The sequence below is a fragment of the Trichormus variabilis 0441 genome (assembly GCF_009856605.1).
Lineage (GTDB): Bacteria > Cyanobacteriota > Cyanobacteriia > Cyanobacteriales > Nostocaceae > Trichormus > Trichormus variabilis.
Window position 1 is genome coordinate 288,358 of record NZ_CP047242.1, and the last position, 57,671, is coordinate 346,028.

Annotated in this window: 56 protein-coding genes, 1 tRNA gene and 1 other RNA gene (2 of these 58 only partly in view); 36 read left to right on the forward strand and 22 right to left on the reverse strand. The window is 41.0% G+C overall.

The genetic code is table 11. The features are described 5' to 3' along the window. From GSQ19_RS01040 to GSQ19_RS01065, 6 genes are all read right to left on the reverse strand, one after another. Window positions 1-280 carry the start of a hypothetical protein gene (locus tag GSQ19_RS01040; protein WP_011320950.1) on the reverse strand. Its footprint begins 290 nt before the window's first position, so the window shows 280 of its 570 coding nt (coding positions 1-280); the start codon lies at window positions 278-280; the stop codon falls past the left edge of the window. A gap of 54 nt (window positions 281-334) precedes the next feature. Beyond that, complete coding sequence (locus GSQ19_RS01045; RefSeq protein ID WP_011320951.1) at window positions 335-1,132, reverse strand: Rpn family recombination-promoting nuclease/putative transposase; 798 nt, start codon at window positions 1,130-1,132, stop codon at window positions 335-337. 10 nt (window positions 1,133-1,142) lie between these two features. Next, window positions 1,143-2,075 carry a phosphodiester glycosidase family protein gene (locus GSQ19_RS01050; protein WP_011320952.1) on the reverse strand — a complete coding sequence of 311 codons (933 nt, stop codon included), beginning with the start codon at window positions 2,073-2,075 and terminating at the stop codon, window positions 1,143-1,145. Between the two features lie 125 nt (window positions 2,076-2,200). Continuing rightward, complete coding sequence (locus GSQ19_RS01055; RefSeq protein WP_011320953.1) at window positions 2,201-3,451, reverse strand: DUF4912 domain-containing protein; 1,251 nt, start codon at window positions 3,449-3,451, stop codon at window positions 2,201-2,203. A gap of 390 nt (window positions 3,452-3,841) precedes the next feature. Further along, complete coding sequence (locus tag GSQ19_RS01060) at window positions 3,842-4,831, reverse strand: AEC family transporter (RefSeq protein ID WP_011320954.1); 990 nt, start codon at window positions 4,829-4,831, stop codon at window positions 3,842-3,844. A gap of 165 nt (window positions 4,832-4,996) precedes the next feature. Beyond that, the gene (locus tag GSQ19_RS01065; RefSeq protein ID WP_011320955.1) at window positions 4,997-7,393 is read right to left on the reverse strand and encodes an IMS domain-containing protein; all 2,397 of its coding nucleotides are present in this window, start codon (window positions 7,391-7,393) and stop codon (window positions 4,997-4,999) included. Window positions 7,394-8,274: 881 nt separating this feature from the next. On the opposite strand from GSQ19_RS01065, the gene pdhA reads away from it, so the two are divergent. From pdhA to GSQ19_RS01080, 3 genes are all read left to right on the forward strand, one after another. Beyond that, on the forward strand, window positions 8,275-9,309 hold the full coding sequence (gene pdhA / locus GSQ19_RS01070; protein ID WP_010996861.1) for a pyruvate dehydrogenase (acetyl-transferring) E1 component subunit alpha: 1,035 nt from the start codon (window positions 8,275-8,277) through the stop codon (window positions 9,307-9,309). A 101-nt stretch (window positions 9,310-9,410) separates the two neighbouring features. After that, window positions 9,411-10,280 (forward strand): aldose epimerase family protein, encoded by an 870-nt coding sequence (locus tag GSQ19_RS01075; protein WP_011320956.1) that lies wholly within the window; start codon window positions 9,411-9,413, stop codon window positions 10,278-10,280. Between the two features lie 62 nt (window positions 10,281-10,342). Further along, window positions 10,343-10,414, forward strand: a tRNA-Lys gene (locus GSQ19_RS01080). Between the two features lie 188 nt (window positions 10,415-10,602). Here GSQ19_RS01080 and GSQ19_RS01085 read toward each other — a convergent pair. Then, window positions 10,603-10,950 (reverse strand): DUF6717 family protein, encoded by a 348-nt coding sequence (locus GSQ19_RS01085; RefSeq protein WP_011320957.1) that lies wholly within the window; start codon window positions 10,948-10,950, stop codon window positions 10,603-10,605. Between the two features lie 245 nt (window positions 10,951-11,195). Here GSQ19_RS01085 and egtC point away from each other — a divergent pair, with 245 nt between their 5' ends. The 3 genes from egtC (at window position 11,196) to egtD (ending at window position 14,550) form a co-directional block, all read left to right on the forward strand. Then, window positions 11,196-11,984, forward strand: coding sequence for an ergothioneine biosynthesis protein EgtC (egtC, locus tag GSQ19_RS01090; protein WP_011320958.1), 789 nt, complete (start codon window positions 11,196-11,198; stop codon window positions 11,982-11,984). Next, window positions 11,959-13,224 (forward strand): ergothioneine biosynthesis protein EgtB, encoded by a 1,266-nt coding sequence (egtB, locus tag GSQ19_RS01095; protein WP_041456388.1) that lies wholly within the window; start codon window positions 11,959-11,961, stop codon window positions 13,222-13,224. Before egtC ends, egtB begins: the two co-directional genes overlap by 26 nt. A gap of 312 nt (window positions 13,225-13,536) precedes the next feature. Then, a complete protein-coding gene (gene egtD / locus GSQ19_RS01100) occupies window positions 13,537-14,550 on the forward strand; it encodes an L-histidine N(alpha)-methyltransferase (RefSeq protein WP_011320960.1) in 1,014 nt (337 codons plus the stop codon). Between the two features lie 317 nt (window positions 14,551-14,867). Here egtD and GSQ19_RS01105 read toward each other — a convergent pair whose 3' ends face one another. From GSQ19_RS01105 to GSQ19_RS01115, 3 genes are all read right to left on the reverse strand, one after another. After that, window positions 14,868-15,053 (reverse strand): type II toxin-antitoxin system HicB family antitoxin, encoded by a 186-nt coding sequence (locus GSQ19_RS01105; RefSeq protein WP_041457011.1) that lies wholly within the window; start codon window positions 15,051-15,053, stop codon window positions 14,868-14,870. 34 nt (window positions 15,054-15,087) lie between these two features. Next, the gene (locus GSQ19_RS01110; RefSeq protein ID WP_041457012.1) at window positions 15,088-15,696 is read right to left on the reverse strand and encodes a hypothetical protein; all 609 of its coding nucleotides are present in this window, start codon (window positions 15,694-15,696) and stop codon (window positions 15,088-15,090) included. Window positions 15,697-15,907: 211 nt separating this feature from the next. After that, window positions 15,908-16,495 (reverse strand): thylakoid membrane photosystem I accumulation factor, encoded by a 588-nt coding sequence (locus tag GSQ19_RS01115; RefSeq protein ID WP_011320963.1) that lies wholly within the window; start codon window positions 16,493-16,495, stop codon window positions 15,908-15,910. A gap of 197 nt (window positions 16,496-16,692) precedes the next feature. Here GSQ19_RS01115 and GSQ19_RS01120 point away from each other — a divergent pair, with 197 nt between their 5' ends. The 3 genes from GSQ19_RS01120 to GSQ19_RS01130 all read left to right on the forward strand — a co-directional run bounded on the left by GSQ19_RS01120 (window position 16,693) and on the right by GSQ19_RS01130 (window position 20,232). Continuing rightward, window positions 16,693-18,036, forward strand: a complete 1,344-nt coding sequence (locus GSQ19_RS01120; protein WP_011320964.1) for a Mur ligase family protein — start codon at window positions 16,693-16,695, stop codon at window positions 18,034-18,036. An 80-nt stretch (window positions 18,037-18,116) separates the two neighbouring features. Continuing rightward, the gene (locus GSQ19_RS01125) at window positions 18,117-18,935 is read left to right on the forward strand and encodes a type 1 glutamine amidotransferase (RefSeq protein ID WP_011320965.1); all 819 of its coding nucleotides are present in this window, start codon (window positions 18,117-18,119) and stop codon (window positions 18,933-18,935) included. 220 nt (window positions 18,936-19,155) lie between these two features. Then, window positions 19,156-20,232: a glycosyltransferase family 4 protein gene (locus GSQ19_RS01130; RefSeq protein ID WP_011320966.1), complete on the forward strand. Its 1,077-nt coding sequence runs from the start codon at window positions 19,156-19,158 to the stop codon at window positions 20,230-20,232. 64 nt (window positions 20,233-20,296) lie between these two features. On the opposite strand, the gene GSQ19_RS01135 is transcribed toward GSQ19_RS01130, so the two are convergent. Continuing rightward, window positions 20,297-21,040: a class I SAM-dependent methyltransferase gene (locus GSQ19_RS01135; protein ID WP_011320967.1), complete on the reverse strand. Its 744-nt coding sequence runs from the start codon at window positions 21,038-21,040 to the stop codon at window positions 20,297-20,299. Window positions 21,041-21,093: 53 nt separating this feature from the next. Continuing rightward, on the reverse strand, window positions 21,094-22,407 hold the full coding sequence (locus GSQ19_RS01140; RefSeq protein WP_041457014.1) for an ABC transporter substrate-binding protein: 1,314 nt from the start codon (window positions 22,405-22,407) through the stop codon (window positions 21,094-21,096). Between the two features lie 201 nt (window positions 22,408-22,608). Between GSQ19_RS01140 and GSQ19_RS01145 the strand changes: the two genes are divergently transcribed. Then, entirely contained in the window at window positions 22,609-23,508 is a 900-nt protein-coding gene (locus GSQ19_RS01145) for a S66 peptidase family protein (RefSeq protein ID WP_011320969.1), read from the forward strand. Between the two features lie 2 nt (window positions 23,509-23,510). Here the strand turns inward: GSQ19_RS01145 and GSQ19_RS01150 are convergent, their stop codons facing one another. Then, window positions 23,511-24,059, reverse strand: a complete 549-nt coding sequence (locus tag GSQ19_RS01150) for a 1,2-dihydroxy-3-keto-5-methylthiopentene dioxygenase (protein ID WP_011320970.1) — start codon at window positions 24,057-24,059, stop codon at window positions 23,511-23,513. A gap of 194 nt (window positions 24,060-24,253) precedes the next feature. Between GSQ19_RS01150 and GSQ19_RS01155 the strand changes: the two genes are divergently transcribed. Both GSQ19_RS01155 and GSQ19_RS01160 read left to right on the forward strand, forming a co-directional pair. Then, a complete protein-coding gene (locus GSQ19_RS01155) occupies window positions 24,254-25,693 on the forward strand; it encodes a deoxyribodipyrimidine photo-lyase, 8-HDF type (protein ID WP_011320971.1) in 1,440 nt (479 codons plus the stop codon). A gap of 694 nt (window positions 25,694-26,387) precedes the next feature. Further along, window positions 26,388-26,810: a response regulator gene (locus GSQ19_RS01160; RefSeq protein WP_011320972.1), complete on the forward strand. Its 423-nt coding sequence runs from the start codon at window positions 26,388-26,390 to the stop codon at window positions 26,808-26,810. 11 nt (window positions 26,811-26,821) lie between these two features. On the opposite strand, the gene GSQ19_RS01165 is transcribed toward GSQ19_RS01160, so the two are convergent. Beyond that, the gene (locus tag GSQ19_RS01165) at window positions 26,822-27,001 is read right to left on the reverse strand and encodes a hypothetical protein (RefSeq protein ID WP_011320973.1); all 180 of its coding nucleotides are present in this window, start codon (window positions 26,999-27,001) and stop codon (window positions 26,822-26,824) included. 642 nt (window positions 27,002-27,643) lie between these two features. On the opposite strand from GSQ19_RS01165, the gene uvrC reads away from it, so the two are divergent. The 8 genes from uvrC (at window position 27,644) to GSQ19_RS01200 (ending at window position 36,956) form a co-directional block, all read left to right on the forward strand. Beyond that, window positions 27,644-29,527, forward strand: a complete 1,884-nt coding sequence (gene uvrC, locus GSQ19_RS01170) for an excinuclease ABC subunit UvrC (RefSeq protein WP_011320974.1) — start codon at window positions 27,644-27,646, stop codon at window positions 29,525-29,527. Window positions 29,528-30,073: 546 nt separating this feature from the next. Beyond that, complete coding sequence (locus GSQ19_RS29930; RefSeq protein WP_041457016.1) at window positions 30,074-30,253, forward strand: hypothetical protein; 180 nt, start codon at window positions 30,074-30,076, stop codon at window positions 30,251-30,253. Window positions 30,254-31,636: 1,383 nt separating this feature from the next. Then, entirely contained in the window at window positions 31,637-32,137 is a 501-nt protein-coding gene (locus tag GSQ19_RS01175; RefSeq protein ID WP_011320975.1) for a DUF2231 domain-containing protein, read from the forward strand. Then, window positions 32,134-32,739 carry a DUF2231 domain-containing protein gene (locus tag GSQ19_RS01180; RefSeq protein WP_011320976.1) on the forward strand — a complete coding sequence of 202 codons (606 nt, stop codon included), beginning with the start codon at window positions 32,134-32,136 and terminating at the stop codon, window positions 32,737-32,739. Before GSQ19_RS01175 ends, GSQ19_RS01180 begins: the two co-directional genes overlap by 4 nt. 24 nt (window positions 32,740-32,763) lie before the next feature. Beyond that, window positions 32,764-33,678 (forward strand): cytochrome c oxidase subunit II, encoded by a 915-nt coding sequence (locus GSQ19_RS01185; protein ID WP_011320977.1) that lies wholly within the window; start codon window positions 32,764-32,766, stop codon window positions 33,676-33,678. 24 nt (window positions 33,679-33,702) lie between these two features. Then, window positions 33,703-35,370: a cytochrome c oxidase subunit I gene (gene ctaD / locus GSQ19_RS01190; RefSeq protein WP_011320978.1), complete on the forward strand. Its 1,668-nt coding sequence runs from the start codon at window positions 33,703-33,705 to the stop codon at window positions 35,368-35,370. A gap of 110 nt (window positions 35,371-35,480) precedes the next feature. After that, a complete protein-coding gene (locus GSQ19_RS01195) occupies window positions 35,481-36,095 on the forward strand; it encodes a cytochrome c oxidase subunit 3 (RefSeq protein WP_011320979.1) in 615 nt (204 codons plus the stop codon). A 228-nt stretch (window positions 36,096-36,323) separates the two neighbouring features. Continuing rightward, on the forward strand, window positions 36,324-36,956 hold the full coding sequence (locus GSQ19_RS01200) for a hypothetical protein (protein WP_011320980.1): 633 nt from the start codon (window positions 36,324-36,326) through the stop codon (window positions 36,954-36,956). Between the two features lie 50 nt (window positions 36,957-37,006). Here GSQ19_RS01200 and GSQ19_RS01205 read toward each other — a convergent pair whose 3' ends face one another. Further along, window positions 37,007-37,627, reverse strand: a complete 621-nt coding sequence (locus GSQ19_RS01205) for a hypothetical protein (protein WP_011320981.1) — start codon at window positions 37,625-37,627, stop codon at window positions 37,007-37,009. Between the two features lie 187 nt (window positions 37,628-37,814). Between GSQ19_RS01205 and rpsD the strand changes: the two genes are divergently transcribed. The 4 genes from rpsD (at window position 37,815) to GSQ19_RS01225 (ending at window position 41,927) form a co-directional block, all read left to right on the forward strand. After that, complete coding sequence (gene rpsD / locus GSQ19_RS01210; protein ID WP_011320982.1) at window positions 37,815-38,423, forward strand: 30S ribosomal protein S4; 609 nt, start codon at window positions 37,815-37,817, stop codon at window positions 38,421-38,423. Beyond that, window positions 38,395-38,610: a hypothetical protein gene (locus tag GSQ19_RS01215; RefSeq protein ID WP_153228341.1), complete on the forward strand. Its 216-nt coding sequence runs from the start codon at window positions 38,395-38,397 to the stop codon at window positions 38,608-38,610. Before rpsD ends, GSQ19_RS01215 begins: the two co-directional genes overlap by 29 nt. 489 nt (window positions 38,611-39,099) lie before the next feature. After that, complete coding sequence (locus GSQ19_RS01220; RefSeq protein ID WP_011320983.1) at window positions 39,100-40,146, forward strand: substrate-binding domain-containing protein; 1,047 nt, start codon at window positions 39,100-39,102, stop codon at window positions 40,144-40,146. After that, window positions 40,143-41,927, forward strand: coding sequence for an ATP-binding protein (locus GSQ19_RS01225; protein ID WP_011320984.1), 1,785 nt, complete (start codon window positions 40,143-40,145; stop codon window positions 41,925-41,927). Before GSQ19_RS01220 ends, GSQ19_RS01225 begins: the two co-directional genes overlap by 4 nt. 136 nt (window positions 41,928-42,063) lie before the next feature. On the opposite strand, the gene GSQ19_RS01230 is transcribed toward GSQ19_RS01225, so the two are convergent. Next, window positions 42,064-42,387, reverse strand: a complete 324-nt coding sequence (locus GSQ19_RS01230) for a slr1957 family protein (RefSeq protein ID WP_455431994.1) — start codon at window positions 42,385-42,387, stop codon at window positions 42,064-42,066. Between the two features lie 584 nt (window positions 42,388-42,971). Here GSQ19_RS01230 and GSQ19_RS01235 point away from each other — a divergent pair. The 7 genes from GSQ19_RS01235 to GSQ19_RS01265 all read left to right on the forward strand — a co-directional run bounded on the left by GSQ19_RS01235 (window position 42,972) and on the right by GSQ19_RS01265 (window position 49,573). Continuing rightward, complete coding sequence (locus GSQ19_RS01235) at window positions 42,972-43,520, forward strand: pentapeptide repeat-containing protein (protein ID WP_011320986.1); 549 nt, start codon at window positions 42,972-42,974, stop codon at window positions 43,518-43,520. Beyond that, window positions 43,517-44,659, forward strand: coding sequence for a 5-(carboxyamino)imidazole ribonucleotide synthase (locus tag GSQ19_RS01240; RefSeq protein WP_011320987.1), 1,143 nt, complete (start codon window positions 43,517-43,519; stop codon window positions 44,657-44,659). The genes GSQ19_RS01235 and GSQ19_RS01240 overlap by 4 nt, the downstream gene beginning before the upstream one ends. Before the next feature lie 68 nt (window positions 44,660-44,727). Beyond that, a non-coding RNA gene (ssrS, locus tag GSQ19_RS01245) (6S RNA) lies at window positions 44,728-44,911 on the forward strand. Window positions 44,912-45,230: 319 nt separating this feature from the next. Further along, entirely contained in the window at window positions 45,231-46,472 is a 1,242-nt protein-coding gene (locus GSQ19_RS01250; RefSeq protein WP_011320988.1) for a M16 family metallopeptidase, read from the forward strand. A gap of 87 nt (window positions 46,473-46,559) precedes the next feature. Next, window positions 46,560-47,843 carry a M16 family metallopeptidase gene (locus GSQ19_RS01255; protein ID WP_011320989.1) on the forward strand — a complete coding sequence of 428 codons (1,284 nt, stop codon included), beginning with the start codon at window positions 46,560-46,562 and terminating at the stop codon, window positions 47,841-47,843. Between the two features lie 297 nt (window positions 47,844-48,140). Continuing rightward, window positions 48,141-49,058, forward strand: coding sequence for a peptidoglycan-binding domain-containing protein (locus GSQ19_RS01260; protein WP_011320990.1), 918 nt, complete (start codon window positions 48,141-48,143; stop codon window positions 49,056-49,058). A gap of 161 nt (window positions 49,059-49,219) precedes the next feature. Then, complete coding sequence (locus tag GSQ19_RS01265) at window positions 49,220-49,573, forward strand: phage holin family protein (RefSeq protein ID WP_011320991.1); 354 nt, start codon at window positions 49,220-49,222, stop codon at window positions 49,571-49,573. 112 nt (window positions 49,574-49,685) lie between these two features. Here the strand turns inward: GSQ19_RS01265 and GSQ19_RS01270 are convergent, their stop codons facing one another. Next, window positions 49,686-50,129 carry a cobalamin biosynthesis protein gene (locus GSQ19_RS01270; protein WP_104009977.1) on the reverse strand — a complete coding sequence of 148 codons (444 nt, stop codon included), beginning with the start codon at window positions 50,127-50,129 and terminating at the stop codon, window positions 49,686-49,688. Window positions 50,130-50,689: 560 nt separating this feature from the next. Between GSQ19_RS01270 and GSQ19_RS01275 the strand changes: the two genes are divergently transcribed. After that, the gene (locus GSQ19_RS01275) at window positions 50,690-50,851 is read left to right on the forward strand and encodes a hypothetical protein (protein ID WP_153228342.1); all 162 of its coding nucleotides are present in this window, start codon (window positions 50,690-50,692) and stop codon (window positions 50,849-50,851) included. Between the two features lie 72 nt (window positions 50,852-50,923). Here GSQ19_RS01275 and GSQ19_RS01280 read toward each other — a convergent pair whose 3' ends face one another. Then, window positions 50,924-52,204: an ankyrin repeat domain-containing protein gene (locus GSQ19_RS01280; RefSeq protein WP_011320992.1), complete on the reverse strand. Its 1,281-nt coding sequence runs from the start codon at window positions 52,202-52,204 to the stop codon at window positions 50,924-50,926. 203 nt (window positions 52,205-52,407) lie between these two features. On the opposite strand from GSQ19_RS01280, the gene GSQ19_RS01285 reads away from it, so the two are divergent. Continuing rightward, window positions 52,408-52,878, forward strand: coding sequence for a DUF4079 domain-containing protein (locus tag GSQ19_RS01285; RefSeq protein ID WP_011320993.1), 471 nt, complete (start codon window positions 52,408-52,410; stop codon window positions 52,876-52,878). A gap of 57 nt (window positions 52,879-52,935) precedes the next feature. Here GSQ19_RS01285 and GSQ19_RS01290 read toward each other — a convergent pair whose 3' ends face one another. Then, a complete protein-coding gene (locus GSQ19_RS01290) occupies window positions 52,936-53,601 on the reverse strand; it encodes a DUF1997 domain-containing protein (protein ID WP_011320994.1) in 666 nt (221 codons plus the stop codon). 175 nt (window positions 53,602-53,776) lie between these two features. On the opposite strand from GSQ19_RS01290, the gene GSQ19_RS01295 reads away from it, so the two are divergent. Further along, window positions 53,777-54,433 (forward strand): SDR family oxidoreductase, encoded by a 657-nt coding sequence (locus GSQ19_RS01295; protein WP_011320995.1) that lies wholly within the window; start codon window positions 53,777-53,779, stop codon window positions 54,431-54,433. Window positions 54,434-54,702: 269 nt separating this feature from the next. Then, entirely contained in the window at window positions 54,703-55,326 is a 624-nt protein-coding gene (locus tag GSQ19_RS01300) for a glycoside hydrolase family 24 protein (protein ID WP_224311589.1), read from the forward strand. Here GSQ19_RS01300 and menH read toward each other — a convergent pair whose 3' ends face one another. Both menH and GSQ19_RS01310 read right to left on the reverse strand, forming a co-directional pair. Next, window positions 55,327-56,160 (reverse strand): 2-succinyl-6-hydroxy-2,4-cyclohexadiene-1-carboxylate synthase, encoded by an 834-nt coding sequence (gene menH, locus GSQ19_RS01305; RefSeq protein ID WP_011320997.1) that lies wholly within the window; start codon window positions 56,158-56,160, stop codon window positions 55,327-55,329. It lies immediately after the preceding gene. A 114-nt stretch (window positions 56,161-56,274) separates the two neighbouring features. Continuing rightward, on the reverse strand, window positions 56,275-56,814 hold the full coding sequence (locus GSQ19_RS01310) for a GAF domain-containing protein (protein WP_011320998.1): 540 nt from the start codon (window positions 56,812-56,814) through the stop codon (window positions 56,275-56,277). A 164-nt stretch (window positions 56,815-56,978) separates the two neighbouring features. Here GSQ19_RS01310 and GSQ19_RS01315 point away from each other — a divergent pair, with 164 nt between their 5' ends. Then, a complete protein-coding gene (locus GSQ19_RS01315; protein WP_011320999.1) occupies window positions 56,979-57,497 on the forward strand; it encodes a dihydrofolate reductase family protein in 519 nt (172 codons plus the stop codon). Window positions 57,498-57,546: 49 nt separating this feature from the next. On the opposite strand, the gene GSQ19_RS01320 is transcribed toward GSQ19_RS01315, so the two are convergent. Next, window positions 57,547-57,671, reverse strand: the 3' end of a protein-coding gene (locus tag GSQ19_RS01320) for a metal-sensing transcriptional repressor (protein ID WP_011321000.1). Its footprint extends 277 nt past the window's final position; 125 of the gene's 402 nt are visible here — the last part of the coding sequence; its start codon lies beyond the right edge, outside the window; the stop codon is at window positions 57,547-57,549.

Here is a 57,671-nt window from a genome sequence, read left to right on the forward strand (position 1 = left end):
TATTGTGTTGGTATACTGCCCAAATCACCCCATCATACAAGGCATAACGAACTTCTTGAGTATCATCAAAGTTGGCTTCCAAAAACTGTGCTAAAAATGCTTGGGCTTCTTGCAATGGCACAATTGGTAGTAAAACTCGCAACCAACTGCTATCTTCCGACAACAATACCAACAGTCTAAATGTAGATGTATCTACTTGCCACGATCCAGGTGCGATCGCTTGTACATCTGCTGTACTGAATAATTCTGCCAGAGTTTGGGCAATTACTTCAGGTGTCATGGTCTTTTTTTGAGCTTTAGCCTCTAGCGTACCGCTTTCGCGTACAAAGGCGCATCAGCTTATTGGTTGTACTGCTTGCTGGACAACTTCTAGTGGTAAATCTAATAATTGAGCGATCGCTTCTACACTCAAACCAAACTGTACCATACGAGGTATCGTTTCTAATTTAGCTTCCTGTTTCCCTTCCTGTTTCCCTTCTTCTAAAGCTTCTTGATAAACTCGGCTTTGTTTCAGTTCGTTTAAACCCAACATAGCTTCTATCTCCTCGCGACTTTTTTGCGGTAATTTGTAGACGATGATTGTCTCAATTAAGTTGATGAGGTCACGTTTAGCGGTTACATCCGTTAGCTGCTGCTTTGCTTGTGCTATCAACTGTCTTGCTAATACTGGTGCAGTGTCTTCAGTTTCAATTACTAGCTTAACAACTCCAACGCCCAAGGAAGTTTCTGCTACTTCTCCTAGCTCATCTAAGTAAATGCGTTTGACTCTGTTGAGTACAAGAATTTCATCAAAATGTATAGTCTGCTGTCTTTCGATGCCACGACTAGGATAAATTACCACCACTTGCCAAGGATAGGGAGGTTTGTATTGTTTTAAGTAGAGGAATAGTTCTGCAAACAAACGGTAGTAAAAATCATCATCTGGTTGAAACTGGACTTCAACTATATAAAATGGTTTGGTGGAGTCGTTAATTTTTGGTAAAAATAAGCCATCCAGACGAAAAGCCAATTGTTTAACTTCGCGCGAGGTAAATTCGTAGATACTTGCTTCTTGTGGAGACTGGTTAATCAGTTCAAAGAAGATGTTGGGAAATGCTTGAAATAGGCTGTAGAAGATGGTATCAGTTTTCACGATTCAAGACTTAATTTGAGTTCTTATAAATTAAAAATACTGAACCAATAGGGCCAGGATTTTCTACATAAATTTTCTTGTTGTAATATAATCCGGGTGACATCCCACCATCAAATAAAATTCCCTCTTGTATCTTCCCTAAACAGTTCTGGCGGGCAATACCTTCTAAAACATCATCAAACTTATCTGGTGTTAACTCTTGATTAGTAGAATTTACTTCAATATTAGAGTTAGCTTTAACATCATTTACTAATAAAATGACATAACCCTTACTGGTAATAGCTGCCATAGAACGATTTGTGGCTTGTTTACAGGCAAATTCACCCAAATCTTGACAAATATCTTTAAATTTACCCTGACGATAAAATCTCCCGTTACCGCCTACTAAGTTGTAATTCAAGATATTAATGTTTCTCCTTCCCGCTTGGATTGTCGCTTTCCGTTCCTGTGGTTTACCGCCAGAAATGCCAAAAGAAGAACGTTTATTTTTAAAATCTCCTGAATACTCCACTCCACGAGAAATATTTAAACCTTGGGGTTTATTTTCAGGATCTATATAATCGGCGTTAATTGCTGCTATAGGTCTTTGTCCATTTAATATAGAGTTGCTATCAGAAATTAGTTCATTAAATTGTTTTGGGATATATTCTCGGCGAATTTTCCCCCTAGCATCTTTCGTATATAACTGATGAGATAAACCAAGGTTAACTTTAAAATCTAAGGCGGCTGATCTGGGATTGAAAATAATCACATGATTAATACCTTTAGCAAACTTTTCACCTCGATTGTTTGTCTGAAAAAATTCCATACTAAATTGAGTATCTTCCCCAGGACAAACTTTTGCAGCTTTTGGTGCTGAACTAGCATCAATTTTTTTACAACCTGACAATAAGTTGATAGCACTGATGAATATAGATAAAGCAATTAATTTTTTCAGATACATATAAAATAAAAATCCGCTACAGCATGACTATAGCGGTTAATAATTCAAAATTTCAATTGTGACTAAATAGACTTTAAAGGCTTAATATCATCTTAAAATTCCTTTGCCTTTTGTCTCCTACCTTCTTAAGAGAGCCATTCTACAACAGCTTCTTCTTTGGTGTTGGTGTTGCGAGATGGGGTTTCACGGTTAAACTTCATGTGAATTGAGCGTGTTTGCTCACCATCAGCCGCCACAGCCAAAATAGGATAGTCGATTAAGCCATCTTGGAAGGACATCTGGAAGCGGAATGTACCATCTGGATTCAGTTTGATGGGACGGCCGCCAATTGTCACAGTAGCATCGGGTTCGGTTGCACCGTAAACAATTAACTCAGCATCAGCAATTAACCAGAATTGGCGAGGACGTACTGGGATGGCGGAAGCGGAGAAGCCGACACCGGACATTCCCACGCCGGACATATTTAAGCCGGAGGAGGTGGGAACTGCCCACATACCTACACCAGAGGGGAAAATATAAGAACTGATAGCTTGTTCGGGACGCACGGAACCAGCAACGTGTTGCTGAGAACCGAACAGAGAGCCTGCAACCCGTTGAGCTTCGGCTGATTCTGCCAAGCCAAAGATGTGGTCGTAGATGGGGTTGCTGCCGTTAGCACCAGCAGCCACAGTGGGCGCTTTCTTCGCTGGGGGAACCAATTCGTACAGTGTCTTACCGCGTAAGTCTTCTTCAAAGTTGACGCTGATGAACACATCTTCAATCCAGTCAGAAGGATAGACTGGGGGAATGTGGACACGGGCGGAACGAGCTAAGACTAACCAGCGACCATCTACTGCACGATAACCGATATCGAGTACATAATCGCGATCGCTCACAGGGATGGGTATGTACCATTCTCTTGCTAGTTCATCCGCAGGATATTCTTGGATGCTGTGGGGGCTTTGGTAATCTAGATCAACGTCGGTAACGTCGTAAATCCGCAGGGCTAGTTGTTGTCCCCCTTGGCGGCGCAACTCTTCTTTATGATCGTTAGGAATATCCCAGTAAGCATAAGCCCACTGAGGATCGCGTGGTAGAAGGACAATCCGGCTGTCACCATAACCACCAGGTAGGTCTGCTAGTCCTTCATCAACATCAGCCAGAGAGCCACCAGTACGATCTTCTTGTCCTAATTCAAATTTCGCGGCTTCCACGGTTTCCTGTGCCTCCAGTGAACGAGATGGGTTAAGCAAAGCTTTATTTCGCTGGACTTCTTGAATTGCTGCCAGCAGTTGTGATTTACGCATTCGGCTGTAGCGAGAGATGCTGAATTCGCTGGCAACTCTTCGTAGTTGCCTTAATGTCATCTCTTCTAGCGGTGGGCGTTCTTTCGCCATTTGTTTGGCCTCCAGTAGTTTGAAAGGTAAATGATTTCCCCTGGTTATAGAATGCTTGATAAAAGATCATCCTTTCCAGATGAATTTCTTATTCCTGACTCCTGGTTTTGCTAAGTGTGTGTTTTTAGTCTTTTGTTAAAAGAGGGGACACTCCCTTTCAACTCCTTACTTGTGCCAAAATCAGCACTTTAGGATTGGAGGAGTCAATTTATTAAGTTTGTTAACTAAATATTAACTACTAACTCTTGACTGGGATCAAGGGGTGTCAACAGGCTTTTTTACCTAATTTACGAACTTATTAGCTTTGAGGGGATCATATTGTCATGAAATTCTGATATTTGCTCCGGTGATCCCGATTTTATGTCAAGATTTCATAACAATATACCGGACTCACCCAAAAACTTGAATCCACAAGGGCAGGATCAGCAGTAATAGAAGAGTTGAGAGCATGATGCTACTGGCGATTAAATCACGGTTGAGATTGTACTCCTCCGCCAAAATGAGACCAGCGAAGGCTGAGGGCATCCCCGACATTAACACCATTGCTAAACGGCGATCGCCTGACAAACCCAGAAATACAGTTGTCACTAAACCTACCAGTAAGGGTGTAATCACAACCCTCAACACAGTGGGGATCAGTGCCAGTTGGAAACTTTGCCATCTTTGTAATTGAGCCAAGCGAATACCAGTCAAGAGAAAAGCGCAAGCAATGACAATATCAACAGAACCTTGTAATCCCGATTCCACAAAGTCCGGTAACTTTATTGATTGGGTGAGAGTCCCAATGAGAAACGCCCATAGAGGCGGTACAGTCAGCAGATCCCACAGCTGCATCCACCAGCGATTATTAGACTTGGTATGGCTGAAGTAGCTGGCGATTAATACACCTATACCGTAGGGGCCGATAACATTGTGGGTAATACTGAAGAGAACAACCCAATTCAGACTATCAGCGTGAATTAAAAATGGTGCGATCGCCAAACCCACAAAACCAGTATTTCCTAAAACAGCCGCCAGCAGAAAACTACCTTTAGTGGAAGAGTCCAGCCAAGGACGAGAAACCGACTCACTCAAGTCAGGCTGAAACAAATGAGGCGAGATTTGTTGCCATCCCCACCACACCAGCAACGCGGCCACTAAGCCCAGCAGTAATGCCAAAAAGGTAATTAATGATGCTAGTATGGGAGTACTCCCAGCACCACCAAGTTCATTCTGACTACCTTTACGAGCCAAGGCCACTAGTTCCAACGGTACTCCTACCCAGTAAAGACCACGACCTAAGAATTGCGGTAACCACGTAGGTAAAAATCTAAATATCAATAAACCCAAACCTATCCACAGAATCAGGGGTGTATAAGCCTGAAACAAAGTTTCTGTCATGAATCATCATAGGGATTAAGCAAAGTCATTAGTCTCAAGTACGCGTCTTGGGTCAACTCAAAATGCCAAAACCCAGATAAACCTGACTTTCTTCATTCCGAACTACCAATTGTCACTAGAGACAAACAACTTGAGTTTAGTTGATTTAGATATAAAAATTCATAGTTAATTTATAGCGGCTGACATCCTCTGAATCCGCCAAATATCATCTTGTCGAATCAATTCATAGCGCACTCGCAATCTTTCGTCAGAAGACTTCCCTTTTTGCCCATTCTCATAAAATTGGGTCAACTCTCTGACTGTAGCCCCCACACTTGCACGATTGGGATCTATGTCAGATTTACTGATGGAGTCTACCTTGACACTATGACTGTACTCTCGGTGACGATTATCGGCTTTATCTTGCAAGGCAATTAATCGCCATTGAGATAGAGCTGAACCAGTTAAAATCTCGTTTAAACTCTCTATTTTATGTTCAGCCCCTAAAGCACCAGCTTTGGTAGCTAACCAATTTTCAATGATTTTCTTTGCTGTTTCTTCTGTAAGACCCTCCTCTGGGACTTGTATCTGGGCATTTTTGTCAGGAATCTCTAAAGGTGGTTGACTAAGCTGAATCGATAATTGCTCACCTTGTAAAGACGGTGCTGGGAAGAGTACATTCTTTAACCAGCCAAAAGTCGTTGAGACTATCAGCCAGAACACTAATATCCCGCCTAAAGAACCCAAGACTATCCAAAGTAATCTTGTTTTCCGGCCTAGAGTGCTAGGGGAAGGCTGGTGTTGCTGATGAATACTGTGTCCTCTGTTGACAACTTCCGGTGGCTTCTTGCGTCTTCTGCGTTTAGGAGTTTGCCGTGGAGGGGTCGATTGGGTATAACTACTTACCCCCGGCTGAACAGGTCTGCTGGCGCGTCCCACTGGGATCTCTGGTGGATAATTGTCAGTGTAAGCAGCTGTGGGCGATATATTTTCTCTAGCGGTTGTAAAATGTGAAGACTCTGGTCTTCTGTGGTTTGAGGTTTCTGGTAATTCGGGATCAGGAGTTCTGTTTTGATAAAATTGTCGGTTTACTTCTGATGGATGACTACGTTGCGGCATCTGTCTTGTAGACGCATCTCCTGGCCTGTTTGCCTTCCCTGGAGTACGTTTGGTGACTGGTGTGCCTCCAGAGTAAGAATTGGCGCTCGGTTGGGAAAAAGATTGGCGATTAATTACAGCCCATTCATTAGTGGTTTCCGCGTCGTTGGGCAAGGCTTCTAAGTACGCTTGTACTTGTTGATTAGCAAAGTAATCTTTCAGGGAAGCCTGCTGTCTGGACAAATCGCGGAAATGAGGAAAAACTTCATTTTGCAGCCATTGTTCGGCATATAAGCACAAACCAGGCAGTAAATCGGGAGAATCTTGAGATTTTTCTCGAATTAAAGCTAAAGCTTCGTATTCTTGGCTCAGTTCTAAAACTCGTGTGGCTTCTTCAGTTTGCCCTAGTAATAGCGCACATAGTGACTGCTCTAAATGGACATCTTGCCGCTTAGACAAACGCATCAGCATTTGCTTGGCATGACGAATTAAAGCAGGCTGGCGTTGGGTGAATCCTCTGGCGATGGAAGCATAAACAGCTAAGTATGTAGCCACAGCCGAAGGGCGCTTACTTTCACCATCAAACAACTTATGTTGTTCAGCTACTGTTAAATGATGGCGTAATTGCTGGATGAATCGTAGGAAGTCATCAATGTTTAGGCCTGATTGATCATTGCCTGTACCATCAATGCCACCGCGATCGTCTAAGATGCTTTGTAATAGATCCAGCCCTTGGTGGCGTTCAATGGTTTTTTCTTGGGGTAAGGCAAGTAATTCTAAAATTCTATAAGGGCGCAATTTGTAAAGATCAGCCTGAATTTCTGCCTGGACGCTGGGGAAGATGCCTTCACTAAACAACACTTCTTGACCAGTTTCTAAAGACACAGCAGCGTTTTCATAGTGGCCTTGTTGCCATTGTTCCCGGCCTAATTCTAATGATGCCAAAGCAACAGTTAGGAGAATATCTGGACGTTCAGAACCATCGAGAAATTCTTCAGGTGTGCGATGATTGCCATTTCTGGTGGACGCTGTGCCGTTTTGATTACCTAAGTAATTACGACCTAGCTTGAGTACGAGTTCATACTCTCCCAACTCTTGCAAAATTAATAAAGCACCAATTAATTCCTCGGAGGAAATTTCGATGCTTAGGCTTTGGACATCGAAATGACCATTGTTGCTGTCCCCACGATTTTCCACTGCCACTTTGGTCGTAGCCGCGTTGTCTGGGTCGTAGGCGTGAGCAAGATACAGCTGGTCATAACTGCTGCGTTCCTTTGGATCTGATAAAACCACGTAAGCTTCTTCTATAAGTTGTTTACGGGAAGCAATGGCTGCTTGAGAATATTCCCGTCGCGGCAATTGGACAATGCGATCGCTGTATGCTTGTCGCAGTTGTTCATCACTTGCCGCTAACGGTAGCCCTAAAATTCGGTAGTAATCTAGCGGAATTCGCACAGCGTACTTCCCCTGCACCGTGATCAACATAATTCACCTAGACCATTCCAGGCTTGTAAAACCGTGCCATAATCGTACGGTGAATAATACCGTGGTGAACTTACACTATAAGTGTATATTGCAACAATTACTTTTGTATCTTCCCAAAAATTTGTGTCATATTTTATTCCTTGGCTAGGAAATGTTGATGTTTTGTCTTAATTCTTAGTATTTCTGCTGAAAATAACTGTTATCAATAATTAAATTACTGTAAAACCAACATAAGAATCATTGTTTTTGATGACGAATGTTGTGCTTACACATAGGTACAATTAATCCTGTATCAGAAAATCTTCTGATTAAGGGGGTAAATATGCACCATTGTTAATGGTAGATGCGGATAACAGAAAGAACAAGATAATATCATAACTATATTTTTATGGCAACTACACAAATATAGGTATCCGATGTAATCACTATTGGCATAGCCTGGGTAGAAAAATTTCCTACATCTTAATTTCCCTTCTCCTCTGTCTTCTAACTACGGAAATCAGTATGGCTACACCACTTTACACGAAGGAAAATCAAAACTGAATCCTCATATACATTGAGGAGTCGTCACTCTTAATTTCCTGGAAATTGTTCATCGGTATGCAGAAACCGAGCTATTCTGGGTGATAGTCTATGAACTGAAATAGGGATGAGTCAGACTGAGAAAAAGAATATTGTTGTTACAGTGAGATATTCCCAGATAAATGTCCCATAAACACAAAATTTTCCCATTTACTCTCTACTATTTCCCCTAACTCTTTGTGGTGTAGAAAATGTTGGTTGTTCACTCTAGTAAACCCTACTGGGGAAAATAAAATTGCTCAGAAAACAACCTATTTAAAATGGTAAATTTCGATTTTAGACAGGAATACTAAAAAATAATGGTTCAAGAACGCACAATACCTAAATTTAATACCGCCAACGCCAAAATCACCAAAGAAGAAGGATTGCTTTTATACGAAGACATGACTTTGGGGCGTTTTTTTGAAGACAAATGTGCCGAAATGTACTACAGGGGCAAAATGTTTGGTTTTGTCCACTTGTACAACGGACAAGAGGCAGTGTCTACTGGTGTCATTCAAGCGATGCGACCAGGGGAAGACTTTGTTAGCAGTACTTACCGCGACCACGTTCATGCTTTGAGTGCTGGAGTCCCTGCTAGAGAAGTCATGGCAGAGTTATTTGGCAAAGCCACAGGTTGCAGCAAAGGGCGCGGCGGTTCCATGCACATGTTTTCCGCCGAACATGGTTTGTTAGGTGGTTATGCTTTCGTAGCGGAAGGAATTCCTGTAGCAGCTGGTGCAGCTTTTCAAAGTAAATACCGCCGCGAAGTTTTGGGAGACCCCAACGCCGACCAAGTAACAGCTTGCTTCTTCGGTGATGGCGCTGCTAACAACGGGCAGTTCTTTGAAACTCTCAATATGGCTGCTTTGTGGAAACTGCCAATTATTTTCGTGGTAGAAAATAATAAGTGGGCTATTGGTATGGCTCACGACCGGGCAACTTCTGACCCAGAGATTTACAAAAAAGCCAGCGTCTTTAACATGGTTGGCGTAGAAGTAGATGGTATGGATGTGCTGGCGGTGCGTGCAGTGGCTCAAGAAGCTGTAGCCCGTGCGCGTGCGGGTGAAGGCCCGACTTTAATAGAAGCCCTAACCTACCGTTTCCGTGGTCACTCCTTGGCAGACCCAGACGAAATGCGTAGTAAAGCTGAGAAAGAATTTTGGTTTTCCCGTGACCCAATTAAGAAGCTAGCAGCTTATCTGATAGAGCAGAACTTGGCAGATGAGGCAGAACTCAAAGCCATCGAGCGCAAGATTCAGGACGTGATTGACGACGCGGTGAAGTTCGCGGAAAGTAGTCCTGAACCAGACCCTAGCGAATTGTATCGCTTTGTCTTCGCAGAAGACGAATAAATTGAGGACTGGGGATTGGGGATGAGGGAGTAGGAATTATATATTCAGCCTCTAAACCCCAACGCCTCACCTCTACCCCCTAGCCCCTGAGGACTCAACTTGTGTTTAGTATTGCCATCCAACAGCAACAGTACAAAACCTATATCCTTTCTGATGAAACAACTGGCTCTCAACTGGAAGTTGTACCAGAACGTGGCGGTATTATTACCCGTTGGCGTGTGAAGGGAGAGGAAATTCTCTACCTAGACGCTGAACGTTTCACTCATCCAGATTTGAGCGTCAGAGGTGGAGTACCAATTTTATTTCCCATCTGCGGCAACTTACCGGATAATTCTTACACCCTCAACGGTCAGCAGTACACACTCAAACAACATGGGTTTGCCCGTGATTTGCCCTGGGAGGTAGTTGAGCAGACCACTAAGGACACTGCTGCACTGACGTTAGTTCTCCGCAGCAACGAACAGACAAAGGCGGTTTATCCTTTCGATTTCCAACTAGTATTCACTTACGTGCTACAAGGGAATACTCTAGAAATTCGCCAGGAATACCAAAATCTATCATCTACCCAATTGCCCTTCTCGGCTGGGTTCCATCCTTACTTCTTGACTGGGGATAAAAATCAACTGGAGTTCGACATTCCCTCCCAGGAATATCAAGACCAGCAAACAAAGGAAGTTCATCCCTTTAATGGCAATTTTGACTTTAACCGTGATGAAATGGATTTTGCGTTTGGTCACATCACCAGCCAGTCTGCTAGTGTAATCGACCGTAATCGGCAGTTTAAACTAACTTTGGATGCTGATGATATTTTTTCAATGTTGGTATTTTGGACGCTGAAGGGCAAAGAATTCTATTGTCTAGAACCTTGGAGCGCTCCTCGTAACTCCCTGAATACTGGTGAAAAGCTGACAGTGCTAGAGCCAGGCACTAGCTACAAAGCATCTGTAAGATTATCGGCAAGTTTTTTCTAAAACCCCTTTACAAGTCTATGGATGTTTATGCTATGATGGCAAAGTTGCGAAACAAACCGCAAGGGTCGCTAACTCAACGGTAGAGTACTCGGCTTTTAACCGATTAGTTCCGGGTTCGAATCCCGGGCGACCCATAAAAGAAAGAAACAAACTCGCTGATACTTTTGAATGAAGGTAAAAGAGGGTTTTATAATAAGAGCAAATTTACAGTGTTGATAATCTGCGCCCTATTTGTTTTTTAAAACTATAGGGTGACTGTCAATACCGTTTTGGTATTGGGCATTGCCCACCCTAAAAATATTTTTTTGTTCTGTATCTAGAGTTAGTACAGACCTTCAGCTTTGCAGTATATTTTTTTTGGTGGTTCATTAAAGTATTTAAATAATGCCGGACATAACCATCCTTCTAAATTATTTTTACTCCAGTAATACCAATGTCCATTATATTCTTCCCTGAGCCAAATCAATTCTGCTTTATATCCAGGAAAAGGACTGCTAGAAAATAAAAGTTTAAACCCCTCATCGACATTAGCAATTTCTTGAATCAAAATATCAATCATTTCTGGGACACCACTAACAAATGGTTCCTGAACTAGACCTGCGCGCTCATCATCAAATACCCAGATTTGATTATGTTTATATGGGAAAATCACCATTATTGAGTTAGCCATTAGTGATTACTGCTAAGGAATAAAATATTTTTGGCCTCTAGATTTTATTGATTGAATCTCAAATTATATTTTTCTGATGTCTTCAGCCAAGAATCACATCAAGATAAAAGGTACTGAAAATACTGTGTATTCTGGATAAGTCAATATAACAATAGATGACGAATAACTGAAATTGATGTGGTATTGCGTAAATTGTCCTTAACACAGTTTATTCTATACAGGAATTAGGAGCAAATTCTTTCATTATGTGCCGTCTACTTGCCTACCTTGGTTCGCCTGTTTCTCTGGAATATCTCTTATATAAACCAGAACATTCGCTGATAGTTCAAAGTTACCAACCCCGTGAAATGACTTCTGGGGTGGTAAATGCAGACGGCTTTGGTGTGGGTTGGTATCATAGCCAAAAAGATACTGAACCTTTTACCTATAAAAATACTCTGCCTATTTGGAATGATATTAATTTGCCTAGTCTGAGCCGTTATGTGGAATCTAAGTGTATTTTAGCTTATGTTCGTAGTGCGACAGCAGGACAAGCTCTAGATTTTGCCAACTGTCAGCCATTTCATTATAAGCAATCCCTATTTATTCATAATGGTTACATTGAGAATTTTCGCAAGACCTTACATCGCAAACTCCGCAGTACTTTAACCCCAGATTTTTACGAACATATCAATGGTAGTACTGATTCTGAGCATATTTTTGCATTACTACTTTCTCAAATACAAAGTAATAAACATCGTTCTGTAGAGTCGGTTTTACGTAACACTTTACTAATGCTGTGGGAGATGGCAAAACGTCATCAAGTTAATGCTTCTGCAAATGTAGTTTTTAGTGATGGTCATCGCCTCATCGCCTCCCGGTTTGCTTCATCTTCATCACCGCCATCGCTGTATTGGCTCAAAGATGATTTGACTTTTCCTAATTCTGTCATTATTGCATCTGAACCATTGTTTGCAGGTAATTGGACTGCTTGTCCAGAAAATAGCATTATCAGTGTGGGAGAGGATTGTGATATCAAAATTGAAAGCATCTAGTGTGAAAGGGTTGATTGCTTTTGCTTTGGAGGAATGTCGCACTAAAACCCTCAGTTTATTTGCAGGTATGGATGCAGCTACATTCTGTTGTCAACCTCATGCTGATTTCAGTCCTGTGGGTTGGCATTTGGGACATATTGCCTATATAGAATCTCTGTGGGTATTAGAACATAGTGCTGATTTACCATGCTTATTTCCCCAATATCGTCAGTTATTCGCAGCTGATGGTTTACCGAAAACGCAACGAGTCCAATTACCAGAAATAGCAGAAATTATTTATTACTTGGATACAGTGAGAGCAAAAGTGCTGGAATATCTAGAAGTAGCTGATATCCTACAGCAAGAACGACTTTGGCGCTTTTTAATTCAGCACGAAAGCCAACACTGCGAAATCATCACTATGGTGTTGGAATTGCTTGATGGTCAACGGTCAATGGTCAATGGTCAACGGTCAACGGTCAATGGTCAAACCTTAAATTCTGTGGGGGAGATGGTGGAAATTCCCGCAGGTGAGTTTGAGTTGGGTAACGATTCCATTGATGCTTTAGATAATGAGCGTCCGGCACATAGAGTTTATTTAGATACTTACTGGATTGACCGCTACCCTGTGACTTGTGGTGAATATTGGATATTTATGGAGGCTGGAGGGTATCAAAACCCTGAATGGTGGTCAGTAGCAGGTTGGGAATGGTTACAAACGGAGCAAGTAATACAACCACTTTACTGGAATCGCCTAAGCTCTACCACAGAGAATCACCCAGTATATGGTGTTAGTTGGTATGAAGCCGAAGCTTATGCACGGTTTGTTGGTAAGCGTTTACCCACAGAGGCTGAATGGGAAAAAGCCGCAAGTTGGAATGTCAAAGCTAACTGTCGCCACACCTACCCTTGGGGGGAAGATATCCCCACACCTCAAAATTGTAATTGTGATGGACTACGACGAGGTTTAGGCGATAAAACCACCCCAGTCAATGCTTACCCGGCTGGGCAGAGTGCCTATGGTGTATATGACACTTTAGGAAATGTTTGGGAGTGGACAGCATCTTGGTTTGATGGTTACAAAGGTTTTCAAAGTTACCCATACAAAGGTTACGCGCAAGTTTATTTTGACCAAAAACATCGTGTGTTAAAAGGCGGTAGTTGGGCAACTCGTCCTTGGGTGCTACGTTCTAGTTTCCGCAATTGGTATCATCCCCAAGTTCGTCAGATTTTTGCTGGGTTTCGTTGTGTGAGGGATTAACGATGAATCAATTCAAAATTAGTCGTGAAAAGGTGTAGCCACTCCGTTAGGAGAAGCTACAGGGTTTTGGGAGTTTTATACATGAGAAATGAAACAGGAATGAGAAAGTAGGATAAAAATTCTTACTCAGGATAGGGTGAAACCCCCGCTATCGCTAACGGCACTTTTTTGGACAAAAACCTTAAATATAGCTTTAAAGTTTAAGTATTCCTGCTGTGGCGTGATGTTATTTATTATGGCTATATGTTTCACTGGCTAGTGTAAAGATTCGTCTTTCAGGGCAATCTCTTACATCCAGCATCCGGAGGTTAAATGTCAGTACTGAAAGCTACTAACAGCATTGAACAACGTTTGCAAATACAGCGTTTGCAAGCGCCAACCCGCGTAGTTACATCTACTGCTGGGGGTGATGTGGTAAGGGGGTTAACTCAAACACCCAAAACTTTACCCCCTTGTTATTTCTATGATGACAGAGGTTCTGAATTATTTGAGCGTATCTGTGAGTTACCTGAATATTACGTGACACGCACAGAAACGGCTATTTTACAAAGGTTTGCGGGTGAAATTGCTCGAATTACTGGCGCTTGCGAGTTAGTAGAACTGGGAAGCGGTAATTCTACCAAAACTCGTATATTACTGGATGCTTATCAGCAACTAGATTATCCTCTGCGTTATTTACCGATTGATGTTTGTGCAGGGATTTTGGAAAGTAGCGCCAAGCAATTACTTCAAGACTATCCTTCCCTGGAAGTTTATGCGCTAGCGGGAACTTATGAATTAGCGCTTGCACAACTGACTCCCAAAAAATTATCTAGTAGGATGATTTGTTTTATTGGTAGTACCTTGGGTAATCTCAATCTGCAAGAGTGTGATGTCTTCTTGTCCCAAATTAGAGCAACTTTAAATGTCGGTGAATATTTTTTATTGGGAGTGGATTTGCAAAAGCCCAAGGAGATTTTGGAACCAGCCTATGACGACAGTCAAGGAGTCACCGCAGAGTTTAACCTCAATATGCTGGAACATTTAAACCGAAGTTTTGAGGGAAATTTTGATACGACACAGTTTAAACACTGGGCATTTTATAATGAGAGTGAACAGCGCATTGAGATGCACTTGAAAAGTGAGCGATCGCAAACTGTCCAATTAAAGTCTCTCAATCTCACTGTTAATCTGGCCCAAGGTGAAACCATCCTCACCGAAATTTCTCGCAAATTTAACCTCGAAAGCATTCAGCAACAACTCGCAGCTAAAGGTTTAATACCTGTTCAGACCTGGACTGATGTAAATCAGTGGTTTGGTTTATTGCTGTGTCAAGTGCAAGGATAAGTAATTAAGTTAGGAAATGTAAATCAAGTCCGGCTAATTGCTGAAAATATGCTTGGTATTGTCGGTAACAGGTAATTGGTCTTTCCCATTACCTGTTACCGATTACCAACTAATACAGATATTATTAGTGATTAATTTATAGGCATTTGCCAAAATAGAAAAACTGTTTTATCTCTATTTCTGTCATGACATTAATACTTCAACTTCGTGAGTCATACTTGTGGGTTTAGGAATAGGTAATACCAATTCAAAATTCAAAATTCAAAATTCAAAATTAGGAAAATCAGATTTGGCCTGAGTTTTAAGGTTGGGATGTGTTACTTGATTTTGGAGAATTGGTATAATCCATCGACAAGCATTCCTTCTATATGAAATTCAATAGCTTCTGTAATCAGTTGTTTAACTTCTTCTAAAGTTTCACCCACAGCTACACATCCTGGTAAATCAGGTACATAAGCACCATAGCTAGTTTCACCCTTTTCAATTACAACCGCGTAACGCATCAATCTTCTTCCAATTCGCTTCCAAACTAACCAATTACCCAATAGGATGATTACCAGGATTAACTGCATGAATAAACTCGCTACCTGAGTTTGGTCTACCGCGTTTATAACTGGCTTCTTCTGGCTTACCCCATCCCAACTGTAAAACTATTTCTAAAAAATTAGAACTTTCTGATTTCCATAAAGTAGCCCATTCTGTTCTTTGGACAATTCTCTCTACATCAGACATAAAAATTAACTGATGTTGTTTATTATTATTAAAGCTTAAATATAAATCCATCCCGGCTGAGGCTTCATACCAAAATTCTAAGATGGAATTTTTAGCAGATTGCAATATTTCCAAATCACTACTTAAAGCAATTAGTTGGGTATCTACTTCTGGATAACGTAATATTTTGCCCTTTATGGAAATTTCTTTCCAAAGAATACCGGAAATTTGATATTCTCTTTGATAGTCATGTATGGCATTTTTAAAATCTTGATATGCCGTGAATTTTTGTAGTCCATCTGTTCTGATAAATTGGTCAATTATAGGATTACCAGAAACTGTTACTTCTAATTTTAGACGCTCTCCTTTAAGGCAAGCTAGGCGTTCAGCCGCCAAAATTTGAATTAGTTCTTCCGTGGTGTAAACCTTTGACATCAGAACACACTTAATTGGGCGTTGATCATTGGTCATTAGTCATTGGTCATTAGTTCTAGTTTGGGATTATTGACTATGAACTTTGGACTGTTGACTATTGACTATTGACTATTGACTGTTGATATTTCGACATTATCTCTTGGCATTATGGGGAATACAGTAACAGATATCACTAAAAATTTGGGCAGACCAATTTGGTCTACCCCCGAAGTTACTTGGCTAACTCACTACTGAACTCATTGAACGATCGCCTTTTTAATTGTACTGATTCGGTGCGTGGTAATAAATCAAATACTTCTCGTAGTCTGTCATCGATTTCTTCAAAAGGAACTTGACCTTGCTTGTTTAAGACTACCTCACCGGACTGATTAAACACTACAACTTGAGGCACGCCTCCAGAATAGTAATATCCTGGTTCGGTGGGTTCGTAAGTCTTTTTGGATGAGATGGTATCCACACTGATGGGGATAATTTCTGCGGCTTTACCGTAGAATTCTTGTACCCGTGAAATTACAATGGCATATTGTTTGCAATCGCTACTGTCATCCAAGTAGAATGCCAGAAATATTGGCTTATGTTCTGCTAACGATTGGGCTAAAGTAAATCTCGATGGTACTAACGATCCATTACCCGCATAAACCACGAACATATTGCCGTCGTATACATCATCGTTAATACCTGCAAAGGCTGGCTGTATTCCTACAATCAATAGACATATAAGCAAACACAGGCCTTTAAAAACCAACCGTCGCCAGTCAGCAATCTGTCTATGTAAAAAAGAAAACTCTATACTATTCATCAAAATGAACCTTACAAGCTACTGTTTGTCTTCGGTTTGTGCTGAATGAGGCAACCTGGGCTGGATATATAATTACGCCCGTATACTATTTTTTAAGATAGCGCCTAGTGGGATCTGTGGGGAATGTTGACTGTTGACCTTTGACCGTTGACTATGGACTATTGACTAATTACTAATGACTATTAATAAATTAGGGTATGGATGTGGCAAATAAAATCAAAGTTATAGATAGGCTGCGGTTGGGTTTTGCGGTGTTGGTGGCGAAAAGTGTGACGTTTTTAGTGCGATCGCTTCGTCTCGGTGCTGCTAGTGTATTACCAGGGTCTATTGCCCGTCGCATTGAACCCCGGTTGCTGCAATTATTGAGTCAGCAGGTGCAAAATGGAGTCATCATCATTGCGGGGACTAACGGCAAAACCACCACAGCACTGCTGTTATGCACTATTTTAGAAAATAAAGGCTACCGTGTTTGTCATAACTCCACAGGTGCAAATCTAGAAAATGGGTTGATGACCGCGTTGCTAGACAGCACTAACCTGGTGGGGACGCTAGATGTGGATTATGCCATTCTGGAAGTAGACGAGAATATTGTTCCCAGGGTCTTAAAACCACTCCAGCCACGAATTATCCTCTGTTTAAACCTGTTCCGTGACCAACTTGATAGGTATGGTGAAGTAGACACCATCAGCAAGCGGTGGACAAAGGTTATCTCGACCCTTCCCAGAGAAACAGTAGTCATTCCCAATGCTGATGACCCGACTTTATCCCTTCTCGGCCAGCAGTTACCCCAAAAGGTTTTATTCTTTGGCTTAAATGAACCAGAACATTATTTAGAAGCCATTCCTCACGCCGTTGATTCTATCTACTGTCCTCAATGTGGACATTCTTTAGATTACCAAGGTGTGTATTTATCCCACTTGGGAGATTTTACTTGTCCCAGTTGCGGATTTACTAAGAGTCAACCCACTTTAGCCAGTAGGGAATGGTCGCAAATTCTCGTTGGTTTATATAACAAATACAACACCTTAGCCGCTACCACCGCCGCTATTGAATTAGGTGTGGATGAAACCACAATTAGAGATACTATTAATAATTTCCAGGCGGCTTTTGGTCGTGCGGAAGATTTAGTGATTGATGGTAAACGCGTCAGAATTTTATTATCAAAAAATCCTGTGGGGACAAATGAAACAATTCGCGTCGTCACTCAAAGCACAGATAAAACCACTCTATTAGTATTAAACGATCGCACCCCCGATGGTACAGATGTATCTTGGATTTGGGACGTAGATACAGAAAAATTAGTGGAACGGGGAGGAACTTTAGTAGTCAGTGGCGATCGCGTCTATGATATGGCGCTACGTCTGCGTTATAGTGAAAAATCGGCACAGAGTAACCTAAATTTAATTGTCGAAGCAGATTTACGTCAAGCGATCGCCACAGCCTTAGAACACACCCCAGCCACCGAAACCCTGCACATCCTCCCCACCTATTCCGCCATGCTAGAAGTGCGCGAAGTCCTCACGGGTAGGAAAATTCTTTAAATTAGTCAGTTGTCAGTTGTCAGTGGTTAGTAGTTTTTCTCTTCTGCTCCCCTGCTCCCTCATCTCCCCATTTAAAAAATATGACCCTAGAATTAACTATCGGTTGGCTATATCCTACATTGATGAGTACCTATGGCGATCGCGGTAATGTGATTACTATCGAACGTCGCGCCCAATGGCGGGGATATACGGTGAAAGTATTACCTTTAGACCAAAACTCCACAGCAGAAGATATTAAGTCTGTAGATGTGATAGTTGGTGGTGGCGCACAAGACAGACAACAAGAAATCGTCATGCGCGATTTGCAAGGTGCGAAAGCTGACGCGATGCGTGAGAAAATCGAAAATGGCACACCAGGAGTTTTTACCTGTGGTTCACCCCAGTTATTAGGACACTATTACGAACCAGGCTTAGGACAACGTATTGAAGGTTTAGGAATACTTGATTTAGTTTCTATTCATCCTGGTGAAAATACCAAGCGTTGTATCGGTAACTTGGTAATTGAAGTTACGGCCAGTCGTCTAGCAAAAGATTTAGAGGAAATGACAGGAAGCAAAGCCTATTTAGTGGGTTTTGAAAATCACGGTGGACGCACTAAGTTAGGGAAGGTGGAAGCTTTAGGAAAAGTGGTATATGGCTTAGGCAATAATGGTGAAGATGGTACAGAAGGAGCATTTTATCAAAATGCCATAGCAACCTATTCCCACGGGCCATTATTACCCAAAAACCCCTTTGTGGCTGATTGGTTGATTCAAACAGCATTGCGGTTAAAGTATCAACAACCAATTACTTTACAACCTTTAGATGATAGTTTGGCTGTACAAGCACGGGAAGCAATGTTTAAAAAGTTGCAAGTTAACCCACCAAAACTATCTGCGGTAGCTAAAGTTTCTGGTTAGCAAAATTAGGTGACACTAATTTGATATCATTAAATTAACGTGCGCCTCCGTTGGAGACTCACGTTAAATTAATTAAAGCAGCATTAATTATGAAAGGCTCACAGTGAGGCTTATGCCTTACTATGAGCCAGATTATTTTTTAGCTTAATTAATATGCCTTAATTTGTTGCCGCTTGCTTACTTGTATAACCTAATTAATTCTAGTTTCAACTTAAACTAAATGGTATCACAAACTTACAAATTATTATTTGTGTCCACTCCCATTGGTGCTTTAGGCACAGGATTAGGAGGCGGAGTAGAACTTACTTTATTTAATATTGCACAAGAGTTTTTGCGGCGAGGACACAAATTAGAAATAGTAGCACCACAGGGTTCTGCTATTAGTTCATTACCCATTAAAGAAATTCCAGGGGAACTACAATTATCAGCCCAAAATCAAAATCGTACCGACCCAATTTTTGTCCCGACTAACTCTGTTTTGGCAAATATGTGGGACTATGCTCGTCAAGTGCAAACAGACTATGATTTGATAGTGAATTTTTCTTATGATTGGTTACCATTATATTTAACACCATTTTTTCATCGTCCCATCGCCCATCTCATCAGCATGGGTTCCTTAACAGATGTGATGGACGACATGATTGAAAAGGTCGCCAATAATTTTCCAGGTACAATTGGTGTCCACGGCAAAACACAAGCCGCTACTTTTACATTTGCCGAAAAATGCCATTGTCTGTTAAATGGGCTAGATATATCAGCTTATACGTTTTGTGGTGAACCAAGTTCTTCCTTAGCATGGGTGGGGAGAATTGCACCAGAAAAAGGTCTAGAAGATGCAGTCGCAGCCGCGAACATCACCGGAATTCCCCTGAAAATCTTCGGTTTGAAACAGAATGAGGCTTACTGGGAGCAGATTTGTCAAGCATACCCTGACGCACCTATAGAATATGTGGGCTTTTTATCCACCCATGAACTACAACACCAATTAGGTCAGTGTCGAGCAGTCTTTATCACTCCCCGATGGGTTGAGGCTTATCCCAACGTAGCACTTGAGGCGCTGGCCTGTGGAGTACCCCTGATAGCCTATAGTCGGGGTGGTTTAACAGAAATTGTCCAAGACGGCAAAACAGGCTTTTTGGTAGAACCGGATAGTGTGGAAGGCTTGGTAGAAGCCATTCATCGCCTAAATGAAATCGACCGTCGCGCCTGTCGCCAGCAAGCCGAAACTCAATATTCTTCTCAAGCTATGGGCGATCGCATGGAACAATGGTTTAAGAACATCCTGATGAAACTTTAATCAACAACTCTTGGGGAAAGCAGAGGATTAGAGAAAATATATCTTCCATTCCCCAACTAGGGCTTTAATTCCACTTACGATAGCAACGAGCCGTAATATGGTACGGATGAAAAACTTCTAAGCAATTACTTTGAATGGTTTTAAAAAATGTATCTATCGCCTGCGGATCATCTAAATGAAAAGGATGTTCTTGATTAAAACCTTTAAAAAAATGCCAATTGAGAATCATCTTACCTTCATCCGCCAGAATCTGATGAAACTCTAGTAACTGTTGACTTGGGTCTGGTAAATGTTCTAAAACATCAAAGGACATAATAGTGTCAAAGGTTTTTTGTGGGGGTATCTCTACACAAAAAATGATTTTTTCACTCAGACCCAATTTCTCAGCTCGATACTTGACAAAATCAAAGTTAATCGGATTTATATCACAATAAACTACTTGCTCAACATGGGGACAAAGAGCCGCACCAATAGCATGAGTTCCGATACCTCCCCCAAAATCTAACACACAACCGTGAGCATGATCGGCAATCAGACGTAAGGTATCACCAATGTAATCATGACTAGCTAGATGCCATGCACCCAATTCAAATAAGTAAACTTCCCCTACTTTATCTCGATAAAAGGCTGTAGCTTGTTCCCAATCAAAATCCTTGTGACCTAATTCAGCCATTTGTTGCTGACCGAATTCTAGTTTTGTTTCTAATATTTCTGCATCTAATTGTAAAAACTCTTGGATGTGCTGTTTTAAGTTGAATGAACTTTCCCAATAACTACTTAAAAAACTTGGCATAGGTAATGTAGGCATAATTTTCTCTCAGACTAAACCAACTCTCGTATAATACAATACGCAGGTTATAGTCATTTCTCAACCCAAATAAGTTCTAACCGCTTTTGAGATGTTTGGAGAGCTTGTTGCACTGATTCACCCAATAAACTTGATTCTATTGCTCGACCAAGACTATCAGATAAACGATTATATTGAGAAATTATCGGTCGAGTTTGTGCTACTGACATTTGCTCTAGAAACACCTTTAACACTGGTTGTTTGTCAATGAATTGCTGATAAGCTTCACTTTGAGCAGCTTTAATATTCACAGGTAAAAAACCAGTGCCAATACTCCATTCCGTTTGAAACTCTTCGCTTAAAACATATTCTAAAAATTTGAGTGCAGCTTCTTCTCTTGCTGGCTGAGTTTTCATAACATAAAAATTACTGCCAGCAATTGCTGTAGCTGATTTAATATTGCCAGGGATAGGGAAGGCTTGATAATCAATGTTAGATTTCATGATGTAAGTCCAAGGCCCTGTAATTTGCATCGCCACACGACCCCCAACAAAAGCATCTTCTTCATAACCTCGTTCTGGCGACGAAAGCATGGCTGAACCATCTTTGATAAGGTCTTGCCAGAATTGTAAGGCTGTGACAGCAGCTTGACTAGTTAAATTGGGTTGCTTATTTGTGACTATTTCCCCTCCCGCACCCCAGAGAAATGGCAACCAACTAAAAACAGTCCATTCTCCTTTTCCCAAGGGTAGGAGTATGCCATATTGTTCCGGTCGTTTGTCACCATTACGGTCTATGGTTAATTTTTTAGCAACTTGTCGTAGTTCTTCCCAAGTCTTTGGTGTTTCTGTGATTCCTGCCTCCTCAAACAGCCGAGGACGATAGAAAACACCCATGTTCGCGGTGTACAGTGGGACTGACCAAATGTGACCATCTAACTGCATTTCTTCAAATAGACTGGGAACAATCTGTGATTTCTCTGGCAATTTGTCTAGCCAGTCATCTAAAGGGCGGACTGCTCCTAACTCTACTAACTGACCTGTAGTTTGTGGATAAAATAACAAGATATCAGGAGGCACATTACCCACAACTGCCGTCAGTATTTTAGGCAATCCTTCTGCATAGATAGATTCTATTTGCACATCCGCATGAGTCTGGTTGAATTTTGCAACTAATTTTTCAAATACATCTCGATTTGCTGGCGGGTTGATTCCTTGCCACAGTGTTAAATGAATTACTCCGTTCTCCTGCTTGACTGTACCTTGGCAACCAGATAAAAATAATAGACACAAACTCAAAAAGATACTCAGTAAACCAATCCGACTATTAGCGCTAATTAAATGACGGAAAAATTGTGTGATTTGGGATACCCAAATTTGGATATTCATCACATAATTAGCTGTCAATCCCTTCAGGGAATTCAAAATCACAGGAAAAACCCGTAACCAAAAACAATCATCTACCCTTACACTCATTTTCCGGTTATTCCCATAAAGAAATATATATTAAAACAGTATTGAGTAATCATCTCTCAGCTAAGATTTTTGATTACTACTCAGTATGAATTTTGACTTTTGCAAAAATTATTGATGAAATCGACCATCTTACCTGAACCCCTCAAACCCGGAGACTTACTGCAAGTTATTGCCCCTAGTGGTGCTTTAAGAGAATTTGCGGCTTTGAAGCAGAGTGTAGAAATTTGGCGATCGCGGGGTTATCGTATAGAAATTAGTTCAGATATTGATCATCATTGGGGATATCTGGCTAATAAAGATGAAGTGCGTCGTCATCAGCTAGCTTCTGCTTGGCAAGACCCTGATTGTCGCGGTATTCTCTGCGCCAGAGGTGGTTTTGGTAGCACACGCATCTTAGAAGATTGGCATTGGCAAATCAACTCAGACCCAAAATGGTTGATAGGCTTTTCTGATATTACGGCTTTGCTGTGGAGTCTTTATAACGCAGGTATATCCGGTGTTCACGGCCCTGTACTCACAACCTTAGCAGATGAGCCAGACTGGTCAACTGAGCGCCTATTTAATTTGGTAGAAGGACGAACTATTGCACCCCTTAAAGGCCGTGGTTGGGGTGGTGGTGTGGCTACCGGCATTTTGCTGCCTGGCAATCTTACTGTGGCTACCCATCTTTTAAGCACACCGATTCAACCTAACTTTGATGGCGTAATTTTAGCCTTGGAAGATGTTACAGAAGCACCATACCGTATCGATAGAATGCTGACACAGTGGCGTTTAAGTGGTGTTTTAGCAAAAGTCAAAGGTATTGCCTTAGGAAGCTTTACCCGATGCGAAGCCGCCCCAAATATACCTAGTTTTAACACAGAAGAAGTTCTGCGCGACCGCCTAGCTGATTTGGGTATTCCCATTGTCTCCGACTTACCCTTTGGTCATGGTGAACAAAATGCCAGCCTACCTGTAGGTGTACCCGTCACCTTAGATGCCAATCACGGAGTCTTGGATATAGTAACCTTTTAACTCTATTTATTTAAACTATCATTTAACTGAGTACCAGTATAATTGGGAACCCAGCCATCTGCTGCTGTGAAATAACGCACGGCTTTAAAACTTAAAGATGCAGTCAGGCTACACCAATGTTCTACCCCAGAAGGAATATGAAGATAATCTTGGGACTGGACTAAAAGCTGTACTTGGCTACCGTCGGGTTTGACAAAACCAAAAATCATCTCACCTGCCAAAACGTATAATGCTTCGGGCGCAGTATGAGTATGATATTTGGCGTAGGTAGCTATTAAAGTTTGGAGATTAGGCGAACCTGGATGCACATTCAGCAAATCACACCAAAGATAACCATTTTCTTGCTGAATAAACTCAAACACACTGTTGTGTAAATCGACAATGTGACACTTCTCTTTATCTGTCAAAGCATCCTGTATTAAAAGATGAGGAAACAGTATAGATGTACCAGGGTCATAGTGCTTGATGTAAACTCCCAGTGGGGCAAGTTCACGAGCTATCTCATCTAAATTGCTTTCAATTGTGCCGTCTTCCAGTAACAAGGTCGCCATGACAGAATAACTAAATTAAGTGTTAAGAAGAGTATACTCAACTTTAACTCATCTTAAACCAATAAGCCACTATTCCCGATAGACATAGTGGAGTTGTGGGGATTGGGAATTAGGGCAAGAAATTTGTCAGCAGAATGATGTTCAATAATACTACTAGGTCTAATCTAGTACAAGCGAACTATAAAAATTAGAAAATGTCCGACTTAGTTTTATTTTGGCATCGCCGCGATTTACGTATTACCGACAATATAGGACTAGCTACCGCTAGACAACACAGTTCTAAAGTCGTGGGGGTATTTTGTTTAGACCCGAATATTTTAGAAAGGGATGATGTTGCCCCTGTTAGAGTTACTTACATGATTGGTAGTTTACAGGAGTTGCAACAGCGATATGTGCAAGCAGGAAGCCAATTATTAATCCTACGTGGCGACCCAGTGCAAGCTATCCCTCATTTAGCAGAGGCATTAAACGCCAAAGCTGTGTTTTGGAATTGGGATGTGGAACCATATTCACAAACACGCGATCGCGCCATTATTGCTACCCTTAAAGATAAAGGTATCCAATGTCTTACCCACAACTGGGATCAAATACTCCATTCCCCAGACGAAATCCGTTCAGGTAGCAACACACCTTACACTGTTTACACCCCCTTTTGGAAAAATTGGAGTAGCAAACCTAAAGCTAAACCAGTAGAAACCCTGCACAATGTCGAAGGACTAACAGAAGCTGAACAGGAACTTGCTCAAAAAGCTGGAGTCAAAGCCTTACCCACGGCGAAAGATTTAGGATTTTTCTGGGATGCAGACTTGATAATTGCCCCAGGGGAAGCAGCAGCTCAAGCCAAGTTAGCAGAATTTACAGCCAAAGCCATCACTGAATACCAAGAACAGCGCAATTTTCCTGGAGTTAACGGCACATCACAGCTAAGTGCAGCCTTAAAATTTGGTGTCATTGGCATTCGCACCGTTTGGCAAACAACTTTAGAAGCTTTAGAAAATAGCCGCAGTGAAGAAACTACAACCTCTATTCGCACATGGCAACAAGAACTGGCCTGGCGAGAATTTTATCAACACGCTATGTATAACTTCCCAGAATTAGCTGATGGTGCTTACCGCGCAACCTTCAAGAATTTTCCTTGGGAAACCAACGAAGAACATTTTCAGGCTTGGTGTGAGGGCAAGACCGGTTATCCCATCGTTGATGCAGCCATGCGCCAGATGAACGAAAGCGGTTGGATGCACAACCGTTGTCGAATGATTGTCGCTAGTTTTCTGACCAAAGATTTGTTAATTAATCCCCAATGGGGAGAAAAATACTTTATGCAGAAGCTGATTGATGGTGATTTATCTGCCAACAACGGCGGCTGGCAATGGAGTGCTTCTAGCGGTATGGACCCCAAGCCACTACGGATTTTCAACCCCGCCAGCCAATCACAAAAATTTGACCCAGATGCAGAATATATTCGTCAATGGGTACCTGAATTGAGGTCAATGGATACGGAGTATTTAGTAACGGGTAAGATTACGCCTCTTGAGCGTCATGCTGTGGGTTATGTTAAACCAATCGTGGATCATCAAAAACAGCAGCAACTCTTTAAACAACGTTATCAACAACAAAAAGCCATCGGTATTTAAACCAATTCGCAATAGCCTGCGGAGAACTCGTAGAGTAGGCTAACGCCAACGCAATTCGCAATTACGTGTTGTGGCTTGATAGAAGTCGGGGAGTTAAAACCCTGACATTTTGTTAATCTAGGAATTACCCATGAAAACGAAAGATCAATAAATATACGTAGGGCATCGCCCACCACAACCATGATAAAGTAGGCGATGCCCACCCTATTGGCGATCGCAACATTTTAGTCATGTCAGTCCACTACAGATACTGAGGGCTTGCTGAAAAAAGAAACAAAAGAAGACAATTTCTAGATTTTCAGAGCAAATAAATTTCAGCAAAGGGGCTAATAGCCCCTTTTTTTTACCCATTCTTAATCTGACTCATTGATGCTCATAACAGTTATCAATACTACTAATCAGGAAAATCAGTAAGTATATTTACGTGAAACTCTGAAAACCCATAGTTTACAGTATTGGATTGATACTTGTGGAAATAAAGCAACCTAATTAAAGGATTAATATGGCATTTTGCTGAATTTTATATATTAAACTAAAATTACTAATTACTGCTAGAAATCAAAATTTTATTGCTGAATCTCTGAATTGGCATTATCTAGTTTTATTTTCTAAAATGTATCTGATTATTTCTGAACACAAGTGATTTCAGTATTTAACGAAGGTTTTTCATTGTTAGCCGAAAGCCGTAGGTAAAATGACAGTACATTTACTGACAAAATCTCATCAATTTCATTTGCAGCCTCTAAAACGGATCTTAATTGTCGAAGATAATGATATCAATAGGATGTTATTAAGTGATTATCTGAGTTATAGCGGATATCATGTTCAAAGTTTATCGGATGGCTCCAATTTTTTCAAAACCATAGAGAAATTTCAGCCTGACTTGATTTTGTTGGACTTGAAATTACCAGATGTTGATGGATACTATTTACTTGAGCAAATCCAGCAACAGCAGGAATTTGCCAGGATACCAGTTATTGTTGTTTCAGGTTTTGCTTTTAAAGTTGATCAAAAAAGAGCTATCGATTTGGGCGCTCGTGGTTACTTTGTTAAACCTATAAATCTGAATGCTTTGCTTATAAAAATTTCTCAGGAATTAGTTGTTAATTGCATATAGCTTTTATAGATTTATTGCGCTTTTTGTTTATTAATAAACTCTTCCATGTTTTCATTTAAATTTTGTACAGAACTGCCAATTATGTGAATTTTACGTTGCACCTGTTCTAATAGCAGAACAGCAGATTGAAGTTCGTTGAGTGCTTCAGCCATAGCATCTTTGTAGTAATTTTCAAAGTCATTAACATTCATGTAATTGGGACTCCAAAAACTCTGTAAATATTTATATCGACGATCATATTCACAATCTGAAAAGATGTGAATCCGTTAATCTGCTTAATTTGAAAATACAAATTCTTAATAAAACTCATGAATATCAAAATTGATGATAGCCTTAAAACTGGAATAATATCGGTGCTTCATATATTCTTTACTTTACTAAAGAAGGCGTTATGGAATTAGATGCTCATAAACAAAACAAAGTTATTTCTCATAGTTTAGTCTTGACTAAAACTGCATGAAAAATATTTTTACAGTAGCTGTAAACGCCTTGAGGCAAGACTTACATTGTTGAAAGGCTAGACAAAAGACTTTTCTATGATTTAGTTTATGCAGTCTATGAAAACTACTGTATTGGTAAATTTATATATTGTTTGACAATTTGTTTAAACTATTTATTTTGATTATGAAATGGAAAAATTGACTTAAAAAAATATTGCATGAGATATAAAATTAGAAAATGCTCAATCTATAAAGCTTGGTATAAATGTAAACTAACAATATAGTAAATCTTGACTTTATATTTGCTTGATAAAAATCTGTATACTCAGCACAAAGCAGTAATTGTTCTTAAAATAAGTATAGGTAAATTTGTAAGATTACCTGGTGGAGATTGTGAGAACATCTGCTCAGATACTACCACTGGTGAAAGATCCAGAGCGTTTAGAAGCCCGTCTGTCCGAAATTCCACCGGAACCAGGGGTTTATTTCATGCGAGATGGGAGCGATCGCATAATATATATAGGGAAATCACGGAAATTGCGATCGCGGGTTCGTTCCTATTTCCGCGAAGGGTACAACAAAACTGAGCGCATAGCCACCATGGCCAAGTTGGTGACAGAAATTGAGTTTATTGTCACCGATACCGAAGCTGAAGCCTTGGCGTTAGAAGCCAACTTAATCAAGCAGCATCAGCCATACTTTAATGTGCTGCTCAAGGATGATAAGAAGTATCCCTATGTCTGTATTACATGGTCAGAAGACTATCCGCGCATTTTCATTACCCGAAAACGACAACTAGGTAAAGAAAAAGATAAATATTACGGGCCTTATACGGATTCAGGTTTGTTAAGGGAAATATTACGTATATCTAAGCGGATATTTGCCCTGAGACAACGCCCACAGCCATTATTTAAAGACCGTCCTTGCTTAAATTATGATTTAGGTCGGTGTCCTGGTGTGTGTCAACAGCTGATTTCCCCAGAAGAATACCGCAAAACTGTGCAGAAAGTGGCAATGGTGTTTCAGGGACGGACTCAGGAATTGATTGATATCTTGAGTGAACAGATGGAGAAAGCGGCGGAGGCGTTGAATTTTGAAGTAGCGGCGCGGATTCGTGATCAAATTGCTGGGTTAAAGTCTCTGACGGCGGAACAGAAGGTTTCCTTACCAGATGATACGGTGTCACGGGATGCCATTGCTTTGGCAGCTGACGCACAACACGCCTGCATCCAATTATTCCAGATTCGCGCTGGTCAATTGGTGGGACGCTTGGCTTTTGTGGCTGAATCCCATGCTGAACCAGGGGCTATTTTACAAAGGGTACTAGAAGAACATTACCAAACGGCAGAATCTGTAGAAATTCCCGCAGAAATTTTAGTCCAGCATGAGTTACCAGATGCTGAGATATTAGCTGATGTCTTAACCCAGCGTAAGGGAAGAAAAGTGACAATCTTCACACCCCAGCGCCAAGTTAAGGCAGAATTAATTGAGATGGTAGAGCGTAACGCCCAGTATGAATTGCAAAGAATGCAGAAATTAGGCGATCGCAATCACCAAGCAACCCAAGATTTAGCTGCTATTCTCGATTTACCCGACTTACCCCACCGCATCGAAGGTTATGATATTTCTCACATTCAAGGTTCTAATGCGGTAGCTTCCCAAGTCGTGTTCATCGATGGATTACCAGCCAAGCAAAATTATCGCCACTACAAAATTAAAAATCCCACAGTCACCATCGGGCATTCCGACGATTTTGCCAGTTTAGCAGAAGTTATCCAAAGAAGATTTCGCAAGTATGCAGAAGATCCGCAATTATCGCGGGTGGGAAATCCTGACTGGCCTGATTTGATTATGATTGACGGCGGTAAAGGTCAGTTATCATCGGTGGTTGCTGTTTTGCAAGAGATGAACTTATTAGAAGACTTGCGGGTGATTAGTTTAGCAAAGCGGCGCGAAGAGATTTTCTTACCAGGGGAATCCCAACCCTTAAAAACTGATGCTGAACAACCGGGGGTGCAATTGTTGCGAAGACTACGGGATGAAGCCCACCGCTTTGCTGTGAGTTTCCATCGTCAGCAACGCAGTGATAAACTGAAGCGATCGCGCTTAGATGAAATCCCTGGTTTAGGACACCACCGCCAAAAGCAGCTGCTAGCTCATTTTCGCTCCGTTGACTATATTCGCCAAGCCACACCTGCACAAATAGCCGAAGTTCCAGGGATAGGCCCACATCTGGCTCAAGCCATTTACGACTATTTCCATCCCTCTCATGTCTAATTCCCAAAATCTATCAAGAAAAAGTTGTGGGTAATAGATAATTAAAACACTACTATCTATTCCCCATTACCCATTACCAATCACTAGATTAGCAAATATAGCTAATATCTTTAATCACTAGGATGGTAAATTTTGCTTCAACTATACTCCTGAGGATACTGCTGCTTAAACATTAAGGGAAGCTTAAGAAAAATATTTTGTTACTAAAGATACAGTATTTTCCAGCTTTTAAACTTTGAATACAAGGATACAGTTTTTGTGTATTTTTCATAGATGGTCATGGTGTAACTCAAAGCATTAACATTGGGGATCAGTCAATATCCATGAAAAATTGTCTCAGCACACTAACTCAATATATCCCAAGTAAGATGGTGAAATTACCAAAATACTAAGATAATGGTTTAAGTAAATAAAATTGTTCAAATGTAAAATTTTAGTTAAATAAACAGCCATATTTATTTTTGGTTGTTAGGTTATACAAACCAAAATATTTTTTGGTTTCATTTAGAAAATAGCATCAAAATAGTTAAAACCAGGGACTTTTCAATGCAAATAATACAAAAAATTTATTGCCCTAATTGTGGTAATAATGCTGAACGTTATTATATTACAGAGAGTGAGCTAACAAGAACACAATGTCCAAGTTGTGATTACTTGATGATCAGTTGTACCCGCACAGGCAAAGTGATTGAAGCTTATGCGCCAGGCATTCATGTACATCGTTAAAAATTAAACTTTCTTGCCCATTGAGAATAACAATAGACATTTGTTATCTCTTCACTAGCAATTAGGTTTTGCAAATAGGAAAAAGCCTTATGTTTATAAGCTGTGTCTAAAGGCTGAGTGAAAAAATAGATTGCCAACTTGATTTTACGTTTAGTAGTGCAGAGATTACAATCACCAACAAACATCTTAATGTGGTTAAGTTAATTTATGTGGTGTGAGAGACTTAACCTCCCTGTTTAACTTTTACTGTCCGAATCTAAATAATGTTGTCTGTGCCTTTGTGTCTCTGTTGTTAAGTAAAAGAGCTTTAAACGACAGGGCTACTATTCGATTGATCAATTATACGTAGGCAATGCCCGCCAACGGATATGGTGGGTATTGCCCAACCTACAGATACTTACGCATGAAAACGGAAGATCAAGGGTATAAATGTTTGAAAGCTTCACACCTGAATGGCGCTAAAAAAACATGAAACTCTTGCTGTAACTGGGTGTAGGGGTATAGGGGTATAGGGATGTAAGGGTGATGAGAAGAACAGTATTTATGAGGTATATTGATTTAATTATTAGATGTTTCCCTTACCCTCTACACCCTGAAAGGCTTATACCTTAAAGATTTGTGCTTATCTTAGTGCCATTCGCCTCACACCCCTATACCCTTACACCATTTATTCTGGATTTTAGAGACGTTGTATGCAACGTCTCTACATCATTTATTGGTGCAACTTCATAGAGAATTGGTATTACACCCTTACACCCAGTCTCAACAGAAAATCTGGGTGCGTAAGTCCTAAATCAAATCGAATGCTTATAGACATATTAAAACTTCGTATAAATAATTTAGGTTGTCGATAATATGAAACATACTAAATATGTTTTTATTGATTAATCTTTTCTATCTATAAAATAGCTATTGTATTGTTAATTACAAATTAATAATTAGTAGAAGTTTTTATTGCACATTTAAATATTTCATCTATGCAATATAGTGAAATAGCCAGGGAATATACATTATAAAACCCTTATCTTTGCTAGCGACAATATTTTTATCAATTTGTTGCAATTACTTTTGACAACTATTGAAAAAATCCTTAAGCTAATAGATAGGTCTCACCAAATAGCCGGACAACAGCAATTTTGTTAGGTAAATTAAAAATCGCTGTTGTAGCGTATCAATATGAACAAATCAATTCACCTCAATCATTGACTATAAATAATAGCCTCACCCAATTTGTTGATAGCAGGGCTGATACTGGAGTGACCGGACTTCGCTTCGCAAATCTGATAAACAAATTCTGGTCATACGTGAATGCCTATTTTTATGTGAGTAATGTCAATCATTGAAGTTTAGCTGCGGTGCAGTAGATATGTCTAGGAGAGTGCAATGTTTGATTTTCTTACATCTTTGAACGACCACAATTTACCTTATCCAGATACGATACATCCCATCGTTGTTCACTTCGTAATTGCGATGGTATTGTTTGCATTTGCTTGTGATGTGATTGGTTATTTAACTGGTAAAACTCGCCTATTTGAAGTGAGTTGGTGGAATATGTTTGTGGCAACGATCGCCATTTTTGTGGCGATTATTTTTGGTCAGTTTGAAGCTGGTTTAGCAAAACCTTACGAAGTAGTTAAATCAGTCTTGAATCTACATACCTTACTTGGCTGGTCACTTTCGGGAATTATCGCCGCCCTAACAGCATGGCGCTACGTCATTCGTCTCCGCAACCCCCTAAAAATCCCCTTTCATTACTTGGTTGCAGGATTGGTGTTAACCATAATAGTTGGCTTGCAGGTATATCTCGGTGATCAACTGGTGTGGATATATGGACTGCACACCGTACCAGTTGTTGAAGCGGTAAAGGAAGGACTTCTGCCATGAACTCAGAATTAATTGACCAATTAAACGTCCAACTAGGGGCAAATGGGCTACCTTACACAATCCCCATTCATCCAAACTTAGTGCATTTAACCTTGGGCTTGTTCATCATCGGCATTACTTTTGATATCGTTGCCGTACTATTCCCTTGGGACAAATGGGTTTTCAAGTTTTTGGCGATTACTGTAGAACGGGAAAACTTATTTGATGTGGGCTGGTACAACATGGTTGGCTCCACCATCATCACATTTTTCACAGTAGCTGCTGGCTTTTATGAAATGTTTCTCGCTGCACCAGCACCCGAAATCAAAAGTACCTGGGGATTACAAGCCATGCAAACAATGCTTTGGCATGGCGTAGGTGGAGTATTCCTTTTAGGTCTCATTGCTGTCATGACCCTATGGCGGGCATGGCAACGCTATGTCTGGTCTGTGGGAGAAGTTACACAAGTGCAGTGGAGTTATTTAGCCGCAGGTGTAGCCATCATGTTTATCATGTATCTCCACGGCACATTAGGAGCGCAGTTAGCGGCTGAATTTGGCATACACAACACAGCAGATAGCTTATTGCGATTAGGCGAAGACCTTAACACCATCCTCAAGTAATTCTAGAGTCTTTGACCACTAACCATGACAATCCGTAAATTTTTCAACCTTGTGACATTGGTAATAGGCGCGATCGCTGTGACTATTACTAGTTTAGGGATAGGTAAACTAGCTTACACCTGGCTACCACCCCAAGCGGCGGCTGAGTCCGTCTTAATTGATGATTTGTTCAGTTTCTTGGTAACTCTTGGTGCATTCATCTTCCTTGGTGTTACCTGCACTCTGTTCTATTCCTTACTATTTCACCGGGCGGCAGAAAATGACTACAGCGACGGCCCCCACATTGAAGGTAACATCACCTTAGAAGTAGTTTGGACAGCTATTCCCATCCTCTTAGTAGTTTGGATTGCCACCTATAGCTACCAAATCTATGAACAAATGGGCATTCAAGGGCCGACAGCATTAGTACACCTGCATAACCCAATGGGGATGGAGTCAGCTTATGCAGCGACCAACGATGGTTTAGCTGAACCGGAAGAACAGATTGATGTTCTAGCTAAACAGTGGGCGTGGGTATTCCACTATCCCGAAAAGGATGTTACCAGCACCGAGTTACATTTACCAAGCGATCGCCGGGTAAAATTGGCGCTGCATTCTGAAGATGTACTCCACGGCTTTTATATTCCCGCTTTCCGCCTCAAGCAAGACATCATCCCCAACCACAACATCGACTTTGAATTTACCCCCATCCGCAAAGGTAAATATCACCTCACCGACTCTCAATATAGCGGCACATACTTCGCCACCATGCAGGCCAATGTAGTTGTGGAATCTCCCGAAGAGTATCACAAATGGCTAGCCAAAATAGCTACCCACAAACCCGGCACTGCCTACAACCAAGCATCTGCTGAATATGCACAAAGCATCACTCAGCAAGTCAAAACAGGTTGGAAAACCGTAGCACCAGCCCCCGCACCTTTAGTTAATTACCCTGGTTAAAACCCCCACAACAAAACTTCACCCATGACAAACATCCCCATAGACGGCGTTCAACTCCCTGCGGGGAAGCCTCACCACCCATCTCCCGGAGGCTGGAAGGAATATTTCAGCTTTAGCCATGACCACAAGGTAATTGGTATCCAATACCTTGTAACCTCCTTTATCTTCTTTCTCGTGGGCGGTATCTTCGCCATGATACTGCGAGGAGAACTCATCACCCCCGAATCAGACCTCATCGACCGCACCGTATATAACGGAATGTTCACCATGCACGGCACTGTGATGCTGTTCTTGTGGACATTCCCCTCACTCGTTGGGCTAGCTAACTACCTAGTACCCTTGATGATTGGGGCGCGGGATATGGCATTTCCTCGCCTCAACGCCGCCGCCTTCTGGATGGTTCCCGTAGTCGGGATTCTCTTGATGGCTAGTTTCTTTGTCCCTGGTGGCCCAGCCCAATCTGGTTGGTGGGCTTATCCCCCAGTCAGTCTCCAGAATCCCACAGGTAAGTTAATTAATGGTCAAGTAATTTGGCTATTGGCTGTTGCTATTTCCGGTGTGTCCTCAATTATGGGGGCAGTTAACTTTGTTACCACCATCGTTAAGATGCGTGCGCCAGGAATGGGCTTCTTTCGGATGCCTTTGTTTGTTTGGGCAGTCTTTAGCGCTCAAATTATCCAATTATTTGGCTTACCAGCCCTGACAGCAGGTGCGGTAATGTTGTTATTAGACATTACGGTGGGGACTAGCTTTTTTGACCCCAGCAAGGGCGGAAATCCCGTGATGTTTCAACATTACTTCTGGTTCTATTCCCACCCGGCTGTTTACGTCATCATTTTGCCCATCTTCGGTATCTTCTCAGAAATCTTTCCTGTCTACTCTCGTAAACCATTATTTGGTTACAAGGTAGTGGCGATTTCTTCGATGTTAATTGCCGTAGTTAGCGCCATTGTTTGGGTACACCATTTATACGTCAGTGGTACACCTGCTTGGATGCGGATGTTTTTCATGCTGACGACGATGTTAGTATCTGTTCCCACAGGTATTAAGGTATTTGCTTGGGTTGCAACTATCTGGGGCGGAAAAATTCGACTCAACACCCCCATGTTGTTCGCCTTGGGTGGACTAATTTTATTTGTCTTCGCCGGTATTGTCGGCATTATGCTTTCTTCTGTACCCGTGGATGTCCACGTCAACAACACTTATTTTGTCGTCGGACACTTCCACTACGTCCTCTTCGGAACCGTGACGATGGGTATGTATGCAGCCCTCTATCACTGGTTCCCCAAAATGACCGGCAGAATGTACTACGAAGGCTGGGGTAAACTACACTTCTGGTTGACATTCATCGGTACTAACCTCAACTTCTTCCCCATGCACCCCTTAGGTTTACAAGGGATGCTACGCCGAGTTTCTTCCTACGCACCAGAATATGAAGGCTGGAATATCGTTGCTAGTCTTGGTGCATTCTTGTTAGGTATGTCTACTTTGCCCTTCATCTTCAATATGGTGGTTTCTTGGATGCACGGTGAGAAAGCACCAGATAATCCTTGGCGCGCTATTGGTTTGGAGTGGTTGGTTGCTTCTCCACCACCTGTAGAGAACTTTGAAGAAATCCCCGTCGTAATTTCTGAACCTTATGGTTACGGCAAATCAGAACCATTAATTGCAGAAGCTAATAGTCATCACTAATACTCAGTTCGTAGTAAGGACTTTAGTCCTGATTTCCCTCAACACTAAAGTGTTTACTACAAACTATCGAAACAGATCAATAAAAGATTACACAACTCAGAATCTCGCCAATGGACAGCTATATTGTTTCAGATGAGTCGCAGGAACCCCAACATCATGCAGGTGGTGAACACAGTCATGATGAAGAAGGCAATAAAATGTTCGGCTTTATTGTCTTTTTACTATCTGAAAGTGTCATTTTCTTAAGCTTTTTCGCTGGATATATCGTCTACAAAACAACTACTCCTAACTGGCTACCTGTTGGCGTGGAAGGGTTAGAAGTTAAAGACCCGGCAATTAATACAGTGGTGTTAGTTGCTAGTAGTTTTGTGATTTATTTTGCGGAACTTGCCCTAAAACGCAAAAACTTGCGGTTATTTCGCATCTTTTTGTCAGCAACAATGGCGATGGGTAGCTACTTTTTGGTAGGACAAGCCATTGAATGGAGTCACTTAGAGTTTGGCTTTACCTCCGGCGTATACGGAGGAATGTTCTACCTGTTAACAGGGTTCCACGGTTTGCACGTTTTTACAGGGATCTTGTTACAGTTTATTATTCTTGTGCGATCGCTCATTCCTGGTAACTACGATACAGGTCACTTCGGCGTAAATGCCACTTCTTTGTTTTGGCACTTCGTCGATGTCATCTGGATTATTTTGTTTATCCTCATCTACATCTGGCAGTAGCACCAAACTCAATCCCTACCAGTACTTACAAAAATTAACCAATTCAGCAGAGCCAGCGTATTGGGTGGCTCTGCTTTATGCTTGTCTTGCATATCAAGGGTTTGATTCGTCTGCAAAAAATCTTGCCATCATTAGGGTTTTTTAGTGAATTTATAGTACAATTGTACTTATTGGATTTTAAGCCTGGGCGATCGCCTACTAGAAAAACCCTACTGTGAGATCATTACTATGATGACACCAATGCAGGGTGTAGCTGCAACACCAATTGATTCACACCAGTTTGAGCCATACACTAAAGAAAATTCTCAAGCAAACGCAGATTTTTCCTTTCAAACCCTTGCTGATGTCACCAAGGCAATTTTACATCACGCTTTTTGGTTAGCTGAACAGAAACAAAATCTTTCTTTAAGAGAGTATAAAAAACTACTTTGCAATCAAGGTTGGCAAGGAGAGGAAAAGAAATACCTTAAGATTGCTGCCACCTTTGGTAAGTTTGCACCGCAAGACTTTGACCAAGTTGAGCCGAGAACCATATATCAGCTAGCAGAAAGAAGTAAACAGTATCAAAAAGTTATCGATAGACTATTAGATTTAAGTGTAATTAATCAAGAAACGGTACGCACATTAATTCAAAAACAGCGTACCCCCAGAGCAGCTAGACCGCAAAAACCCAGTATTTGGCGACGGTTAAAGAATGGTGGTAGATACTGCCAAATTCCCCCTATTCACGAAGCCTCAGAACAAACTGGGACAACACTGCAAAGAATGATGGATGAGGAAGGATTAAGCGCCCAACAAATCGTAGCAGAAGCGATCGCTCTCCGCCAAGCCTATAAAGAAGGTCAACTGAAAATTTCCTGAGAACAGATAAGTGCTGAATAGGCTAAAGCGCCACACTCAGCACTTATTACTCACTTACTAGGATTTGCTGGTACTGGTTGAGTTTCAAAAGTAGGGTTGAACTGTGTTCCAGGTTGTTGATTTGGTAAAGTTGATGGAGGAGTAAATCCGCTAATGCGATCGCTTCCATCAATACAAGTATCCAGAGCCACATTAGGAGCTAGAGCGATTTCACTACGCAACCCGACAACACACTGAGCAAAACGCACAGGTAATAAACTACGACCACAGTAGTTCAATACATCTGGATTAACCGCTCCTTCAGTATTTTTACTTACAGCGACTACACAAGTAGCTACATCTTTTGGCTGTCTAGCCCGTCTACAGCCAGAAAGCGCATCTACAGCAGGTATCTGCGTCTTTTTGCTAATATCAACCACACAAGCAGATAAATCTGTTGGACGTAATGCCGTAGCACAGCCTTCGGCTGCTGCTTGTGCAGTCACACCCACGCTGATGAGTCTACCCGTACAGGCACGATAATCATTACTGTAAGAAGCAGTAACAGCCACACTGGGGATACTCATTCCCAAAAGCCCAGCTATGGCCAGAACTGGTGTTGTCAACCCCATGAGACGAGTTTTGAGAGCTAATTTGTGTTCTTCCGACCCAAAAACCTGTTTTCTGCACATTGCCGTTCTCCAAACACCCAAAGTTATGCTAACTCAAATGTGCAGCGAATCTTCGGACAATCAGGTAAAACAGCAAATATAAAGTAAAATTTTGCTGATCTGACCAATGATTTTTGCATTTGTGATTTCCAGGTACTTATAATAGTATGTCTGGGTAAAATTAAACAGGATTAAATTAAGGAAACTCATGTCCCGATATCGAGGGCCACGTCTTAGAATTGTACGTCGCTTGGGCGATTTGCCAGGATTAACTCGTAAGAGCGCTAGACGCGCTTATCCACCAGGTCAGCATGGTCAGAACCGCAAAAAGCGCTCTGAGTATGCTATCCGTCTAGAAGAAAAGCAAAAACTGCGTTTAAACTACGGTTTGACTGAAAAGCAACTGTTACGCTATGTGCGTCGCGCTAGACGTGTAACTGGTTCTACCGGACAAGTGCTGCTGCAACTGTTAGAAATGCGCTTGGATAATACGGTTTTTCGTTTGGGTATGGCTCCCACAATTCCAGCCGCTCGTCAGCTGGTAAATCATGGTCATGTCACAGTTAACGGTCGTGTAGTCAACATTGCCAGCTACCAATGCCGTCCTGGCGAAGAAATTGCTGTCAGAGACAAAGCACCATCACGGAAATTGGTAGAAAATAACCTACAATATCCGGGTTTAGCTAACCTCCCCAGCCATTTAGAGTTTGATAAAAACAAGTTGGTTGGTAAAGTTAATGGTGTCATTGAACGTGAATGGGTGGCGCTGCAAGTTAACGAACTGCTAGTTGTGGAATACTACTCCCGACAAGCGTAACGAACTCCCGCCGCCAACTGCCTTAGCAGCACGGCGCGGGCTTCTCCGATTTATTTATCACTGGCATATTTTTATCTTGAGGTCTTCATCAGCAACGACCTCAAAATATTTACAGGGCGGTTGCCTACCTGATGATGAAAATAATGCCGCTTATTGGCAATTGTGTGATCATCCTTTGCCAATTTAGCGGCTTGTATAGAAAATCCTCGTAAAGTAATAGCAATTCAAAATTCAAACGACCCTACGGTAAGGCTTCTCTACGAGACGCTACCGCGTAGCTTGCTTCCCCGGAGGGGTACGCCAACAAAATTCAAAATTAAGAATCAAGACAGGACAAGGGTTTGGGGCTGTATATCTGTCGCATTCTTTTTTCAAATTGGTATAAATTATCTTAATATTTCTGCACCAAGAGCGATAGCTCATCAGCTACCTTGGGTGGAACGCTATCATCTGCATGATTTTTTTATCTACAGATATTTTAACAAGTACAGCATGGTGTAGATAAACATGATGTATTCATTTTAAATTTTTGTGGTGCAGCTTTTCCTGAAGATATTCCACTTTGCGATACTAGTGTTACGACGGCATTTTTTGAGGGAAAGATATATCTAGCTAATTTCCCAGAAACTACCAAACCCTGAAAATTACTTTGGGCTATATATGTGAGTAAAATCCTATGAAAAAAGCTGTGCAGTGGCTGATTAGTAGAAAAAGGTTATTCAGTAGCCAGCTTGTTGTTGTAACTGCGATCGCCTATATATTTAGTATCGGTTGTCATAATAATATCTCTAGTAACAATCAATCTCTTGTAAATAAAACCTCATCCCAGAAAGCCACAGACGATATTAGGGTAGTAAGAAGGACGAGGGAAAGACAAGGTACAGTTTATGATAATACCTCTTTATCATCTGCCAATAAAAATGATTTACCTAAACTAAAAATCGGCGTACTATCTACCCAAAATTTCACAGAACAACAGCAAATCATCAAGCCCCTGAATGATTACTTGGAAACATCTCTGGGACGACAAGTCGATTTTTTCATAGCTAAAGATCACGAAGAAATTATAGAATGGTTGACTCAAGACAAACTAGACCTGGCTTATTTAGGTTCTGTAGCTTATCTTGAGGCAGTAGATAGGGGTGCAGAAATTCAACCATTAGTGACTTCCATCGATAAACATACGGGCCAACCTTGGTATCGAGCTTGTATTATTGTCAAAGCTGATAGTTCTATCAAAACCTTAAAAGACCTCAAAGGCAAGCGCGTTGCTTTTGTAGATAAATCATCTACCTCTGGATATCTCATGCCACTAGCCGCGCTTAGTAAACAAAGTATTGATCCTCAAAAGGACTTTAGAACCGTCATCTATGTCGGCAACCATAGCAAAAGTATAGCAGCATTAGAAAATGGCTCTGTCGATGCAGCTGCAACTAATGTTTCTTCTTACATCACCTTCAAAAACAGTCGTAAGCTCACACCACAAGACTATAGATTAATTTGGGAATCTGCACCCATCCCTAATTTTCCCATAGTAATATCCCAAAAATTGGCGCCAGAATTGATCCAACAGCTAAAGCAAGTTTTTATTAGTACCCCAGAAGGGATGAAAGATATTTTAGGAGCTGAATCAGCCGGTTATACTCTTGTCAGCCCAGACCACTATGCTCCTATTCAACAACTCCGTCAAGAACTCAACTTAATATCCATCCCGAAAAAATGAAAATCTCCACCAAGCTTCTCACAGGTTCTACTATATCTGTCGGACTCGTAGTGGCTATTCTTATCGGCAATACTGTAGTTGTGCAGCAAATTAGGCAGAATGTCCGCGAAAAAAGTTACCAAACTACTCAAACTATAAAGGCCGTTTTAGAAACAAACAATACCTTAAAGTCGGAAATAATTGTCCTCAAAGATATTGTTTTATTCAAAACTAAAAGCACAAGTACAGAAATACTGCACGCCGAATTCCTTGATTCCTTAAATCAAGTAGAACAGTTAATGCCAAACTCACCAGAAATTGCTCTAATTCGTCGGCGGCATCAGTTGCTTGACAATATGGCAGTACAACTAACCCAACGTAGTGCTAGTCCAACATATCTAGAAGATTCTCAGCAGTATTTTAGAGCAATTAATTCTTTTAATCAAGATATTCAGTTATTTCTGGAACAGATAATTCAACGTGCTTATCAAGAGCGAATTTTATTAGAGCAAGACTTACAAAACCTCTACCAAGTACAGAGAATCATCTCTATAGTGGTTGTGGCAATAATTTTAATGCTATTGATTGGGAAATTTATCCTCATTTGGCAACCAACAATCAAATCTATACAAAATTTACAGTTAGGTACGGCAGAAATTGCAGCAGGTAACTTCGATTATCGCTTAAACATCCACACAGGTGATGAAATTGAAGACCTAGCACAATCATTTAATGATATGGCAGGTAAGTTATCCCAATCGCGGGAAACCTTGATGAAAAATACTGAGTTAACTAACATGAATCAGCGTTTGGAATTAGAAATTGCCGAACGCAAACAAGCTGAATTAGAATTGCAAAAAGCTTTACAGGAACTACAGCAAACTCAAGCCCAACTGATTCAAACTGAGAAAATGTCTAGCTTAGGTCAGCTAGTAGCTGGAGTAGCTCATGAAATTAATAATCCAGTTAGTTTTATCTATGGCAATATTATTCATGCCAATGAATATACAGAAAAACTTTTAGAATTAATCCATCTCTATCAACAAGAGTTAAGCAATCCGAGTGCAGTAATTCAAGAAAAAATTGCAGAAATAGACCTAGAATTCTTACAAGAAGACCTTCCTAAAATCCTCAGTTCAATGAAAATGGGGTCTCAAAGAATTCAACAAATTGTTTTATCCTTACGCAATTTTTCTCGACTGGATGAAGCAGAGATGAAAGAGGTAGATATTCATGAAGGAATTGAAAGTACTCTGCTGATTTTACAGAATCGATTTAAGGCTAAATCGCAATCTTATAATATTAAAATTATTAGGGAATATGGACAGCTACCTTTAGTGGAGTGCCATGCAGGACAGTTAAATCAGGTATTTATGAATATTATTAATAATGCCGTTGATGCTTTAGAAGGGTCAGTGGTTAGTGGTCAGTGGTCAATTGTAAATGGTAAAACAACGAATAATGAACGACTGACAACTAACGGCCCCCAAATTACAATTCGTACTGAAATAAATCATAATAACCGGGTGGTAATTAGAATCGCTGATAACGGCCCAGGTATTACTCAACAGGTGATGCCAAAGCTGTTTGACCCGTTTTTCACAACCAAGCCTGTTGGTCAAGGTACGGGTTTGGGTTTATCAATTAGTTACCAAATTGTGGTTGAAAAACATTCTGGAGTCCTACGGTGTGAGTCTGAAATAGGCAAAGGAACAGAATTTTGGATTGAAATTCCTTTACGTCAGGTACAACCTGAGAAATTAGAACACGGTTTCAGTGCAATGCTAACTAGAGAAGTTTAAAACTTTCTCCCCAAGGATAATGGGTTCATAATTATGAATACTGTTAACACTACAGCCTGTACATTTTAAAAACTGCCCTTGGATGAAGAAATTCCCAGAGCAGTAATAAATCAATTCAGGTTTCAAATTTGATAATTTAAACCTCTTCTGGTTCCAGTTGAGCTACTGTAACCGCATTGACAGCAAAGGCAAATACCAACGGCATAGGACACCGGAGTACAAAAGTTGAAACAACCGCTAAAACTGTGCTAACTACGGCTGATATAGACCATAATCTTTCATCAAATGTTAATCCTTTTTCGGCTTTAATTCCTCTAAGGACATGATTAGGAATGGGTTCGGGCATGACGCATCCAGGAGGAAAAGCCCAATAGTGGTTTCTCCTTTCTTCAAATAATTCTGTCCAGCCGTTTTCTTGGCACCATGCTTCGATCCATTCAATAGAGTAGTGTGTCATAATTGCTGTTACTTATTCGGCTTGTTGAATTTGTTGACGTGGTAAAAATAAAGTTTGAGAGAATATATAGCTAGCTAACAGTTCATTAAGGAATTACGATTAAGAGTACTTATAGGAGCTGATTAAGCATCAGAAACATATAATAGTATTCATGCTCATTTCATTGCCTAACGCTCACCTTAATTAATAGACTAACAGTCAATTTTTCCTGGTAAACATAAAAGACAATAAACTTTACCTACAAAAAAACAAAGTAAACAAATGTAAATTGAATAGCAAGCATATACCTCCTCAATGCAAGCAATGAACTCTGGTTTGTCGAAACTCATTGCCTAATCACTAATAAAATTTATATCGCAAAAATCGCCAGCAAAAATCAAGAATTGTAAATAAAAAAATCCTTGATTCAGTTGAGCATTGACTCAATATTTTATATATCTTCTTCCAGTCCTAATTTAGCTAGTACCTCAGGTTATATCTGGTTAACTATCTGTCAGCTTTTAGTCATAAATTTCTGGATATAGGCGGCTAACATCAGCCTTTTGTGACAAAATGTTAAGCAGTAGGTGATTAAAAACAGCTAGAAAATGGGGGAAGAGCTGCAAGTGGTCATAAAAAATGCCGTAGTTGTAAATGCAATCATCAAAAAGTTTTACTGGCAAACAATAACTTTAATTTTGGGGATAGTTGTACTGTGCTTTCCCTACCCAGCTATAGCCGACTGGACTCATCCTCTATCATTTAGTAATGCCGAATTATCTAGGCACAACTTTGCTGGTGAAAGTTTGCAAGCTGCTGAGTTTTCTAACGCCAATCTGGAAATGACTAACTTTGTCGGTGCTGACTTACGTGGTGCAGTCTTAAGTGCTTCCGTGATGACACAAGCAAATCTCCAGGGAGCAGATTTAACGAATGCGATGGTTGATCAGGTAAACTTAACAGGGGCTAATTTAAGTGATGTCGTTCTTAAAGAAGCTCTTTTACTCCGTGCCATATTCGCTAACGTGAACATAGAAGGCGCAGATTTTACGGATGCAATTTTGGATAAAGCACAAATTAAAGAACTTTGTACCAAAGCTAGCGGAGTAAATACAAAAACTGGTGTAAAAACTCGTGATTCTTTGGGATGTCAATGAAGCGTGTAGGTGTAATTGGTGGCGGACAGCTGGCCTGGATGATGGGAGGCGCAGCGAATAAATTAGGGGTTGAATTGATAGTGCAGACTCCTAGCAGTAATGATCCTGCCGTATCTATTGCTCAGGATATTGTTTTGGCAAATATTGATGATGCTTATGCTACAGAGATTTTAGCTCAGAAGAGTGATGTTATCACATTTGAAAACGAATTCGTCAATCTAGAGGCTTTATCTTTATTAGAAATTCAAGGTGTTTGTTTCCGTCCAAAGTTAGACGCTTTGTCACCTCTATTAGATAAATATCATCAACGTTGTTATTTAAAAGATTTAGGTTTACCTGTTCCGCAATTTTATGCACTAGAAAACCAAGAAAATCTGATATCTAAAATAGATGGTTTGGGTTTTCCCTTAGTGTTGAAATCTCGCCGCCACGGTTATGACGGACAAGGTACTTTTATCATTCGTGATTTAGCGACGTTAGAAGAGAAAATAGACTTAAATAACAAGACAAACACTACATATTTAATAGAAGAATTTATCCCCTTTGAACGGGAACTAGCTGTAATTGCTGCCCGTTCTGTAGATGGAGAAATTGTCATCTATCCTGTAGTAGAAACACAGCAAGAACAACAAGTATGTAGACGAGTCATAGCACCTGCTCATATTACACCCAATCAAGCCGCAGCAGCAGAAGCGATCGCCTCTACACTATTAAATAGTCTGGAAGTGGTTGGTGTGTTTGGGATCGAGTTATTTCTCACCGCCGATGGTCGAGTCTTAGTCAATGAAATCGCCCCCCGTACCCACAACTCTGGTCATTTTTCTCTAGATGCGTGTGCAACATCCCAATTTGAGCAACACCTGAGAGCCGTTTGTGGACTACCGTTAGGAAACCCATCATTGCAATGCGCTGGTGCAGTTATGGTCAACCTGTTAGGCTATGAAAACTCCCAAAGTGATTACCAAAGCCAGCGCCAACAACTAGCGGCCATTCCCCAAGCTCACGTTTATTGGTACGGCAAAACAGAATCTCGCCCAGGGCGAAAACTCGGACACGTCACAGTTTTGTTAAATAATCATAACCAAACCACCGCCCAGGAACTCGCTCAAACCGTAGAATCCATCTGGTATCCCAGTTAGGAAAGCAAAGAGAGAAATTTTTGTATTTTGAATTGGTAGAACCTGTTTTTGAAAGCTATAATGAGTGAGTTGCACTGCGACGTTGGTGACTGCCATCAAGTTTTTTGATCTATGTCTTTAAGAAAAAGGGAACCAAACGTCTCTCGTGGCAGTATACCGGGCTTGTACCCGGAAACTTTAAACGAGGAAAATCGGTACCCACCTGGTTTAACCAGGTCATAAACTTAGGTAAAACGGCGTTGCGGTGAACTCAAAATCTTTGGCTCCCAAAGTTTAGTTAAAACTCTGGGAGCTTTAATTATTTATTAGGAAAATTTATAAACCATATAAGTAATTTTTAAGTAAAAATAAATAATCTTATTGATGGCAGAATTTAAAGCTTGTCAACACAGATGCAACAAATTCAACCAACATTTAGAGCGTTAGGGGCTACTTTCACCTGCTGATGAATATAGCATTCTGTATAACTTGATGCGAATTTGGCGATCATTCAGAGTTAAGATCACAAACATCAAAGTTAAATTGTGGTTAAAGATACAAAACCTTGTCAAAACAACAACTTGCCAATCCTGTGTTTCCAGCCTCAGTGTTTCGATTAGACAATGGTTTAACATTTATTCATCAAGAAATCCCCACCACGCCCGTAGTTGTGGCTGATGTTTGGGTGAGAGCTGGAGCAATTCGTGAGCCAGAACCTTGGTTTGGAATGGCACACTTTCTAGAACACATGATTTTTAAAGGCACGGCGACCTTACCCCCAGGAACTTTCGACCATCAGATTGAGAACAGAGGTGGAGTCAGTAATGCAGCTACCAGCTACGATTATGCTAATTACTCTTTGACTACAGCCGCGCCTTACTTGGGAGATACCCTACCTTACTTGGCAGATTTACTATTGAATGCGGCAATCCCAGATGATGAGTTTAGCCGAGAGCGAGATGTAGTGCTAGAAGAAATTCGGGCTTGCTATGATGATCCTGACTGGGTAGGATTTCAGTGTTTGTCGCAAAGCATCTACCAAGACCATCCTTATGGGCGTTCAGTTCTGGGTACCGAGGAAGAACTGATGCAGCAATCACCAGAGGCTATGCGCCGTTTTCATCGCGCTCACTACCAACCGGAAAATATGACAGTAGTGATTGCTGGAGGTATAGCCCAACAACCAGCCTGGGAACTGGTAAACCGTTCATTTGAGAATTTTTCTGAGCCTGTTGAATGTCCAAAAATCAACCCAAAACCCAAGCCAATAATTAAGGGAATTCAACGTCAAGAATTGAGTTTACCACGCATAGAGCAAGCCCGATTGTTGATGGCATGGGTTGTACCAGGAGTGGAAAAACTGCGTACAGCCTACGGCTTAGATTTGTTGTCAGTGGTATTAGCAGAAGGGCGGACTTCTCGCCTAGTCAGGGATTTGCGAGAAGAACTACAATTAGTCCAAGGAATTTGTAGTAATTTTTCTCTGCAATGTGAATCGAGCTTGTTTACAGTTACTGCTTGGTTGGAACCGGAAAACCTAGAACAAGTCGAGGATTTAATTCTGAGTCATTTAGATGATATCCAAACCAGTGGTGTTACCGAACAAGAAATAGCTCGTACCCGCAGACTTTTATGCAACGAGTACGCCTTCTCTACAGAAACCCCCAACCAGCTGACAGGGCTTTATGGCTACTACAACACCATCGCTCAAGCAGAATTAGCAGTCACATATCCACACCAAATTCAATCATTTGATACACAAGAACTGCAACAATTAGCTAAACAGCATCTTTCTCCCCAGAATTACGCTGTTACCATCCTTAAACCTCTGTAGTCGAAAGTCCACAGTCCAGAGTCCACAGTAAGAAACCAATGACTATTGACTATTGACTATTGACAAATGACTATTGACTAATAACAAATGACCCAAACCGTGAAACCATCCCTCGCTCAATCTCCTATTCATCGCACTGTACTGGACAATGGCATTGTCTTGCTGGTAGCAGAAAATCCAGCCGCAGATATTATTGCTGGGCGAATTTTTATCCGTGCTGGTAGTTGCTACGAAAAGCGAGAACAGGCGGGGTTAGCCCATTTGCTGGCTGCTTTGATGACTAAGGGATGTGAGGGACTTTCCAGTTTGGAAATAGCCGAACAAGTAGAGTCTGTGGGCGCAAGTTTGAGTGCAGATACTTCTACTGATTACTTTCTTGTGTCATTGAAGACGGTAACATCGGATTTTCCCGAAATCTTAGCATTAGCGGGGCGGATATTGCGATCGCCTACATTCCCCGAAACTCAAATTGAACTAGAACGACGTTTAGCACTCCAAGACATTCGCTCCCAAAAAGAACAGCCTTTCACCCTGGCCTTTGAGCAAATGCGGCAGGTAATGTATCAAAATCATCCCTACGCCATGTCAGTATTAGGAGATGAGACAACCCTGAACAGCATCACCAGGGCAGATTTAGTAGAGTATCACCAAACTTATTTCCGTCCAGATAATTTAGTCATTAGTGTTGCTGGTCGCATCACCCTACAAGAAGTAGTAGCCTTAGTAGAACAAGTATTCGGTGATTGGCAAACACCAAGTGTAGCCCCAGCAGTAGTTAATTTACCAAAAATCTCAGTTAACCCCCAACACCGCTTAAAGCCTGTACAAACACAGCAATCTATCGTCATGTTGGGTTATTTAGGCCCATCAGTAAGTTCTCCTGATTATGCCTCCCTCAAATTACTTTCTACTTATTTAGGTAACGGTCTTTCTAGCCGCTTGTTCGTAGAATTGCGAGAAAAGCGGGGGTTAGCCTATGAAGTCTCAGCATTCTACCCCACGAGACTTTATCCAGCATCATTTGTAGTCTACATGGGTACAGCGCCAGAAAATACCAGCATCGCCTTAGAAGGATTACGGACAGAAGTAGAGCTACTCTGTAGCAAAGAAGTATCTACAACCAACTTACAGGCTGCTAAAAACAAAATATTGGGACAATATGCCTTAGGTAAACAAACTAACGGACAAATTGCTCAAATCTACGGTTGGTATGAAATTTTGGGTTTAGGAATTGACTTTGACAGAGAATTTCAAGAACTAATTGCTGCTGTGACTGCTCAAGACGCTTTAACATCGGCACAGCAGTATTTACAGCAACCCTATGTGTCTTTAGTCGGGCAAGAAGAGGCAATTAATCGAGCAATTAATTAAGTAGATATTGAGCTGAGATGTAACTAGAAACCTGTGAGCTACAGTGACAAACATCTCGGCTGATTACCCTAAAAGATTTCTGAGTCCTTAGCCTTATACCAATTCAATTAATGATTGCAACACATCCTTGGATGAAGACGCGATTCATCGCGTCTCTACAGATGGTTTATTTGTCGCATTCTTTTTTCAAATTGGTATTAATCCCTTCATTACTCACCACTCATTACTTAAAAAAGACTACTCAATTAACTCACACGGCAGTAATATTAGCATCAGAAGATTCTGAGAGCAATTTCTATGAAAGGCTGCTTGAGAGCAACTATCAGTTACTTAAAACCACAAAAGGCATTTTGCTATTTCAGCACAAGCAAGTTTTATTGGCTACTTATGTTATCCTCTACAACTATGTTTGTTGACTCGCTGGCTGTAGTAGCGATCGCCACACCACAACAAATTGCCCAACAAGTTGTCATCAACCGGCCTACCCTTAAGATTGGTAGTCAAGGTGAACGTGTCTCGGAACTTCAAGCGGCGCTGAGGCTTTTGGGCTTTTACTCAGGTGCAATCGATGGAGTCTACAACGAGAATACGGCCAATGCTGTGTCTGGGTTCAAACAAGCAGCTGGCTTAACTCCAGATGGTATTGTCGATGCTATTACTTGGCAAAGGTTGTTTCCTAGTCAAGCAATAGGTACGCCAGTCACCTCTGTACCAAACTCAACACCCAATCCACCAGCCAGTTCAACCACTGGTTTCCCTGTCCCCACCCAACCTGTTACCACTCCCACTGTTAACCCCAGACCAACAACACCCAATCCACCAGCTAACACCAGACCTGAACCTAGACTGGCTAATCCTAGACCTACGCCTCCCAGACCAACAACGCCAACCCCAAGACAACAAACCCCTCAAAGACCATCTTCCACCCCACGTTTCGCCCCTACACCATCTGCTCAAAGAATTTCTGGTATACAATACACCTCCGAAGGCTGGCCGATTTTGCGTGTAGGAATGAAGAATTCCGAAGTTACCAAGCTACAGCAAAGATTGAGTCAGCTTGGTTTTTTAAAGGGTGGTGTGGATGGATACTTTGGGGTTCAGACTGAGGAAGCGCTCAAAGCTGCTCAAAGACGCTATGGTATAGAACCTGACGGCGTGGCTGGTGGTGCTACTTGGGAGGCGTTATTGCGGCGCTCATCTTCTCAAGGACGATAGACTGAAACAAGTTAGCAGTAGTGTGGTATTGAGCAGAGTTTTGAATCCTCAATGGCTATCTTGACTCGGCGTTGATTTCGTTCCTGACAACGAGAACAACGAAAATTAGTTTTATGTAATTCTTCTTCCAGTGATTGCTGATTTTTGCCAAACAACAACTAATGAAACACTTTTTATTGACATGGTTGGCTACTGCGGTAGCTTTGCTAATTACTGCCCATATTGTCCCTGGATTCGTTGTTAAGAGTTTTGTCGCGGCTCTAGTTGCCGTGATAGTGATTGGGTTAGTCAATGCTTTAGTCAGACCAATTCTCAGCATTTTGTCATTTCCCGTTACCTTACTGACTTTTGGCTTGTTCACATTTGTCATCAATGCTTTAACCCTATGGTTAGCCAGCGCCCTCACACCTGGTTCTGGTTTCCAGATTGAAGGCTTTGTCGCTGCTTTCTTGGGATCAATTGTGCTGTCTATTGTTTCCAGCCTCATTAATTATCTTCTGCGAGCAGTCGAATAAAGGTCATTAATGCCAGATTGATTTTGTGTTCGTAGTGAGCGATAAATTGGTCTGTGAAGTAATTTTTCAGGGTGAGTGCCACTTACTACGAACTTTAGCTTGATGATAATAATCATGCTTGAGCAACTGCGATCGCCACTACTCCCGGTTGTCCCGGTAGGCGAAAAATCCTTTTAGGAACCAACAACTTCACCCCCGACTCCTGTTTTTGATGGGCTGAAGCTGCAAGAATAGCCGCCGCCTCGGCAACACTAGGAGTTCCCACTTTTTCGGCAATCACTCCGCTAGGGTTGGGAACGGCGACATTAGCCAGCATTTCTGCCGGGAAAGTTTTTAACGGTAATTGCAACAATCGACAAAATTCCACTAAACCCAGTTCTGAAACTTTTGTGTCAATAGTGGCAATACCTGCAATTGTTTTTTGATCAAGTTGGTTTTCTGGAAAAATTTGGTTGATTGCTGCGGTAATTAAGTGATGAGAAATACCTGATTGACAACCAAACCCTAACCACAAATTTCCCTGAAGTAATGGTTGTTGAGTAATTTCGAGTTTCACTACTAAAGTGCTATAGGTAGAGCTTGAGACTTTTAATTTCTCAGTACTGAAAAAGTTGATATTCTATACTATTTTGGCGTTTACTAAGATACCCATAAACTGATAGTTATAATACTGTTCTCAGGAATGAAAAACTATATATTGAGCATATCTAGCACAGTAGGAAACGCCGGGGGGAGGACGAGGTAAAAGTAGAAAGTATATTTACTTCTTAATTTTTGCTTTTTTGATATCTTTAAAGCAAAAATATTTTACCTGGTCTACTTCGGTGTTTCAATTTCTTCGTATTTTCGACGATGACTACGTCAAAAAGTTTCCATCTAAATTTATATCTTTAGCTTTTCATTTCTGAGATGGTTTTTGATACCTCCTTACCTTAGTATTTAATTAAATAACGTTATTTTTACTGCTTGTCAAGATGTATATCAAGGGTTTTGAACAATAAGTAAATTTGAGTCAGAATTCCCTAAAAAATAGTAATTTATTGAAATAGATTTCTTAGTTCATTGCTCCATTTCTAAGCATCCGATTTGATTAAGTAGAACCGGGTAAACAATTAAATGTTTGTAGTGAGAACTTTAGTTATCTCAAGTCGGGAAACCCCTTCGGATACTCCTACGGAGAAGCAAGCTACAGCAGTCTACCCGGCGCTTCATACCGCACGCGTGGCTGCACTCACCGCCCATGAGACTGGATCAGGAATTGTGGGTGGCTGTCTTTAATGCGCGAATTTTGAATTTTGAATTTTGAATTTTGTAGCTTTAGCTTCCCGTAGGGTATTTTGAATTGATTCATTACTCCTGCGCCCCAGCCTGCTTGAGAATCTGGACTATACTCCTAAAGCCGTTAAACTCAGCAATCATCAAAGCTGTGTAACCACCCCGGTTTTTCAAATTTGTATCAGCCCCGCCTTCCAGTAATATTTGCACCACCTTGTTATAACCCCCAGAAGCAGCCCAGATTAAAGCTGTAGCTCCTACAGAGTCTTGGTAATTGACATTCGCACCTTTCGCCAGCAATAACTGTATTACCCCTGGATGGTTATGTTCAGTGGCTTTAATCAAGGCTGTTTTACCATCACTGGCGCGAATATTCGCATTAGCGCCGTAGTCTAACAATATCCTGACGGTTGCTGTGTGGCCTTGGGATGCGGCTAGGGTTAAAGGTGTCTCACCTAAATTATCTCCATCTGCATTTGCGCCGTATTTCAGTAGTGTTTCGACTATCTGATCATGTCCCTGTAATGCTGCTACCAATAAGGGCGTATCGCCGAGTTTGTTTTTAGTTTGGGTATTTGCGCCTTGATTCAGTAGCAGTTGTACCACATCAACGTAACCTTCTACTGTGGCAAGGTGTAGGGCAGATTCACCATCTTGGTCTTGGTGATTGACCTCAGCCCCTCTATCTAGTAAAGTTTCGGCGATCGCTCGATTTCCTGCTGCTACAGCTGCTAACAATGCTGTACCACCATCTTGGTTTTGTTGGTTAACATCAATCCCAGTAGCCAGCAGCACTTGTACCACATCCCCATGACCTGAGTCGGCTGCTAACATTAACAGGGTTTCGCCTTCTTCATCTTCAGAATTAGCGTCTGCACCACTTTGTAAAATTAACTGCACTACATCCGCTTGTCCTCGCTTCACAGCTAGTTTTAAAGCAGTATCATCATCTTTATCGGTGATATTGACATCAGCACCAGCCGCTAACAAAACCCGCGCCACTTCTACATAACCTTTCATGGCTGCTGCCATTAAAGCCGTACTACCATCTTCATTAGTAGCATTAACAGCCGCACCTCTAGAAATTAACAGATGCACAATATCAACTTGATTAGCACTAGCCGCTAACATCAAAGCCGTCAAACCATAGCGTTTTCTAGCTAAATTGACATTAGCCCCCCCATCTAAAAGCGATCGCACAATTTCCGTGTACCCTAGATTAGCAGCAAACATCAGCGCTGTAGTTCCGTCGCGATCGCATACATCCACCCCAACACCAGCAGCCAGTAGCGCACCCAATCCCTTGATATCGCCACTCTTCGCCACCTTTAGCAGCAAAACATCGTTATTAGTCATTAGTTATTAGTCAATAGTCAACAGTCAATATTATTTTCTCAGCAAGTTGCTCAACGCCCCGCTACCACTCTAAGTTGCTCCTCTTGGGTTAAGCGCAGCTATGCTCACAGGGCTTAACAATCATCTTCACACTCTGTGGCCTCAATCACCTAACTTAGAGTTATGCTAATTTTTATTAAGATTTAAGGATTGGGGAAAACACGATGAATCTGGAATTGTCTGCCTCGACTAAATATTGGCTAAACTTCTTTCACCCATTGATGATGTGGGTATTATTAGCTTTATCCCTCTATGCGGCTTACTTGGGACTACAGCTACAGCGTACCAGGAATGCTCAAGGGGAACAAAAGAAAGAACTGATTAAAGGTAGATACAATGTCAGACACTACCAAATAGGATCGATACTTTTAGCTTTGATGGTAACAGGCGCGATTGGTGGTATGGCTGTTACTTACATTAATAACGGTAAATTGTTTGTCGGACCCCACCTACTAGCGGGCTTAGGTATGACAGGTTTAATTGCATTTTCCGCAGCTCTATCTCCTTATATGCAGAAAGGGGCAAACTGGGCGCGGGTAAGTCATATTTTAATCAACTTTGTGATTTTAGGACTCTTTACTTGGCAGGCTATCACTGGTGTGCAGATTGTCCAAAGAATCCTGACTCAAGCTTAGTCATTAGTCATTAGTCAATAGTCATTAGTCATTGGTTATTGACTATTGACTATTAACTTACCGCTTTTTCTGACAATTACCAGGAAAAGGAACTCCAACAGATTGGTGAAAATCTTCTTGAACTTTGCGAGTTAGGCGGCGGGAAACTTGGCGAACAATTTGGTTGAGTAAGCGATCGCCTGTAGACTGAATTAAAGACTTAGGCAAACGCTGAATAAATCGTGGAAAGTGGAGACAAACAGTTAAATCTAATTCCCATTCAACTTTTGTAACGGTGTGTTCACCAAAATCTTCTCTTAATTGAAGCGCAGCTCGATAATCTACATCATAACCAGGTGGTTGATAATCAGGAATGGGAATTGTCCGGATGCAATAAATACCCTCTTGTGGCGGTAACAATTCCAAACCAATCTTTGGTTCGACTTCATAACCAAAAGAGCCAAAACGACCAATAGTTAGAGCATAACCATGTTCTCCTAGAGGTTGCACTTTCATTGGTTCGGCACAGCGTGTAAACCAAGAAGCGTGACAATTCAGATACTCAGCAACTTTTTGTGCTGGAGCATACATTTCCATCGAGTCGCTATAGCGACCGTAAAATTTACTTAGTGTACCAGCACTCAATCCTGTGTCTGCATCCTCAGTTTCTGGGAAATTGGGAACAACAGGCACAGTTGTTTCTGTGATATCCAAAGATTGATATTCGCCGTTTGTTGAAAGCATCAATGCGTTCCCCTCTAATTTGGCGTTTGTCTGTATTAATAATTCCCAGGCTGTATGGGTGGTTTAGCACTAAATTCCTATTTTGACCGAAACCTTATGAATCTGTCATGAACTTCATGGAATCACTACAATATACAGAGCAGTTATACATTAGTTACCCAGGATAGCGTTAATCATGAAAGCATTTGTAGCAGGGGCAACAGGTGAAACAGGTCGCCGCATCGTCCAAGAGTTGATAGCGCGAAATATTCCTGTACGTGCTTTGGTACGAGATGAACACACAGCTAGAGCTATTTTGCCTCCTGATACAGAATTAGTGGTGGGTGACGTGTTAAACCCAGCTAGTCTAACTGCGGCTTTGGGTGATAGTACAGTGGTGTTGTGTGCGACTGGCGCAAAACCAAGTTTTGACCCTACCGGGCCTTATAAAGTAGATTTTGAAGGCACTAAAAATTTAGTGGATGTGGCAAAAGCCAAGGGAATTGAAAATTTTGTCCTAGTAACTTCTTTGTGTGTATCCCAGTTTTTCCATCCATTGAACTTATTTTGGCTAATTCTGGTGTGGAAAAAACAAGCGGAAGAGTATCTGCAAAAAAGCGGACTTACTTATACGATAGTTCGTCCCGGTGGTTTGAAGAATGAGGATAACTCAGATGCGATCGTTATGCAAAGTGCTGATACTTTATTTGATGGTAGTATTCCTCGGCAGAAAGTAGCCCAAGTCTGCGTCGAGTCCTTGTTTGAGCCAGGCGCACGCAATAAAATAGTTGAAATTGTCGCTAAACCAGAAGCTAGTTCCAAAACTTTTACAGAATTATTTCAACAGTGTTAGGACTTACCCATGAACACAAAAGATCAAGGGTTTGGAAAAGGGTATAAGGGTATAGGGGTATAAATCTTTTAAACCCTTACACCCAGCCTCAACAGAAAATCTGGGTGGCGTAAGTCCTAAGTGTTAGTTAGTAGTCTATAACCAATGACTAATGACCATTTTTGAACTTTACCGGAATTGGTGCGTCTATTTTTGTTGTTAGATTAGAGAGCGAATTTGCAAGGAGTGAGAATCTGAAAGGCTTTGAACTCAAAGGGGCAGAAAAATTCATTGGCCCTATAGCCGCACTTCTCGGCTTTGTGTATTTATTTCAATGGTATATATTTGGAGAATTGCGATCGCCTTCTGATCCCATCTTTGGAAATAACTTACCACCTTTGGTAATGAAAGGCGGTGATCCCCATATTCGCGCTTTAATGCGAACCATTTCCGCCAGTGAAGCCAATGGAAACCGTCCATACTCTTTGTTATACGGTGGAAAACAGGTAACTGATCTGAGTAAGCATCCTGAAATATGCGTCACTATCGTCACAGGCCCAAATACAGGTAATTGTTCCACTGCGGCGGGAAGGTATCAAATCATTAATACTACTTGGTTTGAAATAGCCCCCCGCTATCACCCTAAACCATCACAAATGATGTTTTGGTCTTCCTATAGTTTTGAACCAGAATATCAAGATTTGGTCGTTTACCGTTGGCTAAATGATTCGCGGGTTTGGGGGGTGGATATTTCTCAACTATTGCGCCAAGGCAAAATCAATGACGTTTTGCGGCGACTCTCCCCCACTTGGACAAGTTTAGGTTATGGCATAGAGACAAATTCTATTAGTCGTTCTCTGCCTAGAATTTATCAGAAAATGTTGCAAGAAGAATTAACAACGACTAGTCAATAGTCATTGGTCATCACTCGGAACTGACTTGGTAAAAAATACTTTAAGTTGCTGCACAAATTCTAAGGTATTCTCAAGGTGAACATTATGTGCAGCATTACTAATGATTTTTAGTTGAGATGCTGGGGCTATCTTTGTCATCTTGATGTTGATGTCTATAAATTTTTCGTCATGTTCACCAACAAGTAAAAGTAAAGGAATTTGATTCTTTTGCAGTTTTTCCCACAAAGAAGGCTGGCTACCAGTTCCCATAAATTGTAATGATTTAACTAACTCATGGGGATGGTTTTGCAATCTACTTTCTACCATCCTCTCAAACCATGAATGATTTTTTATATTGCCAAAAATAGGCTGATTATACCAATTGAGTAAAAATGCTGTAAAATCAGTTTTTGCTAAACTTCTCCCCAATTTCCTCGCTATTTGGGCATCGCGTTTAACTCTATCTAATCGTTCTGCTTCTGTGGCTAAACCTGGGGAGGCTGACTCTAAGACTACTTGATAAAAACGTTCGGGAAAATGTAGGGCTAGATATAAACCTAATCTTCCACCCATTGAATAGCCGACTAAAAAACATTTACTGATTTCTAATTTATCTAGTAAATTAATTAAGCCTTGCGCTGTATTTGCCATTGAGTAATATTCGTCTCCACCAAACACTTGAGTTTTACCATGTCCAGGTAAGTCAAGTTTAAGATAAGAAAAATCATCACCCAGTAATTCGATAGCTGCGTCAAATTCATCAATATTCCCCATGAAACCGTGGAGTAAAAGAATCACAGGTTTATCAGTATTGCTAGTTAGGGAATAATTAAATTGGTAATTCTCTATAGTCATATGTTAAAAGAAAAGCGATCGATGGTTTATTTACAGTCTATTTTCTGTTGAGATGCTACCACTGAAGAAATTATGCGATCGCTTCCCTGATTTTCCATAAGCATCAAGCTACATTCACATCGAGTTCTGTTCTGCTGTGACGTAAGTAATGGCTAAAGGCGTTAACTCTCTTTCCAATTGAGTCATGACAGCATGATCAAAATCTGACCAGATGCGTTTTTCACCAAAGACACAAGGTTGTAGAATTCCCCATAGTTGACCATCTTGGCACAGGTGAGCATGAATCAAGGCTCGATGTCCAAAGTTCTTGCGCTCAAATTCTTTATTTACAACTTTGGGGCTTGCAGTTTCCACATCTTCAACATAAACAGAAGCCTCAGTTCTCAGTGCAGCCGCAAATAAGGGATCTTCTTCAGGTAATGATACTGGCTCTAAATTCCATTCGGAGTTTATCATATCGGGAATATCTTGATGTCGCCGCCAGCAATAAGCTACTTTACCAAGGCGAGTTTGGGGATTTCTCAGGTAAAGAAAACAGCGATCGCATCCTAATACATCTCCCACAACTGGCAATATTGCAGAAAAGACTGCATCTGGCTCAATGTGTTTATCTAAAATACTTTGTATGGTTTCTGGTAAGGCTAGGTCATTCATTAAAAAGCAGTTCCTAAACTTTCATATCTTGTCAATGACTTATAATTGAACGCATCACCCTATCGATATATATACTGTGCTAATTTTTAAGTAAATTACTTATATTGCAAAAATATAAATTTGATAGCTTTACTAAGCTAGTGTAGAAAAATTTCACCTAGACTATGCGAAAAATTATTTTGTTTATTGCTTCTAGTCTTGACGGATATATTGCCAGAGACTCAGGCGATATCGATTGGTTATTTACTGATCAAGATTACGGTTACACAGAATTTATCGCCCAAATTGACACACTAATCATGGGTAATAAGACATATCAGCAAATATTAACCTTTGGAGAATATCCTTACCAAGATCAGGAAGTCTTTGTATTTTCTAAAACATACTCAGGGGAAACAAATAATGGTGCAAAGTATATAAATAGCGATTGGGAAGATTTTATCAAAACACTACGAACATCAAATGGTCGGGACATTTGGTTAGTTGGCGGCGCACAATTGATTCATTTTTTTCTAAAACATGGTTTTATCGATGAGTTAATTCTCTCAATACATCCAATAATTTTAGGTAGTGGTATTCCCTTAATTCTCAAAGACCCAACCATAGAAACAAAACTTCAGTTGCAAGATGTGAAAAGCTTTGATACTGGATTAGTCCAAATTTTCTATAATTTAACTTACTAAAAAAAATCGATTCTCGACTTATTATAAAAGTCGGGAATCCATATAAAAACTAAGGTAAAAATCTATCTAAAGCTGCTTTAAGTTGCTCAATTTCTTCTGCTATATTGCCTTCTTTAGAAGCTCTGGCAATACATTCTGTTAAATGTTCATCGAGAACTATTCTGGCTACCTTAT

What these genes read in the sequence shown, in the direction of transcription:
- GSQ19_RS01050 (WP_011320952.1), bottom strand. Translation starts at nt 2,075, where the DNA reads ATGTATCTGAAAAAATTAATTGCTTTATCTATATTCATCAGTGCTATC.
- GSQ19_RS01055 (WP_011320953.1), bottom strand. Translation starts at nt 3,451, where the DNA reads ATGGCGAAAGAACGCCCACCGCTAGAAGAGATGACATTAAGGCAACTA.
- GSQ19_RS01060 (WP_011320954.1), bottom strand. Translation starts at nt 4,831, where the DNA reads ATGACAGAAACTTTGTTTCAGGCTTATACACCCCTGATTCTGTGGATA.
- GSQ19_RS01065 (WP_011320955.1), bottom strand. Translation starts at nt 7,393, where the DNA reads ATGTTGATCACGGTGCAGGGGAAGTACGCTGTGCGAATTCCGCTAGAT.
- pdhA (WP_010996861.1), top strand. Translation starts at nt 8,275, where the DNA reads ATGGTTCAAGAACGCACAATACCTAAATTTAATACCGCCAACGCCAAA.
- GSQ19_RS01085 (WP_011320957.1), bottom strand. Translation starts at nt 10,950, where the DNA reads ATGGCTAACTCAATAATGGTGATTTTCCCATATAAACATAATCAAATC.
- egtC (WP_011320958.1), top strand. Translation starts at nt 11,196, where the DNA reads ATGTGCCGTCTACTTGCCTACCTTGGTTCGCCTGTTTCTCTGGAATAT.
- egtD (WP_011320960.1), top strand. Translation starts at nt 13,537, where the DNA reads ATGTCAGTACTGAAAGCTACTAACAGCATTGAACAACGTTTGCAAATA.
- GSQ19_RS01105 (WP_041457011.1), bottom strand. Translation starts at nt 15,053, where the DNA reads ATGCGTTACGCGGTTGTAATTGAAAAGGGTGAAACTAGCTATGGTGCT.
- GSQ19_RS01110 (WP_041457012.1), bottom strand. Translation starts at nt 15,696, where the DNA reads ATGTCAAAGGTTTACACCACGGAAGAACTAATTCAAATTTTGGCGGCT.
- GSQ19_RS01115 (WP_011320963.1), bottom strand. Translation starts at nt 16,495, where the DNA reads ATGAATAGTATAGAGTTTTCTTTTTTACATAGACAGATTGCTGACTGG.
- GSQ19_RS01120 (WP_011320964.1), top strand. Translation starts at nt 16,693, where the DNA reads ATGGATGTGGCAAATAAAATCAAAGTTATAGATAGGCTGCGGTTGGGT.
- GSQ19_RS01125 (WP_011320965.1), top strand. Translation starts at nt 18,117, where the DNA reads ATGACCCTAGAATTAACTATCGGTTGGCTATATCCTACATTGATGAGT.
- GSQ19_RS01130 (WP_011320966.1), top strand. Translation starts at nt 19,156, where the DNA reads ATGGTATCACAAACTTACAAATTATTATTTGTGTCCACTCCCATTGGT.
- GSQ19_RS01135 (WP_011320967.1), bottom strand. Translation starts at nt 21,040, where the DNA reads ATGCCTACATTACCTATGCCAAGTTTTTTAAGTAGTTATTGGGAAAGT.
- GSQ19_RS01140 (WP_041457014.1), bottom strand. Translation starts at nt 22,407, where the DNA reads ATGAATATCCAAATTTGGGTATCCCAAATCACACAATTTTTCCGTCAT.
- GSQ19_RS01145 (WP_011320969.1), top strand. Translation starts at nt 22,609, where the DNA reads ATGAAATCGACCATCTTACCTGAACCCCTCAAACCCGGAGACTTACTG.
- GSQ19_RS01150 (WP_011320970.1), bottom strand. Translation starts at nt 24,059, where the DNA reads ATGGCGACCTTGTTACTGGAAGACGGCACAATTGAAAGCAATTTAGAT.
- GSQ19_RS01155 (WP_011320971.1), top strand. Translation starts at nt 24,254, where the DNA reads ATGTCCGACTTAGTTTTATTTTGGCATCGCCGCGATTTACGTATTACC.
- GSQ19_RS01160 (WP_011320972.1), top strand. Translation starts at nt 26,388, where the DNA reads ATGACAGTACATTTACTGACAAAATCTCATCAATTTCATTTGCAGCCT.
- GSQ19_RS01165 (WP_011320973.1), bottom strand. Translation starts at nt 27,001, where the DNA reads ATGAATGTTAATGACTTTGAAAATTACTACAAAGATGCTATGGCTGAA.
- GSQ19_RS29930 (WP_041457016.1), top strand. Translation starts at nt 30,074, where the DNA reads ATGCAAATAATACAAAAAATTTATTGCCCTAATTGTGGTAATAATGCT.
- GSQ19_RS01175 (WP_011320975.1), top strand. Translation starts at nt 31,637, where the DNA reads ATGTTTGATTTTCTTACATCTTTGAACGACCACAATTTACCTTATCCA.
- GSQ19_RS01180 (WP_011320976.1), top strand. Translation starts at nt 32,134, where the DNA reads ATGAACTCAGAATTAATTGACCAATTAAACGTCCAACTAGGGGCAAAT.
- GSQ19_RS01185 (WP_011320977.1), top strand. Translation starts at nt 32,764, where the DNA reads ATGACAATCCGTAAATTTTTCAACCTTGTGACATTGGTAATAGGCGCG.
- ctaD (WP_011320978.1), top strand. Translation starts at nt 33,703, where the DNA reads ATGACAAACATCCCCATAGACGGCGTTCAACTCCCTGCGGGGAAGCCT.
- GSQ19_RS01195 (WP_011320979.1), top strand. Translation starts at nt 35,481, where the DNA reads ATGGACAGCTATATTGTTTCAGATGAGTCGCAGGAACCCCAACATCAT.
- GSQ19_RS01200 (WP_011320980.1), top strand. Translation starts at nt 36,324, where the DNA reads ATGATGACACCAATGCAGGGTGTAGCTGCAACACCAATTGATTCACAC.
- GSQ19_RS01205 (WP_011320981.1), bottom strand. Translation starts at nt 37,627, where the DNA reads ATGTGCAGAAAACAGGTTTTTGGGTCGGAAGAACACAAATTAGCTCTC.
- rpsD (WP_011320982.1), top strand. Translation starts at nt 37,815, where the DNA reads ATGTCCCGATATCGAGGGCCACGTCTTAGAATTGTACGTCGCTTGGGC.
- GSQ19_RS01220 (WP_011320983.1), top strand. Translation starts at nt 39,100, where the DNA reads ATGAAAAAAGCTGTGCAGTGGCTGATTAGTAGAAAAAGGTTATTCAGT.
- GSQ19_RS01225 (WP_011320984.1), top strand. Translation starts at nt 40,143, where the DNA reads ATGAAAATCTCCACCAAGCTTCTCACAGGTTCTACTATATCTGTCGGA.
- GSQ19_RS01235 (WP_011320986.1), top strand. Translation starts at nt 42,972, where the DNA reads ATGGGGGAAGAGCTGCAAGTGGTCATAAAAAATGCCGTAGTTGTAAAT.
- GSQ19_RS01240 (WP_011320987.1), top strand. Translation starts at nt 43,517, where the DNA reads ATGAAGCGTGTAGGTGTAATTGGTGGCGGACAGCTGGCCTGGATGATG.
- GSQ19_RS01255 (WP_011320989.1), top strand. Translation starts at nt 46,560, where the DNA reads ATGACCCAAACCGTGAAACCATCCCTCGCTCAATCTCCTATTCATCGC.
- GSQ19_RS01260 (WP_011320990.1), top strand. Translation starts at nt 48,141, where the DNA reads ATGAAAGGCTGCTTGAGAGCAACTATCAGTTACTTAAAACCACAAAAG.
- GSQ19_RS01265 (WP_011320991.1), top strand. Translation starts at nt 49,220, where the DNA reads ATGAAACACTTTTTATTGACATGGTTGGCTACTGCGGTAGCTTTGCTA.
- GSQ19_RS01275 (WP_153228342.1), top strand. Translation starts at nt 50,690, where the DNA reads ATGTTTGTAGTGAGAACTTTAGTTATCTCAAGTCGGGAAACCCCTTCG.
- GSQ19_RS01280 (WP_011320992.1), bottom strand. Translation starts at nt 52,204, where the DNA reads ATGACTAATAACGATGTTTTGCTGCTAAAGGTGGCGAAGAGTGGCGAT.
- GSQ19_RS01285 (WP_011320993.1), top strand. Translation starts at nt 52,408, where the DNA reads ATGAATCTGGAATTGTCTGCCTCGACTAAATATTGGCTAAACTTCTTT.
- GSQ19_RS01290 (WP_011320994.1), bottom strand. Translation starts at nt 53,601, where the DNA reads ATGCTTTCAACAAACGGCGAATATCAATCTTTGGATATCACAGAAACA.
- GSQ19_RS01295 (WP_011320995.1), top strand. Translation starts at nt 53,777, where the DNA reads ATGAAAGCATTTGTAGCAGGGGCAACAGGTGAAACAGGTCGCCGCATC.
- menH (WP_011320997.1), bottom strand. Translation starts at nt 56,160, where the DNA reads ATGACTATAGAGAATTACCAATTTAATTATTCCCTAACTAGCAATACT.
- GSQ19_RS01310 (WP_011320998.1), bottom strand. Translation starts at nt 56,814, where the DNA reads ATGAATGACCTAGCCTTACCAGAAACCATACAAAGTATTTTAGATAAA.
- GSQ19_RS01315 (WP_011320999.1), top strand. Translation starts at nt 56,979, where the DNA reads ATGCGAAAAATTATTTTGTTTATTGCTTCTAGTCTTGACGGATATATT.